The organism is Laspinema sp. D2d, from assembly GCF_025370755.1.
Lineage (GTDB): Bacteria > Cyanobacteriota > Cyanobacteriia > Cyanobacteriales > Laspinemataceae > Laspinema.
Window position 1 is genome coordinate 3,132 of record NZ_JAMXFC010000036.1, and the last position, 57,671, is coordinate 60,802.

Below are 57,671 nucleotides of genomic sequence, written 5' to 3' on the forward strand. Positions count from 1 at the left end.
ATTTAGAACCGGATGTGACTCCGGAAATTGAAGACAATAATTTAGAACCGGATGTTACTCCGGAAATTGAAGATAATAATTTAGAACCGGATGTGACTCCGGAAATTGAAGACAATAATTTAGAACCGGATGTTACTCCGGAAATTGAAGATAATCAGAAGGATGAACCCATCGGTGATGAAACTCCCCCCGTCGAAGACGATGAACCCATCGGTGATGAAACTCCCCCTGTCGAAGATCAAGGAGGAGAGGATACCGCTGGTGAAATAGAGGACAACCCTATCGATGAAAATGGCGGGGATAACAGTAGTGGGGATGATAGTGAAATCAGCGTAACCGTTAGTTATACCGACGCCACCAGCGGAATTATTGCGGACCTTTCTAAAGGAACAGTCACCCGTTTGTTTACTACGTCTGATGAAGTTCCGTTTAAGATTTTACCCTTGGGAGATTCAAATACAAGAGGCTTTCCAAATCAGGCCAGTATTGGAGGATATCGAACTCGGTTGTGGCAAAGATTAGTAGGAGGTAATGGGTTTAATATCGATTTTGTAGGTCAGGCTAAAAGTGGACCTGAAAATATTGATAGAGATCATGAAGGGCGGGGCGGATTTACAATCGACGAACTCATTGAGAATAGCAAAAATTTTTCTGGGTTTAATCAGCCAACCGCCCCCCTTTATACGACCATTGAACATACGTTGAATTATGCTCAACCCGATGCAGTTTTATTGATGGCGGGTACTAATGATATTCTTCAAAACAAACCTGTAAATACCGCCCTTACTGATTTAGGGATTCTAGTAGATAAAATTGTCACTGCTATGCCAGATACACAGGTGCTGGTTAGTTCCATTATTCCCCATACCTCGACGAATGTAAATCGGCAACAACGAACGACAGAGTTTAGTCAACAAGTTGAGGAAATTGTTGTTGCTCCCCGAGCAAATACGAACCCCAATATTCGATTTGTCGATATGTTTAATCTGCCGTTTGTCAGCGGAGATTATGATAACGATGGCATTCACCTAACCGCTAGTGGCTATGATAAATTAGCGGATAAATGGTACTCCGAGATCCGGATGTTACCCAGCAGCGAAGAGACCCTGAGTGATGTTCAAAATATCATTGGTTCCGCCTATGATGATACGCTCATGGGAGATGACCAATCCAACGTCATCCGAGGCGATGGGGGCAATGATTGGCTGATTGGGGGTGGGGGAGAAGATACTTTTATTTTAGCGCCCGGGGAAGGAACGAATACGATCGCAGATTTTGAAAGTGGCATCGATCGCATTGGACTAACAGACGGATTAGAGTTTGAGCAGCTTCTGATTTCTTCCGGTAGTGATGCCAGTCAGACTCAGATTGCGATCGCCGATACCGGGGAATCCCTGGCAATCTTTCTTGGCATCGATCCCAGCATGATTAACGCTGATGATTTTATCCTGGTTTAATCAATACCCTGGGGTCTTATCACTTCAGTGATAAAACCTAGCAAATCTAAATGAATTGTCCAATAATTTATCATGCAGAAGCGGGAGCATCTTGCTCCCCCTCCTCAATCTTGGGTCAGACTGCTACAAGCGGTACACTGACTTCTTGCTTGCTAGGATGCGGGGCGAGTAAGATGCGGACAGGACAAGACTCTCAGCCTGGGATCCCTTATCAGAATGATTAAGATTACCTATAGATAAATTTGGAGTCACCAAATTTATAGTGTACTCCAAATTTGCGACTTAAACAACCCCTCAGAGCAGATGACGATTTAAAAAGTTTCAGGCACACTAAACCTGTTGAAATAATACATCGGAAACTACTTTGTTATTCAACTCTTACGAATTTATTTTTATCTTTTTACCCCTTGCCCTGATTGTTTTCTTTGGGTTAAGTGCTTATCGTCAGGTCAAAGCTGCAATACTATGGCTCCTGTTAGCCTCCCTCGTGTTTTATGGATACTGGCGAATCAGTTACGTTCCCCTGTTGCTCATTTCTATCCTAGGTAACTATTACTTTGGGCGGTGGATAGATGGGGTACAACCCGGAACCCCAAAGGCCAAAACCTTATTATGGTCGGGAGTTTTCTTTAATTTAGGGATTCTGGGGTATTACAAATATGCAGGGTTTTTGATTGCCTCTCTCAATGGAGTTTTTCAAACCGAGTTCCCCGTTCCGGCTATTGAATTGCCGTTAGGAATTTCCTTCTACAGCTTCACGCAAATTGCTTATTTAGTGGATGCTTATCGCGGACAAACCAAAGATTATCAATATGACTTGGTGTCCTATAGCCTATTTGTCACCTTCTTTCCCCAACTGATTGCAGGGCCAATTTTACGCCATGACGAACTCATCCCGCAATTTACAAAACTCCGCAAGTTTGTATTTTCTCATAAGAATGTCGCCATTGGCTTAAGCTTTTTTATCCTAGGGTTGGGTAAAAAAGTGCTAATTGCCGATACCATATCCCCTTGGGTGGGGACCCTATTTGATCAGGCGGATTCTATCACTTTTATCGAAGCTTGGGTAGGGGCGATCGCCTATACGTTACAACTTTATTTTGATTTCTCAGGCTATTCCGATATGGCGATCGGATTAGGATGGATGTTCAACTTCCGCCTCCCCATTAACTTTGATTCTCCCTATAAATCCACCTCCATTGTAGACTTCTGGCGACGGTGGCACATTACCTTATCTTTCTTTCTGAGAGATTACCTCTACATTGCGCTTGGGGGCAGTCGTCGGGGAGAAGTGCGCCGATACTGCAATCTACTAATCACTATGTTACTGGGTGGATTGTGGCATGGGGCGGGATGGACCTATATTCTTTGGGGCGCGTTGCATGGCACTTTTTTAGTCATCAATCACGGGTGGCGACGCTTAGGATTGAAAATGCCCGGGGCGATCGCCTGGGGGATTACCTTTATCGCCGTAGTGTTGAGTTGGGTCGTATTTCGCGCCGAAAATATCACCCAAGCGGGACAGATTATCCAAGCTGCCGTTGGCTTAAAAGGGATTATTTTAACCCCAGATTTTCAACCCTTATTAGGATGGTTACCCGAATCCGTTGTGCAGTTTCGAGAAGTCGCTCAACTCCCTGCTCTCCCCCCGAATTATCGCCAAAGCATTGTAATTTTAGTAGGGGTATTAATGGGAGCGGTTTTATTACCGAATACCCAACAAATAGTCGAGCGATTTAAACCCAATACTGCATGGGCTGTGGGACTGAGTGCCGTGGCGATCGCCTGTCTGCTTTCCCTAAATCGAATTTCTGAGTTTCTGTACTTCCAGTTTTAATCCAGGGGGTTTCTCATGAAGACTTATCGTCAATTTAACCGCGCCTTTTTTGGCCTCACCATACCCGGATTATTAGCCGTTGGCTTATTCAATATTGGCGTCGATCCCTACGGGGTGATGAATAGCCCCCAATGGCGGCTGAATCGCTTAAAAACGGAACAATTTAATCATGTTCGCCTGTTTAAAGCCAGTTCAGTCACTCGCATTGCCCCCAAAACGGTTTTATTAGGCTCATCCCGCACCGATTTAGGATTGGACCCGAAACATCCCGCCTTGGCTAACGGTAACCCCGCCTACAATTTAGGGCTAGTAGGCCCCAATATGTATGAAGTCAAACGCTATTTTGACCATGCGATCGCCAACCAACCGGATTTACAAACTGTCGTTCTGGGGGTGGATTTCTTTATGTTCAATGAATATAAAACCCATCCTGCCGACTTTGAAGAAGCCCGCTTAGAACGAGAGAACCTCACCCCTAAAGAATTACTAAATGTTACTCTGTCTTTAGGGGTAACACAGTCAAGCTTAGGCACGATTAAAAATAGCTGGCGATCGCAAGCCAATTTTCTCTACCATGACAATGGCTTTCGCTACATTTATAATAACGAACCGGACCATCCCTTGCCCCAGGAATTTAAAAACATGATTTGGGGATTTTTCCGGGAAGAAGGGTATTATCCCCGCTACCAATTATCCCAAAAGTTTTTAAATGACTTCCGAGAATTAGTGGAAATTTGTCGCAGTCGAAATATCGACTTACAAATCTTTATTTCCCCCTCCCATGCTACCCAATGGGAAGCCTTACGCATAGCGGGACATTGGGATGATTTTGAACAGTGGAAACGGGAACTGGTTGTCATTGCCCCAGTTTGGGACTTTTCCGGCTATCATTCCATTTCTACCGAACCCATCAGCGAGAAGATGGCCTATTATTGGGACAGTTCCCATTATCGACAAGAAGTCGGCAATCTCATCCTCAATCGCCTATTTAACTATCAACCCGCCTCAGTTCCCTCCGATTTCGGCGTCCTGATGACTCCTGAAACCATAGAACCGCACCTCGTCCAGATCCGGCGCGATCGCGCATCCTGGGCCAATGGCAATCCCCAGGCGATCTCTTTCGTGGAAGAGTTAAAACCTTGAGAATGGCTGGATTTAGGGGAACCGGGACAGCAGACTGTGCCTCTTGGAAAGGGCGATCGGCTGGCAATGCTGCATCCAGGTCCCCGATCTTCCGCCTATCCCCAAGTCGCCAAAGTATATAGGGTCTGTATCAGATTTTTATAGATTTGTATAAATTTGCATTTTAAAGGGTAGTGCTATACAAACGGAAGCCGTCTGCGCAGGCGATAAAGACCAAGGACCCATGAAATCTGCATAAATCTTGAGACTGTGCGGATTTCTTGGGCTAACTGTGGAAGACTTCTAGGGAACGACTCCGTAAAAACCAGAGTCGATCCGGTCCATCCCCGAGAGTCCCCCGGACGATCGCCCTTATTCTGGAGTTAAATTCTGGAAGGAATCTCAACTCTAGGTTAAGATATCCGGATGCGTCTGGAAACCGATGCCCCTAACCACCCAAGCTAGTTGCTCATGCCACCGACGAGTTCCATCTTCCACCCCATCGATTCGCAAACCCGCCAAACGCTGCCTTTAGAAGGCGATCGCCAGGGACAATCCACCCCCGGGATGGTCCCCTTGAGCGCACTAGCGGCCCAAATTAATCGTGAACACGAACGCTGTCAACAGTCGGTGGCGATCGGACTTTTGCACGCTTGCACTGCCGGACAACTCCTACTCCAGGCTAAACTTCGGGTCCCCGCGCAAAAATGGCACGTCTGGTTAGCCGGTTATTGTAACGTTCCAGAGGCCACCGCACAAACCTATATGGAAATGGCCCAGGGATGGCCCTCAGTCAAACAAGACCCGGAGATCGGTCCAAGACAGGAAACTCTGGAAACCGAAGATTCGCCCACCTGGACCGAATTGAGGCAAGAGGAGTTAGAACCGCCTTTAGTTGTGAATGCTCAACTCCTGTCCGAGTCAGCCCAGCGACTCACCTTTGTCTCGTTGCTACAACGCCCCAAACCCGAAGGGCGATCGCGAAATTTGCGAACCGAACCGCGAAAAGCTAAACCCCAAGAGACACCGCAACCCACGGAACCCGATGCTCAACGGACCGTGAGAACCCTAACCTTATGGATTCCCGGCGCAGTCACCCCCAAAGCGCGTCCCCGGGTAACCGCCAATGGTACATTTTTACCCAAACGATATCGGGAATGGAGACTGCGTGCAGAAGGTGAGATTCTCATGCAAGTGCATCAGATGAATCCCTTACCCCAGTTACCCATTGAAAGAGCAGCCGTGCGGATTATCTTACGGGGTAAACATCGAGGAGATGGCGACAATGCGATCGGCAGCGTGTGCGATGCCTTAGTCGGTGCCGGAATTTTCTCATCCGACAGCCTCAAACAGATTCCCTTCGGCAGTTGGAGGCACATCCCCGACGGAGAAACCGGCGTCAAAATTCAAATTGAGCCTATGGAACACCTAATGTCCGCATGAAATTCAGCAGGTCATCAGTTGAGGATTAATGATATTTTAAATTAGATACACCGTTCTGAGTTGAAACAGTCAAGCTTCATGCCAATTAAATTTTATACAAATTAAAAGACAGTAACTGCTTCATCCACCATTCAAACTCTCCTCACAAACTTTTAAAGTTACAACCATCAGGATTGAGATACTTAGCAAGAACCAGTAAAATCTCACAGCATTTAACCGATATACATCGCTGCCCGCAGGGATACCAAATCAGTAGCCAAATTCGCTCATAAACTGGCAGCAAGATTTTTTGTCATGAATCGATTGACCGTCGGCTACAACTTCCGATTAACATAGAAGAGGTGAGTGAGGTCAAGGAGAATGTATGAGTTTGCAAGCGGGTCAGACGCTGCACGGGGGAGATTATCAGGTGCTGCGATCGCTCAATCAAGGGCGGGTGGGGATTAGTTATCTGGCCCTACGCAAGGGGGGCGATCGCGTCGTGATCAAGACCCTGCGCGATGACCTTTTGGCGCAACTGACCTCAGACAAACGGGATAAGTTAAATAATAAGCTGATCAATGAGGCAGTGCGGTTGGCGCGTTGCCATCATCCCAATATTGTCCGGTGTCTCGGTTCGTTTCTGGAAGGGGGTCAGCCGTATATTGTCATGGAGTTTGTAGCAGGGGATGATTTAGCGAGTTTGCCCACGAAAACCCTGCCAGAGGAAGAGGCGTTGACCTATATCCGCCAGGTGGGAGAGGCGTTAACCGTGGTGCATCGGGAGGGGTGGGTGCATCGGGATATTAAGCCTGCCAATATCATGCTGCGGGCGGGAAAATCCGAGGCAGTGCTGATTGATTTTGGGGTGACAAAGGGATTTGATGAGACGCTCACCTCGATTGCTTCCAGCAATACCGATGGGTTTACCCCCCCAGAGCTTTATGATCCCAATGAGCGGGCGCAACCTTATTCCGATGTCTATGCTTTGGCGGCGACTCTCTACAATCTGTTATCGGGGGATATCCCCCCTAATGCCCAAAAGCGGGTGAATTTGCAGCTAAAGGATCAGAGGTTGCCGGACATCCCCGGAGTGAGTGCTGAAACAAATTGGGCAATTCGTCAGGGGATGACGTTGGTTTATGGCGATCGCCCCCAAACCATCGAGGAGTTTTTAGCCTTGTTGCCGGTTCCCCAAGGGGTCAAACCCTTGCCACCGCAGCCCCCTCGTGATCCAAATTTTCGGCTAAATCTCTATATGCTCTATGCAGCGATTCTGGCGATTATTGTGACGATTATTGTGGGGATTTTTGGCCAAGATATCCGCAAAGGCTTTGACAATTGGTTCTTTTCGCCAGGAGTGGAGGAAAACTCCGAACCCTCATCCCCCAACAATTGATCAATATCTTGTAATCGCTTCTGTGCGGCATGAATTACCGGATGAAGATTGCCTCAACCTCTGCGATCGCTGTTGGAGAAATCTCAATCCGGTAGGTCATGCTTCCCTCGCAACTGAGTAAACGCCTCATCGAGTGGCATCCCTTGCCCCGGCTCAAACTCCGCTACACTCTTACGAATCCCTGCCATAGACTCCAAAAGTGCCACGCGATCAAGCAAATTTTGATAGCTTTCCGCATCCTGCACCACAACCGCACGCCCACTCACCCACCGCTACAATAAAAACAAAACCTCACCCCCCTCCCACCGATCATGACCCCCCGTGAACAACTCATTCAAGAAATTCTCCTGGCCCCTGATTCATTGGTGAACCTTTTACTCCAACTGATTCCTCCCCTCCGTACCGATCCAACTCATCTCCCACCGCAACTCCAAGAACTCCTAACCCCCACGGACCATCCCGCCCCAAACCCGTCTTCCTCTGCCTTCGACCTAGCTAGTGATCTAGCTGGCTGCCTCAATGGGCCCCCAGATCTCTCAACTAACCCCCAATACTTTGAGGACTTTGGCAAATGACCCAAACCATCATTGATACGGGTCCCTTGGTCGCATTCCTCAATGTTCGTGATTCGTGGCATGGATGGGTATTAGATCAATGGCAAACCGTTCACCCTCCACTGCTTACCTGTGAACCCGTGATCACAGAAGCCTGTTTTTTGCTGCGAAACATCTACGGGGGGCGCAATGCCATTATGCAGTTATTGGCTAGAAATATTTTGCGGCTAGATTTCTCTCTCAGCCTGGAATATCAAGCTATTCAGCAACTCTTAGAACGATATGAGTCTGTACCCATGTCCTTGGCTGATGCTTGCTTGGTGAGAATGGCGGAATTGTATCCAAACGCTCAAATCCTCACGTTAGATAGTGACTTCCACATCTATCGCAAACAACGGAATCAACAAATTTCCCTCCAAATTCCAGATTCCCTGAGTTGATGAAATCCGAACTCAATCGCGTAATAAAGGAAGAAAACCAGCTTGCTCAAAATGTTTATCGTAGGCGATCGCCTCTGTAATGGAGTGTTCTTCCATGATTTTAAAAGAAACGCAATCCGTCAGACTCCATTCTTTGTCTGGTCTTTGCTTGTACAATAATAATCCTTCTTTAAACTGCTGGCTACTTTGCTGAATCACAGTCACATTCGGATGGTTATAGAGACTTTCAATTAACGCGATCGCCACTTCTCGAAAAAATTTACCCCGTTTAGAAAAATCATTCAACACCTCAGCCAACACCATTTCACTGGTAAAAATATAGAACCCACCCATTGTTTGGGACAAATCTCGCGCTTTTTGATGCAATTGGTCTCTGGGTTTGAGTAAAGCAACCCAATACCCTAGTATCGGCCAAAATTCGTCTCATTCCCCTAACCTTGATATAAATCAAAGTTTTTTGACAAATCCCTCGGGACTTTTTCCCATTCAGAATCCGGAATTTTAGCCCCAATTTATACGGCAATTTCCCAAATCGGCTTTGCCCTCTCATCATAGTTGAGGGTTTGTTGAGGATTGCTTTCTTCCTGATTTTCAGCAGTCCCTCGCACTTGCTCAAAAATTTTATCCAGCAACCATAACTTATCTTCTAATGATAAGTTGTGAATAGACTGTTCAAGTTCCAATAATTGATGAGAAATCATCGTTTATCCTCCCGACTTTATCTGACAGCTTTTACCGATAACAATAGACCTCTTGCAAAATTCTTTAAAGCCCCCCTTAAAAAGGTAGGGCTGTTTCATTCTAGCAAAACATAGAGGGAGTAACGACCGTAAAATCAATAGCTAGAACGAGAAGGAGGCCCAGAAGGATAGAAAATTTCACAAAGCAACCCTAGCTAAAAACGAGGTCTTCGCTATAGCTTTAGAGGAAAGAGGCGGTAGAATCGATAATAGGTCCGTAAGTATTACACAAGAACTAACAATCGCTCATGGCGATGAGCCAGCCAGCGTTGACCCTCAGTAATTGAGTCAAAACCTAAAAATCGGAAAAGATTCATCCCTATAGTTCTGAGGACCGAGAAGTTGGTAGCGGCTTGATTCTGATGAATCGGTGATAAATCTTCCTGTAAAACTACATCTTTTGGCCAATGTAACTGGTTCTCAATGCACCAATGACCTTGAATTTTTTCGGTAAAAACTTGGGCATTTTCTGGCCGACTACACAAGTAATAAGCCAGATTGTAATAAGGTTCATCATGAGATCGGGTCCCCTTTCGTTCTACCTGAACAAATACTAGAGGGTCTGGCCAGTTCGATTTGATGAATTTATTCACCGGAAATACAGACAGAGTTCGGGTAATATCACGACCATGACTTTGTTCTCTAGTCTGATTTGTACTTAGCGGCTTTGACCGACCTGCTATATTCTCAAGTTCCTGATATAGTTTAGGCTGATTTTTCTTGACTGAGACCAGGTAGTCATGCCCTTTATCTCGAATTATTTTCAGGGTTTCTTTTTGGCAATGGAGAGCGTCCAGGGTTAAAACTTGTCCATCAAAGGGCAGGTTTTTGACGATTTCTCTAGCGCAATGAATTTCAGATTCTTTTTTGCTTTCCAGTTTATTTAGGGAAAATACCAATTTTTGCTCTTGACAAAAAGCGGAGACAATAGACACAAAATTTTGCTGATTATTTTGCTATTCTTGAACAGTAGAGCGGAGACTTTTCCCATCAATTGCCACCCAATTTTCCAGAATATTTTCTGGGGGAAGTTGAGCAGCCCATTGATTAAAAATGGCTATTAAATAAGCATTGTTAATTCCTTCCATTACTCTTCTGATTGTGGAGTAAGATGGCACTCTTTTTTGGGCTAAAGAGTAATATTTTGTCAGACTTGACCGATTAAATTTAGCAAAATCCCCCAAAGCGCGATAGCCCCTATGGCCGTTCATAAGTCCCAAGATAATGATGAGTAGGATGAACCAGAGTGGATGTCTTGTGCCTTGGGGCCGTCGAAAGTCCTTGACTTGTTTTAGTAAATCGATTAAAATAGACATGATTTAAAAAAATAGGGCGTTCTCTTTCATTTTACATCATAGAGAACGCCTTTCCTTTTCTCGATTGCCCTTTAAAATGAAACAGCCCTACCCTTAATAAGGGGGGTTGGGGGGATCAATCCTTTTTTTTGCAAGAGGTCTAATATTCCTGGCAATCTTGGAGAGTGAGCCAGATAACACTTCAGGAAACCCTTACTAAGCTACCTGGCTGGGGTTGATTTTTGGAGACGGTTACCCGGATCGCAGGAACAGGACTGGACTCTTCAAAATACCCTTGAGCAATTCCCATTGCTCAACTCTGACTCAGAAGAGTGCTGCGCCAACGAGACAGACCCGAAACCCCAAGTTGTTGTTGAGGTTGTCGCGCGTGTTGTCGTTGCGGTTGGCGGAACGGCAGTTAATCGGGTTGTTGTCCCAAGAACCGCCCCGCAGTCGGGTTGCCTGTCCCTTCTTCAATGCCTTGACTACGCAAGGGAACTGAATAGCTGTTGTTGTAGCTGCCAAGTATCACCATGATTTAGATGAGCTTGCCAGCTTTGCAAGGATTGAGTCACTTGCTCCTGAGTTATTTTACCCTGAGCTAAATCATTTTGCAATTGTTTGAGTCTACGTCTGCCTCGCCGCAGATTGGCGGTCCGAACGCGAATGTGAGTCTGAAACACGCGAAATCCCACAAAATTTCCGCCGTGGCGGGTGCTGAATAGTTGGCTTTTAATGGGATGAATTTTTAAACGGAGTTCGGCTAAATGATTCTCAATGGCGAGTCTGGCTGCGGTGAGAATTTCTGGATGATCTGCGAAAAGGGCAAAGTCATCTACATACCGTAAATATTTTTTAATTTTAAGATTTTCTTTGATAAAATGGTCGAGGCTATTCAGATAAATATTGGCGAAAAATTGACTGGTTAAGTTGCCAATGGGGAGACCGCGTTTACGTTCCAGGGGTGTTAACAGGTCATCTTCCGGGAAGTGATGAATCGCGGGGAATTGAGGGTTGCTGTTGTCGATAATGGTGTTGATCAGCCAGAGAGTATCTGGACATTTGATTTTACGGCAGATGATGGATTTTAAAATTTCGTGGTCAATGCTGGGAAAATATTTTTCAATATCACACTGGAGAACGTAGGGAGAGGAGCGTAAAAAATGGGTGAATCTTTTGAGGGCGCGATGGGTTCCGTATCCCACCCGATTGGCGTAAGAATCGGTGATGAAGGTTCGCTCAAAGATGGGGTTAATAATCGCACAGAGGGCATGATGAACCACCCGATCGCGGTAGGGAGCAGCCGAAATCATCCGGGTTTTGGGTTCTTTGATGTAGAAGGTCCGGTATTCACCAGGTTGATAGGTTTGGTCGATTAAAGATTGTTGAATTTGGAGTAATTCTGATTCGAGGTTATAGTTAAACTCCAGCACATTATCGCGAAATCGCTTGCCTTTTTGGGCTTTGCGGGCAGCCAGCAGAAGATTTTCAAAGCTAATGATTTGGGGATAAAGATGCCCGTGGCGTTTCATTTTTTTGTTGTTTAATCCAGCCCCCCAGGTTATTGCCGATATCTTGAAGGAGTTGGCTGATATATTGGTAACGGTCTACGGAAATGAGCTGAAAATCCAGCAGTAGGCGGGTTTGGTAGCGTAAAATATCGAGTTGAGTGTTAATTTCCTCTAAAATGTTCAACTTTTCGTGAGCATATCTTGCCCGAATAAGCATTTCTAGGATATCATAGAGATTAGAGATAACCCTATCGCCTAGAGTAAATTTATGTGTTTTGGGCAATCGGTTCAAAATGGGGACATACCACTGAATCAAGTCGTAGGTTTTCTGGATAATCGGTAGTTCTTTCATCAAAAAAAATAAAAAAAAGCTCCCTGCGGTCGCTTTTAAGAGGGTAAAGGGGAAACAAGAGCAGAGTGCAAGAGTGCTAAAGTATAAAGGGCTACAAGAGTCCTGCGCCAACGAGACAGACCCGAAACCCCAAGACGTTGAAGAGGTCGTCGCGCGTGCCGTCGTCGCGGTCGGCGGAACGGCAGTTAATCGGGTCGTCGTCCCAAGAACCGCCCCGCAGCACGTAGGTTTTATCACTTTCCTTTAACAAAACCTTCAAATTTGCCGAAGGATTTTGATAACGATTCTCATTCTCTTTTATGGTCTCATCCCATACGCTACCATCCCTAGGCGCACCCTGATAATTGTCATGGAAGGGGTCAAAACACCATTCCCAAACATTACCATGTAAATCATACAACCCAAAGCCATTGGGCGGAAAGCTCGCCACTGGGATAGTTTCTTCTCGATACTCCCCCTTGGCTTCCTCCGCAACGGTGTAGTTGCCATCATAATTTGCCAGGTCGGTCGTGATTGCTTCCCCAAAGGCAAAGGGAGTCATCGTCCCGCCACGGCAAGCATATTCCCATTCTGCTTCGCTAGGGAGGCGATATTCCTGGCCTGTCAGCTTGCTCAGTCGGGCGCACCACTCTACTGCATCATACCAAGATACCCATTCAACAGGACGATTCCCACCTTTGAAACCAGAGGGGTCCGGGTCAAGGTCTCGGCCAATAGTTCCCACTTGTGTCACTACAGTGCGCCATTGGTCTTGGGTAACGGGGGTTTTGCCCAGGAAAAAAGGGGAAACCTGCACGGAATGCTGAGGACTTTCCCGCCTAAACCATTCCCCATCATACTTTTTACACAGGCGCTCAATTTCCGCCTCCTCTGTCCCCATCAAAAATGTTCCGCCAGGGATTTGCACCATGTCCAACCGCACCCCCTGACCCAAATCCTGGGGATAAAACCGCGCCTGACCCGGTATTTTCTCAATAATTTTCCCCTGACGGTTGACCCGCACGGTTTCAAAACTAAAGGAGGATAAACTCCCACGAGCATTAGGCAACAGTGCCAACCAATCCGCCACGGTTTGGGGGCGGTCTTGGGGCTTCACCGCCATCCCCTGCTTAATCGCATTTTGTAGGTCTGGGGACCAATGGCTGGGAATCTCCAGGTCATCGCGCAACACCCGCATCCAGGAAATCGGGGGTAAAATACCCGTCAGCAAATAGTAGAGGGTCGCCGCCAAGGCATACACATCGGTAAATTCCCCCCGGTGTTCCCGTTTGTCGTACTGCTCAATCGGCGCATAACCGTGCGTAAGGGCAAAAGTGTGGGTTTGGGTCAAATCGGGGATAAACTCCCGCGCAATGCCAAAGTCAATCAGCACCGCCTCATCTGCGGGCAACCGGACCATCATGTTATCAGGCTTAATATCTCGATGGAGCAAACCCTTATCGTGTATGATGTTCAACGCTTCTCCCACCTGCCGGATATAGCGCAACGCCACCGCCTCAGACAAGGCCCCCCGGTGCACCACTAGGTCTTTTAAATCCTGCCCCTGAATATATTCCATCACCATACAGGGCTGCTTTTCATGGTAGAAGTGATTGACCACCTTGACAATATGGCGATGGCTACAAATGGCGATTTTAGCCGTTTCCCGGTCAAAGTCCCGCAGAAACTTATCCCGATAGGGGATGTACTCCGCCTCGGTCATCACCTTATCGTTAAGGGTTTTCAGCACCCACTCTTTACCCTGAGGGTCTTTGACCAAGTAGGTGATGCCAAAACCGCCCTTTTTGATTTCCTTTTCGATGGTGTAGCGGTTTCCAAAAATTTTCGTACCCGTTTGCCAAACCATTATGAGAGGAGGAGAGACTACCTCCCTAGTTTACAGCAACTCCCCTCGGGGAAACCCCTTTTCCAAGGCTGTTTGATGCTAAGGGGGGAGCTAGAACAGGAAAGACGGTCAAAATGTGGGATGTAGGCGAATATTGTCCTAGAAAATTTGCTCCAAACGACGAAAATCTCGTTCGACTTCCATCCAGAGCGATCGATTGTGGGGGTCGATGCGGAGGGCTTTTTTTAAGTAAATTCTGGCTTTATCTAGGTCTCCGGCGGCGATCGCATGGCGTCCCCAGCGTTGATAGGCGATCGCGTGCCATTGTCTCACTTCCGGGTCCTGGGGTAGTCGTTGTGCGAGTGCATCGACTAAGGCTACGGCGCGGGGGAAGCGTTGTGCTTTTAAAAACTCCTGTAATTGTAAATACCCCCGCTGTTTGAGGAGTTGTTCCAGGTCCGTTAACCGGGGATTGTTCCGAAACTCGGGTTCTTTCCGAGTGACTCGGGTCTTAACGGTGGTTTCTGGTGCGGTAACGGGGGTAGGTGTGGCTGTGCTGGGTTGTCTAACTTGGGCAGCAGGTTGGGCCACTTCTAGCAGGCGGTGATAGGCTTGATTAAGCTGGATAAATCTATCATGCGATCGCCCGTCCCCGGGATTAACGTCGGGATGATATTGCCGCGCCAATAGGCGGTACGACGCCTTAACCTCTTCTAGGGTCGCACCTACTTTCAAACCTAATACGCTATAGCATTCTTCGATAGTCATTCTGATTAAAAATGGCAGAGTTGGATAGAAATTCTGCCATTTTTCCACAAGTTAGGATAGTTAGGATTTTACCCAATTTTGAGCAAGGATGAGGGGACAAAGATAAAATTTTACCCTCGTCCCCCCTGGAAATTGCTACTCTGGCAGTTAAGGACGTTCTTCAATCACGCGATCGATGAGGCCATATTCTTTGGCTTCCTGTGCGGACATGAAGAAGTCGCGGTCCATGTCTTTTTCAATTTTTTCCAGGTTTTGATGGGTGCGATTGGCGTAGATTTGGTTAAGCTGACGCCGAATTCGCACAATTTCCCTGGCTTCGATTTCAATATCCGAAGCTTGACCCCGAACACCCCCAGAAGGTTGGTGGATCATGATTCGGGAGTGGGGAAGTGCTAACCGTTTACCCGGTGCGCCAGCGGCTAAGAGGAAGGAACCCATCGACGCCGCTAGACCCACGCAAATGGTAACCACATCAGATTTAATGTGCTGCATGGTATCATAAATCGCCATACCAGCAGTGACGGAACCTCCGGGCGAGTTGATATACAGAATGATATCTTTGCCTGCTTCCTCAGAATCCAGATAAAGCATGATGGCAATGATTTTATTTGCCAGTTGATCATCAACTTCGCTACCCAGAAAGATAATGCGTTCTTGATACAACCGGGTTTCTAAATCAATCCACTGAGTATAAGTATCTCCCGGCAGACGATAAGGAACTTTTGGGTAACCGATAGGCATGATGTGAGACTCCGATGTTAGATCCGATGTTAGAAATGAGAGTTAAGTAGTGAGAGTTTAGAGTTCTCAAAATCTAAACTCTCAATGGATTAGACAATGGCAGGTATAGGATGCGCTAAGTCTTTGGCTTCCAATACGCGATCAATGAGTCCATATTCAACCGCTTCGTGCGGGTTGAGATAGAACACCCGATCCATATCTTTGATAATCTTCTCGTGAGTCTGACCCGTATTTTCGGCGAGGATATCGATCATGGTCTGGCGATTGGCTAAGACTTCCTTCGCTCGAATTTGAATATCTGAGGCTTGACCCCGAGTATAACTCTTGGGTTGATGCAGCACAATTGTGGCATTGGGTAAACTGGTGCGGCATCCTTTGGTCCCCGCCGAGAGGAGCATCGCTGACATTCCCACTGCCATTCCGATACAGATCGTGTTGACTGGCGGCTTGATGTATTTGATGGTGTCGCAGATGGCAAAGGCTTCGGTTTCAAAGGCTACGGGTTGGCCGCTTTCATTTGAGGTGCCGGTGGAGTTGATATAGATGTTAATTGGTTTTTCTGGGTCATCATACTGCAAATACAGCAGTTCAGAGATGATGAGTTCCGTAACCTGCGGCACTAGGGGCATTCCCAGATAGACAATCCGCTCCTTGAGCAACAAGGACGGTAAATCTGGGGGGGGTGTCCGTTGATATCCATCTCCATAGTAAGGAGATTGAACTGCCTGTATGGGTGAGTTCATGTCAAGTTCCAGCTCGAATTCATGGCGGTTTCTCTATCAATAGTAGCGTGTTGCTGGACGGGGCGCGGGGGTAGATTCTCGATTATTGATTCGTAATTTTACGAGTGGGGAGGTTCGGAGTAGGGGCCTAGGTTTTGGGCGGGGGTTGGTTGGATGTAGCCCTTTGGATTGGGGTGGGGATTACGATCGCCTCCGCAAGTGGGGAGGTTAAATAGGCGAAAATGATGGTAGAGACGCCCCCTTTTGCGTCTCTACCATTGGGTTAACGGCTGAAGTCGTTACTATAAACTGAGATTATGGATGAGGTCGCGTTCTTCTTTCAGGCGATCAATGGTGGTCCAGATGTCTTGAAGGAGGGGGTCGAGTCCTAGGCGGGAGACGGCGGAGATTTGAAAGATGGGGGTAGTGGACTGGGAGAGTTCACTTAAGCGATTGGCGATCGCCTCGATTTCTTCTTCCGTGCGATCGCAAGCGTCCATCTTGTTTAGCGCCACAATTTGCGGGCGATTCAGCAAATCCCGTCCATAGGCGGCCAACTCTTGCTGAATCATCTCATAGTCTTCAATCGGATCCGGTGCTGTAATATCGACTAAATGCAACAACACCCGGGTGCGTTCGATATGGCGTAAGAATTCATGGCCCAAACCGGCCCCCAGATGGGCCCCTTCAATTAATCCGGGAATATCCGCGAATACAGTACCATCTCCACTGGGTTTTCTGACGACTCCTAAGTTAGGTACTAAGGTCGTAAAGGGATAATCGGCAATTTTGGGACGGGAAGCAGAGAGGGCGGAGATGAGGGTAGATTTGCCTGCATTGGGTTTCCCGACAATGCCGACTTCAGCCAGGAGTTTCAGTTCTAGGCGGAGGAACCTCTCTTCTCCTTCCAATCCGGGTAAGGCATATTCGGGGGCACGGTTGCTGTTGCTGAGGAAATGTTTATTGCCGAGTCCGCCTTTTCCGCCTGCTGCAACGACTAAAGTTTGCTCAGGTTCGATCAGGTCCCCGATGACTTCTTCCGTGTTCGCGTCATAAACCATTGTACCGACGGGGACTTGAACGATGCGATCGCCTCCAGAAGCCCCAGTCCGATTATTGGGTCCGCCTCGTTGTCCGTTTTCTCCTTCAATTCGGCGGTTGTATCTAAAATCTAAAAGGGTTTGCAGATGTTCCACTGCCTTAAGAATGACTGACCCCCCTTTGCCGCCATTGCCGCCAGCAGGGCCACCCGCCGGGACATATTTTTCCCGGCGGAAAGCGACGATGCCATCACCACCCTTGCCTCCGGCGACTTCTATTTCTACGCGATCGATGAATTGCATGATTGTCCTTGGTCCTTTGTTAAAAGTCAGTTCGTTCTATACCCTGAACCCCTCAACAAAGGACTCTGGAGTCATTGGCGAGTGGTCGGGATTATTGGCAATAGGGGGTAACATCTTCCCCGCATTCATCGGCTAAGTACGATAAAGCGCGGAAGCGTAAACCCACCATTTGCTCATAAAGCGGATTGATGTGGCACAGGGGGGGAATATGGACCACCTTATTGCCGAACAGATGAATATCTCGTTCAAATGGGCATTGCGGTGGTATCATTTTGCAGAGAAATCGCGCCAGTCGGGGGTCATGGATTTCCAAATCATCGAGCCAATGACGCACTGGGGAGAGGACATCCCCCTGCTGTTTGGGACCTGGGTGGAGACCGATTGCGCCTTCCCCCCCGCTGGAGGCAGTCGCCTCGGAATAGTTGAATTCAGAATTTCTTCCATCCCAGAGGGTATGGCGCAGGGCTTCTAAAACTTTAGAGTTTTGTCCGAGTGCTTGGCAAAACTCATATAATTTTTCCTCTTCACTGGCGGAATAAACTCCATCCGCGATCGCAACCATAACCGCCGTTCTTAAGAAGTTTTCGGCAATGATCGGTTCGTTGCCTAAAACCGCCGCTAAATCTTGGGGTTTGATGGGTTCGAGTTCACCCAAGCTAATGGAGGGCGCTAATTCTTCCTGAGTCAGTTCCGCAATTAAGTCTTGTTCTTCTTGGTCGAAGTGACCATCTGCCCAGGCAATCGTTAATAGTCCCCTCAGCCAGACATAAACTTGCTCGGCATTTAGAGGAGATTGAACAACACCAGTCATAAACTGTCAACCTGTTGAGTGTAAGTGCTCAATTCTATGGTAGCTGCTGTTTTTGGGATAGGGTTGATTCTTTGGCCCATCTCGGGTGATTTTGATCACTAGGGTTGATCAAAAACAATCAGCGGATATCTTTTTGGAGATATCCGCTGCCAGAAGGTTTGATAACTCAGGGCTTCAGCTGCTACCTGTAAAGGCCACTTCCGGAAATTTGGACTGAGCTTCCATCATTGGCTGCCTTCTGCCTTCTTCTTGCCAGTAATTAATGACTTCAGTGGCTTTGTTGAGCAACTCTACGCGGTCAGTTTCGGAGATCCAGTGCTTCGCTTCTAACTCATTTTTTAGTTCTTCCCAGGCATCATTCCGAGGCCAGAAGAAGTAACGGGTTAAAGGGCTGGTTCCCTTACCCACAACTTGATCAACTGCGATCGCGACGTTGTCCTCTAACCAGAGAACTTTTAAAATGAACTTTGACAATCACACCTCCTTGAGGTTTGTGTAATCTTCTGGTAATGGTACAACGCTTTATTATAGCGCATCTTTGGGCTACTTGGACGATGTATTGGAAAAATAAAGGCTCAAATAAAATCTCAATTTTTCCGGGTCCCATTCTTTGGGAATAGGCCAGTTTCTAATTATACCTGATGTTCGACGAAAGGCGATCGCAATCTTTTTTCTTTTGGGACTACCGATGCTCTAGGGCCTATATTCTGAATAACAGCACTTTAACGCTGTGATTGAGGGGAGTTATTTACGATGGATACGACAATGACAACAGTGGCGATCGCTGTTTTTGATATTGATGGAGTGATTCGGGATGTCAGTGGATCTTACCGCAGGGCGATCTCCGATACGGTGGAACACTTTACCCAAATGGCTTATCGTCCCTCTTCGGCAGACATTGATAAGCTCAAGTCTGAAGGGGTCTGGAATAATGACTGGGATGCCTCATTTGAGTTAGTTTGTAGGTACTTTGAGAGTCAGGGTCAAAGTCGCGATCGCCTGTCCTTGGATTACGATACCCTAGTTAAGTTTTTTCAATTTCGCTATCGCGGTCCCGATTCTAATAACATGACAGGCTACATTTGTCAAGAACCACTATTGGTTAATCCGGCCTATTTAGAGAGTTTGACCCAAGCAGGAATTCCCTGGGGGTTTTTTAGTGGAGCCATGAGAGCAGAAGCCGCCTATGTCTTAGAAGGGGCACTGGGATTAACGGATCCGGTTGTGATTGCGATGGAAGATGCGCCGGGGAAGCCGGACCCGACGGGACTTTTTGCCACTTTGAAGCAATTAGAAACTCGATATTCCAGTGCTGAAAATGCCCCGGTGGTGTATGTGGGAGATACAGTGGCGGATTTGTACACCGTTACCCAAGCTAAAGAACAGCAGCCCCACCGTACCTGGATTGGGGTGGGGGTTTTACCGCCTCATGTGCAAGAGAGTGAAGAACGAAAGAACGCCTATATTGCCAGTCTGAAAAAAGCAGGTGCGGCGATCGTTTTAGGAAATGTTAAAGAGTTGACACCGGCCTTGATTGGGGAGTTAGTGAGGGATAATGGATGAAGTATCTAGGGTGATTGTAAAGACTGGGAGGGGATAACAACTGAAGTCGGGACGTTAAACATCCCCCCCATCCCCCCCATCCCCCCCATCCTCCCCATCTCCCCCATCTCCCCCATCTCCCCCATCCTCCCCATCTCCCCCATCCTCCCCATCTCCCCCATCCCCTCACTCAATCTTAAGAAACTTCTCCAGGGCACTAACCATTGCCGGGGGCCAGCGGCGGGTGTGGGCAACCCAGTCTAAATCTTTGTAGCGGGTGTCTAAACCGACGGCGGCAACCCAATTGCTTTCGGCTTCGCCGCGATGTCCTTGGGTCCAGAGGGCGGCGGTGAGGGCGGCGCGCATATCGGCAAATTTGGGATATTTGCGGAGGATATTCTTCATCGACTTGATCGCGGCTGCTTCTTCCCCGGTTTGATAGAGGGCGAGGGTGTAATTGGCGCGGGCGAAGGCGTAGTCTGGGACGAGTTCACTGGCTTTTTGATAGTTGGTAATAGCTTCATCCCAGTTTCCTCGTCCCGCTTCGGCATTGCCGCGATTATTGTAGGCGGCAGGGTCTTCGGGGTCGAGTTCGAGGACATGATTGTAATCCGAGATCGCATCGTCCCAGCGTTTTAACCCTTCATAGGCAGTACCGCGATTGAGGTAGGGGTCGGGAGCCTCCGGTGCAAGTGCGATCGCCTGATTATAGTCTGCGATCGCTTCTTCCAGTTTGTTCAAACTCACCTTGATATTGCCGCGATTACTCCAGGCAGCGGCATTATCGGGCACCTGTTCTAAAAACTGAGTCCAGTATTTTTCCGCCCCCTCTAAATCCCCGGCATTCATCGCCGCAAAGGCTTGAGTTCCGAGTTCTTCCAGTTGTAAAATCGCTTCGGTCCCCAGTCCTCGGGTTTCGACTTCCTCTGATTGGGCATAAGCTGGGGTGAGGGTTCCCATCCAAGTAAATAAACAGACTAAACAGAGCAATACAATTCTGATTACCTGCCGTTTCCAAGGGTTGGCTGTTGTTCTCAATCGTTTCTCCATTGGGTATTTTTTAAAAAAATTAGATTGATAGGGGATGTTAAATCCTGCTTGGGAATCGGACCAATAAAACCCTAAATCTTCAAGGACAATTGTTCTGGGGGTGGGTTGTAACCAAAATGCCGCCAAGCGGCTGGGGTGGCAGTTCTGCCGCGATGGGTGCGATTCAAATAGCCGATTTGTAATAGATAAGGCTCATAAACCTCCTCAATGGTTTGAGAATCCTCTCCGGCTGCGGCTGCGAGGGTTTCTAATCCCACTGGGCCGCCATTGAAGTTTTCAATCAACATTTTTAATAAGCGTTGGTCGGTCCAGTCCAGGCCGATCGGGTCTACGTTAAATAATTCTAAGGCTTGATTGGCGACGTAGGCGTTAATCTCTCCGCATTCCTTGACTTGGGCATAGTCGCGGACTCGTTTAAGCAGGCGGTTAGCGATGCGGGGAGTACCCCTAGAACGACGGGCAATTTCTTCGCATCCATCAGGGGTGATGGGGGTTTGCAGGAGTTCGGCAGTCCGTTGGACGATCGCCGTGAGTTCATCTACCTCGTAGAAGCGCAATCGTTGAATCAATCCAAAGCGATCGCGCAGGGGGGACGAGAGATTGCCTATGCGGGTGGTGGCTCCCACCAGGGTAAACCGTTGTAGGGGAATACTGCGAGTTCTGGCCCCTTGTCCTTTGCCGATGGTAATATCAACACGAAAATCTTCCAATGCCGGATAGAGAATTTCTTCACTCATCCGACTGAGGCGGTGAATTTCATCGATGAACAGCACATCCCCCGGTTGCAGATTCACCAGTAACCCGACGATATCTCGGGGGCGTTCTAAAGCAGGGGCTGAAGTGATTTTACAGCCTACTTTCATTTCACTGGATAAAATCAAAGCCATTGTGGTTTTACCCAAACCTGGGGGACCATAGAGCAATAAATGATCCAGGGCTTCCGATCGCGATTGGGCCGCTTTGATGGCAATATCCAAGACTTCTTTGAGGTCTTTTTGTCCGATATAATCAGCCAATCGGTGGGGGCGAATGCTTTCTTCCTGCTGAATATTGGTTTGTTCTTCTGGGGTGGCTTGGGGTTCGAGGAGTCCAGGGTTGGAGCTAGTGTAGGTTGCACCTTGTTCAGCAGTTTTGCGCTCTTTCTTCGGTGGATCGGTGGGGTTATGGGAAGAGATGATTGCCATGAGTGCCTTTGTTCGTAGACAATAGTGCGAATGCGAATGGTGCGAAGCGCCATTTTTAGGAAGGATGCTCCAACGGATTTAAACCGGCTATTTTATGACTTATGACTAATTTATCTTCTTTAACCGTACCGGATTCGGTCAGCTTCGCGGATGCGATCGCCTTGACTCAATCGTTCCTAGAGCAAATGGCGACAGGGGCGCTTTCAGAAGCTGAGATTGCTAGGGTCACTGAACATTTGGTGCGAACTGAAAATGGGGCGCGGGGGTTTTTCGTGACCTATTTGAGTGATGAGGGGACTTTGGCCGATCGCCCCTCTCCAGGAATTTACCAGGGATTAGGGTCCTCTGAGGAGATTGTCTCAGAATTGATGGTGAAAAATCTTGCTATGTCTTCGGCAATGGTGATTGCTCACCGCCGTTCGGGGGATGAGACAACGGCTCAAGGATCTGAGCGAGTGCGCGATCGCAGTACGGTGATCATTCAAACTCTAGCCTTGCCGACGATGCAAGCTAAGATTGCATCGCTGTTAGAAACTATCCGCACTGGAACGGGAAGTTATCAGTCATTTTTAGAACGCTGGAAATACGACGCCGAACAAAAAGCGGCGATCGCCACCGCCTTGCAAGCTGTTATCTAGGAAAAAGCACTACTGTTGATGAAATTAACCGACATTTACCCCACTCGGGGCTATCTGGACCGCGCTGTGATCGTGAAAGATGAGTTGATCCTGCAAGGATGGGTGGCCCCGACTCAAGGCGATCGCCTCGTAGACCAATTTCAAGTGACCTTGGGTCCTTGGCAATTGACGGATTTAAACTGCACCCTGGGGATGCCTTCAGAGGATGTCAAAAAGGTTTATCCGGACTTAAAAGGGGCTGCCCAAGCTCGGTTTGAGATTCGCGCTACCCTGACTCCAGAACAGCAACAGCAACAGCAGGATGTTTTGATTACGGCAACTCCCTTGGTCAATGGGGAAGCCGGGACCATGCTGCTGACGCTGATAGAGCCCACCCTACCTCTGCCGCCCGAGGAGTATATTCAATATATTGGGGGCGGTTTTACGAATATTGGCTTAGAGTTTTTAGGCTATTTCATCCAACGGGGTGGGCTACAACCGAGCGATCGCGTCTTGGATGTGGGCTGTGGAATTGGTCGGATGGCCTACACTTTGGCCTATTATCTGAATGCTCAAGGCAGTTATGAAGGGTTTGATATTCATAAACCCCTGATTGAGGTGGCGGCGGAAACTTTTGGCGATCGCTGTCGGAACTTTCGCTTTGAACACGCGGATATCTACAACCCGATGTACAACCCGGAAGGTCCTGTACAAGCGGCAGAGTATCGCTTTCCCTATCCCAATGACCGCTTTAATTTTGTGTTTTTGACCTCGGTGTTCACCCACATGAGAGCCCCCGAGGTTCGTCAGTATCTCCAAGAGATTCACCGGGTGATGAAACCGGGGAGTTACTGTGTGATTACCTGCTTTTTGCTCAATCCGGAGTCAGAATCTTATATTCGCCGTGGCAAAAGCTCCCAGAATATCGTTCATAAATTGGAAGAGTGTTTTACCAGTACCCCAGAGGTCCCGGAAGAGGCGATCGGGTTTAAGGAACCCCTGCTATTAGAGTGGATCTCTAAAACAGGATTTAGTCTCGTCGGCAAATATTATGGCGGATGGTGTGGCCGCCCGTATCTGACGAGCTATCAGGATATACTGGTTTTGCAAAAAGACTAAGAAAATATGCTTATAACTTTCCCCGTTAGACTATTCTGACTGGGGATTGGTTATCCTAACCTCTAAGCGCGATCGCCATTCCAAGGGGAAACCCTCCAAAGGGCGATCGGCCCTAGGTCCAGTCAATTCCCGGCTCATGGTATTCAGATGATCCTCCCTAGGAGCGATCGCCTGAGCGTGGCACGAGTCATCGCACCCATGTAGCCCCCTATCTGTAGTTGTGGGTGAGGACGTGAAAATTGGTCAGAACAATCAAAGGAGCCTTTCGCAAGGCAAACTCCATTTCCCAAAGGTCACTGCTCGATGAACAACTGTTAATCAAGCTCAACCTGCTCAAAACCCTCGTTCAACGAGACTTAGCCGCTCGTTATAAAGGGTCCGTTTTGGGCAATTTATGGCCGTTACTCAATCAGCTTTCCCAACTGCTGATTTACACCTATGTCTTCTCTGTTATCTTAAAGGTCAAGCTTCCGGCCAATAACTTACCGGAAAATAGCTTTACCTTTGGGTTATGGTTGTTTGCCGGATTGGTTCCCTGGATTGCTTTTACCAGTGGCTTTATGCAAGCGGCCAATGTAGTCGTGGGACAACCCAATCTAGTCAAAAAAGTGGTTTTCCCCCTGAGTTTACTGCCCTTAGTCCCGGTCCTATCAGCCTTTATTGAAAGCACCTTCGGACTGATGGCCTTAATTTTCATGTTAGCAATTTCTTCCGATACCTTACATCCCACCCTGTTCCTCCTCCCCTTGGTGTGGATGACCCAACTCTTATTTACCGCTGGATTGGGATATTTAACCTCGGGATTCACCGTGTTTTTGAGAGACATACCCCAAACCTTAATTGTACTCGTAAATTTGTGGTTTTATTTGACTCCAATTTGCTATCCAGCGACGGTGATTCCTGAACAATGGCGGGAGTTAGTATTTTGGCTCAATCCAATGGCGGCGATCGCTGAAACCTATCGAGATATCGTCCTCGTGGGTGAAATCAACCATCCCGGAGAATGGGCCGTTGCCTCCCTCATTTCTCTCATCATTTTTGGCCTCGGTTTATGGTCCTACCGGCGCTTACGCCCCGCCTTTGCTGATGTCATCTAAATTAAGAATTAAGAATAAAGGATGAAGCATGAAGGATGAAGGATGAAGGATGAAGCATGGGGGAGATAACGACTGAAGTCGTTACTACAAACTGTTTTTACTAATTTCTCTCCCCCATCCTCCCCATCCCCCCCATCCTCCCCATCCTCCCCATCTCCCCCATCCTCCCCATCTCCCCCATCCTCCCTATCTCCTCCACAAATTAACAGGCCGTTTCATACACCAGTAAACTCATGGGTGAAATTGCAATTTCGCTAAAAAATGTTTCCAAATGCTTCAAGCGCTATCGCCATCCCGCCGATCGCCTGAAAGAAATTCTCCTCCCTGGCAAAGTGCGATCGGATGAATTTTGGGCTTTACGCGATATCTCCCTGGAACTTCCTAAAGGTAAAACTCTCGGCGTTGTGGGTCGCAATGGGTCCGGAAAAAGTACCCTCCTCCAAACCATTGTTGGTACTCTTTCTCCTACTAGCGGTGAAGTCGAAGTCAAAGGCAGAATTTCCGCTCTCCTAGAACTCGGCAGTGGGTTTAATCCGGAATTTACCGGACGGCAAAATGTCTTTTTTAACGCTCAGTTACTTGGTCTATCTCAACAAGAAGTCGAGAATAGATTCGATGAAATTGTTGCCTTTGCTGATATCGGCGATTTCCTAGATCAGCCGGTCAAAACCTACTCCAGTGGGATGTTTGTCCGTTTGGCCTTTGCCGTTGCCACCAGCGTTGACCCGGATATTCTCATCGTGGATGAAGCGCTCTCTGTCGGAGATGAAGCCTTCCAACGCAAATGCTTTGCGCGGATTGAAACCATCCAAGAACGAGGCGGGACGATTTTATTTGTCTCCCACGCTGCTACGATGATTATTGAGTTATGTGATTCCGCAATTTTTATGCATGATGGGGAATTGCTGCTCTATCATACGCCGAAAATTGTGGTGGATAAATATCAAAAGTTGATTTATTCTCCGCCCCATAAAGTCGAGGCATTATGCGAAGAGATTCGCAAATTAAATCAAGAAAAAGACCTGCCGGACGAGACGGAAAAACTCCCCTTGTTTACCCCAAATTCCAGTGAATTTGCTATTCCCTCCTCGGGTCCAGTAGAACAGGCAGCGCGGGCTTATTATGATGAAGAACTGCAACCGAGCAATACCCTACATTATGAATCTCGGGGGGCGAAAATTATCGACCCTCAGATTCTGACTCCTACGGGAAAAAAAGTCAACAATCTTGTGGGTCGTCACGAATATATCTACACTTATACGGTGGAATTTTTGGAGGCTGCCTCTCAAATCCGTTGTGGGATGTTGGTAAAAACAATAAGTGGTTTGGAACTGGGTGGGGCGTCTCATTCATTTTCCGAACATTCTCTGCAAAATGTTGAACCGGGAACAAAAGTTGTTGTAAAATTCCGGTTTAAATGTTTGCTCAATCCGGGAGTCTATTTTTTAAATGCGGGAGTTTCAGGGATTGTCAAGGGGGATTTTACCTATTTAGCCCGTTGTATTGATGTGGCAATGTTTCGAGTTCAACAGGAACAAAGCTTATCCGCAACTGGCATTGTAGACTTGCTGGTTAAACCGAGCGTTATGGTTGATGCAGAAGTCCCAGAAATGGTCAAAGAAATTGAATTGATTTGATTAGACTTCTGGCTAAATTCCCCAAAAATCCCCCCTAAACCCCCTAATTAACTTCGATTCAGGGGGGAGAATGGGACGGAGGAAATGTCCTTTAATTGATACGGATACAAGGAACCATGTCGTTGCCCCTGATCGTAACCGGAATGCACCGTTCGGGAACTTCTTTGATCGCTTCGTTGATGAAAGTCATCGGGGTGGAACTTGGCGATCGCCTTTATCAAGCAGACTGTTTTAATGTCAAGGGGTATTTCGAGGACCTGGATTTTTTGGAGTTCCAGCGATCGCTTCTCCAAGACAGTTGTCCCCCTGGGGTCCCCGGTTGGCCGGATTGGGGTTGGACGGAACAGGAATCCCTCAATGTTGACCACTTTAAAACGGGTTTGGCAACGGCACAAGGGTTAATTGACTCGCGAAATACTCAGGGAGGACTCTGGGGGTGGAAGGACCCCCGAACTTCCTTAATGCTGGATTTTTGGCAGGAGTTACTCCCTGACGCCCGTTATTTATTTGTGTATCGTCTCCCCTGGGATGTGGTGGATTCTATTCTGCGTTTAAATAGTGGAATTTTTTCCCAGCGTCCCGATTATGCGATCCGGAGTTGGGCCTATTATAACCGTCATATTTTAGATTTTTATCGCCGCTATCCCGATCGCTGTCTGTTGGTGAATATTAATGCCCTTTTAGCACAGCCCACCCAACTGGTCAAGCTTTTAGAAACGAAGTTAAATCTTCCTGTCAAATCGGGGTTAAATGACTCAGGATTTAAAACTATTTATGACCCGAATTTGTTTCAGGAATTGCCCAGTGACCGCCCCTTGGTTCAGTTTCTGCAACATCCAGAACTCCCCTACCTTTCTATTTTAGAACAACTAGATTGGACAGCGGATCTGCCTAGTCATTTTATCCCACAGCCGAACTCAAATTCGTTACCCCTAGAAATTTATCCCCTGTGGTTACATCATGAAGGGGTCCAGGCAAAAACTCAGCTTGCAACCCTAACAAATTCGGCTTCTGGGGTGGGTGAGATTCAGGCTGAATGCGATCGCCTTCGAGACCAAATTGCTTGGATGGAAACCTCGAAGTTCTGGAAACTCAAGGTAAAATGGTCTGAATTGAAAGGGGCAGTTGCCCGCACTATCCATCTGAAATCAAGCCAATTATAGGACCAGGGTAATATGTCGGACTCGGCAGCAGACTACGCAATTTCCAAGATAGCGGTATCGGTGATTATTCCTTGTTACAACCAAGGAGAGTTTGTTTTAGAGGCGATCGCCAGTGTCGAAAGCTGTCAAGACGCGGTTTATGAAATTTTAATTGTTAATGATGGTTCGACTTCCCGAGTTACCCAAAAGGTGCTGACTTATTTACAAGAAAAGGGATATCAGGTGATTGACCAATCTAATCAAGGACTGGCTGCTGCCCGAAATACCGGCATCCAAAAGGCTCAAGGTCGCTACATTTTACCTTTGGATGCTGATAATAGAATTAAGCCTGCCTATATCACCGATGCGGTGGCTATTTTAGATGAACATCCGGAAGTGGGGGTAGTCTATGGCAATGCGGAATTATTCGGAGAAAAAACAGGCGTTGTCGAGGTTCCCGATTTTGATATCAATCGCCTCGTAGCCGGAAATTATATTGATGCCTGTGCGGTGTTTCGGAGAACGGTTTGGCAAGATTGTGGGGGATATGATTCTAAGATTCCCCAAAAATTAGGGTATGAAGATTGGGATTTTTGGCTGGGTGTGGCTGAGAAAGGTTGGCAATTTCACCATATTTCTGACGTGATGTATGAGTATCGCTTTCGGACGAATTCAATGGTGAGTGCTTGTAATATTCCTCAGAATCGCCGGGAATTATTTCGCTATATTTGTACCAAACATATTGGATTATATACGACTAATTTTGCTAATATTTTCGCTCAAAAAGAGTGCGAACGGTTAGAAGAACAGGAGAAAACCGAAGAACTCGCCACAACGCTGAACAAAACTGCGGTGAAATTAGAGGTCCTGCGATCGCAATTGGAAACAGTAGAAACCGAGTTGCAAGTTTTTAGAGCAAGAGTACAAGAAACGGAAGCATTGGACCCCAAGGCAAAAATAGCGGCGTTGGAGGAGGAAATCCAAGATTTGCAAGAACAATTGGGGCGATCGCAAGGAGAAAAGCAGTCGTTAGGGTCGCAAATCCAGGATTTACAGCAGCAGTTGGCGCAATCTCGCGCTGACTTTGAGGTGCAACGGGAGGAAGCGGTGCGATCGCAGCAATGCCACCACCAGGAACTCGAACAAACCCGGACCCAGATGCAAGCACAACTAGACGAGCTCACTCACCAGTCCCAACAGCAAATCGCCCAACTCCAGGCAGAGTGGGAGGGCCAACTTCTTGAGCGCGATCGCCTCTACCATCAACTCCAATCCCAGATTTTACAGACTCAGGCCACCCTCGAACAAGCTCAACTGGAAATAGCAGCGATGCACACCAGTAAATTCTGGAAATTACGGGCTCAATGGTTTAAGCTAAAACAAGCTTTCCGGATGACAAATCCGGTGAAGGGATGATGAATGTTAGTTCAAACCGCAGAGATGGAACATGAATTCATAAAAGTGTTGGTCAATTTTTGCGGGAAATTTTAATCTTTTTCTCGCTCCCACCCCGATTTTTGAAAACCCCTGCACCCTGATCAAATCAAGCACGAATGCGAAACCATCCTCTGTCCCGAACCCTCGACAACTTATCCCGCGCCCAGCGGTTATCTAAGCGGTTTTACGAAAAAGTTAAAACCCAAGGCGTCCGCTATGCCTTGGCGCGATTATTTCGGAAACTTTATTTTAAATTGGATGATAATCCCCTTCCGGGTCCTGGCGCACCGGAAGTCACTCATCCTTATGCGGATTATCATTTCTGGTTAGGACAAAATTCATCTCGGGCAGCAGATTTACGGCACAAAGCACAAACGTTACAGGTTTTTCAATATCAGCCATTAATTAGCCTCGTCATGCCGGTTTATAATACACCGGAACTCTATTTGAGAATGGCACTGGATTCAGTGACCTCTCAGATTTATCCCCATTGGGAACTTTGCATCGCTGATGATGCTTCAACGGCAGATCATATTCGGCGAATTTTAAAAGAGTATGCGGAACGAGATGAGCGTATTAAGTTAGTTTTTCGCGAAAAAAATGGGCATATTTCGGCGGCTTCTAATTCGGCGATCGCCTTGGCAACTGGGGATTATATTGCCCTATTAGACCATGATGATATGCTCAATGCCGATGCTTTATATGAAATGGCTTTATGGCTAAATCTCTATCCTGATGCGGATATGATTTATAGCGATGAAGATAAAGTTGATGACAGCAATATGCTACGGGACCCGTTTTTTAAACCGGATTGGTGTCCTGATTCGTTTCTCTCGCGGATGTACACTTGCCATTTGGGACTATATCGCCGTGCGATCGTGGAAGAAATTGGCGGATTTAGAATTGGTTATGAAGGGTCCCAAGACTATGATTTTGTCTTAAGATTTACGGAAAAAACGGATAAAATTTATCATATTCCCAAAATTCTCTACCACTGGCGCATTCATCCTCAATCCACTGCCAGCGATTTAGAAACCAAAAACTACGCCATTGATGCCGCTGAAAAAGCCCTCACTGAAGCCTTAATCCGCCGGGGAGAACCGGGACGAGTCCTCCCCACTCCTGGAGGTCATTGGATTGTTCGCTATCATATCCAAGATTATCAACGGGTTACGGTGATTATTCCGACGCGAAATTTGGGGTCAATTCTCAACACCTGCCTGACTTCAATTTTTGAGAAAACCACCTATCCTAATTATGAAGTGTTGGTTATTGATAATGGCAGTGATGAACCGGAAACCCTAGAGGTATTCAGTAAATGGCAAGCGAAAGAACCGGATCGATTTCGCTGCATTCAATACGACATTCCCTTTAATTTTTCTCAAATTAATAACTATGCCGTAACCCAAGCTGAAGGCCAGTATTTGCTATTTTTAAATAACGATACGGAAGTGCTGGATGGGGAATGGATGACGGCGATGGTAGAACAGGTTCAACGCCCGAGTATTGGTGCAGTTGGGGCGTTGCTGTTGTACCCGGATGATACCATTCAACACGCTGGGGTGGTGATTGGGTTAGGGGGAGTTGCGGGTCACAGTCATAAGCATTTTCCGTCCCAGGTTCCGGGATATTATTATCAACTCAAAACGGTGAATAATTATTCTGCCGTTACTGCTGCTTGTTTGATGTGTCGTCGCGATGTATTTGAATCGGTGGGAGGATTCAATGAGGAAAATTTGAGCATCGCGTTTAATGATGTGGACTTATGTTTGAAAATGGGGGAACAAGGGTATCGAAATCTCTATTTGCCTCATGTGGTTTTGTATCACTATGAATCAAAAAGTCGGGGATTCGAGGATACGCCGGAAAAAATTGCTCGGTTTTCTAAAGAAATTGACTATATGCGGAATCGCTGGAAATCTATCATTCACCACGATCCGTGCTATAGTCCAAATTTAACTCGCGATCGCGAAGATTATAGCATCTGGATTTAATCCAGTTGATTTTGAGTTAGGAAACCTATGAGCATCAGGATGTAACTTCACCGATGAAAACGTTTAATTCCTCAAAGTTTAAGTCTTTTGCAAAAGCCTTTGTGGGTAAAAATTTTTTGCCCACGCCTCAGATAAAAACGCCCTCTAAGCCTTTTTTATACTGCATTGATTCTCCTCATGCTCAAGAATCCGTGTCGGCAGCTTTTGTGATTGTCCGGGGGTGGATTGTTGGAAATGAATCGAGTCAGATCGAGGAGGTGGTTCTCTGTAATGAAACCAATCAGGTTCACCCCCTAATGGTGGTTGATCGCCCGGATGTGGAATCCGCCTATCCCAATCGTACTGCGATCGGGTTTCAGCGGTTTCTTTTAACCAGTCAGCTTACCCTAGGAACCTGTTGGTTTATTCAGTTTAAGATGGATGAACAACGCTATCGGTTTCCGATCGAGTTGTTTATATCTGGAGAGTTATGTGGGGAGTTTTTGCAGCAAAAACAAGCCAAACTGGAAAAAATTCGACCGATTTTACAATGTCCAGTTTGTAGCAGCGATCGCCTAAAAGAACAAAACTTGGTTCTCTCTTGTGCGGACTGTAGTTCAGAATTTCAACTCAGTTCTACCCACTATAACTTTTTAAATCGCCAACTCACTGAATATGGCAAGGTTACATCAACGGCTTCTATTTCTGCCAATGATTATGACCCCATTAGCCTTCAGTTAATCGAAGATCTTACCCAGGGATTGATTTTAGATAATGGCTGTGGGTTGAGAAATCGCTATTACCCTAATGTCGTCAATTTAGATATTGTAGATTATCCCACTACCGATGTCATTAGTATTGGGGAAAAACTTCCGTTTAAATCCAATTCATTTGATGCCGTCTTTTCCCTGGCGGTGTTAGAACACGTTAAAACCCCCTTTGAATGCGCCAAAGAAATTACTCGCGTTCTTAAACCCGGGGGAACCCTTTATGCAGCGGTTCCTTTTCTCCAGCCTTTTCATGGCTATCCAGATCATTACTATAATATGACCAGCAGTGGTCTCAAAAATCTATTTAGCGAATTAGACGCCTTAGATTGCACCGTCCAACTGCCCGGATTACCCATTACAGCTTTAACTTGGTTTCTTAACTCTTATCTCCAGGGGTTACCTCAACCCATTGCCGAATCGTTTAAAGAGATGAAAATTGGGGACTTGTTAGCGCACCCGGACAGCTATTTAGATCAAGACTTTGTAACTTGTCTTCATCCGAAAACCAATGAAGAATTAGCCTCTTGTAATTATTTGATTGCTAAGAAACCTTTGTAATTCATCTTGCTAATTCTCACACTATTCCCCAGCCCTCCACTGTATAGGAGTGGGAGAGTATTTCCTCTACTCTACTGACGCCCTAAACTATTGGGACAGTTTTCGATATCACTGACCAAAACCCGGCGTTTTAGCCCAGATTTAGTAGGAAATAGCAACAATTGAGTAAACCACTGATTTTCTAACGCTACTGTACCGCTATTGTAGTCCTTAAACAAGGTAGGCGATCGCACCTCAACTCAATTATGCCAGATTTTTTGATTATCGGAACCCAAAAAGGAGGGACAACTTCTCTCTATCGTTACTTAACTCAACATCCTCAAATTCTTCCGGCGACTCAAAAAGAAGTTCATTTTTTTGACTTCAATTTTCATCACGGAATTGACTGGTATCGTGAACAATTTCCGACCCGAGAATTGCAACCTGGGATACTGACGGGAGAAGCAAGTCCTTATTATTTATTTCATCCCTTGGTTCCCCATCGAGTTAAGGCGTTATTTCCCCAAGTTAAGCTGATTGTGTTGCTGAGACATCCTGTAGAAAGGGCCTGGTCTCATTATAATCATGCAGTACGCTTGGGTTTTGAGAGGCTTTCTTTTGCTGAGGCGATCGCCCAAGAACCCGCCAGACTCGCCGGGGAAGTGGAAAAAATGTGGGCTGACCCTAACTATTATAGTTACAATCATCAACATTACACCTATTTATCTCGGGGAATTTATGTCAATCAACTCCAAAGTTGGATGGAACTTTTCCCCAGAGAGCAATTCTTAATCCTTTCAAGCGAAGTATTTTATGCCAATCCGGCGGCTACCCTCGCTGAAACCTTAGCATTTTTAGGGGTTCCCCCAATGGAAATTGCTGACTATCCCAAGCACAATGCGGGAGAGTATGCTACCCTGCCGGATGGACTCCAATCCATCTTGAATGAATATTTTCAGCCGCACAACCAGCATCTTTTGGATGAATTTTCCCTCAACTTTTCTTGGGATTAAATGCCCATAATGTGGTAAGAAAATGCGGGAGGAGAGTCATCCCAGTAGAGAAAGGGGGTGGAGGATCGGTCATCAAAGTTCGTTTTAATGTTGTCTAATTCGGAGGTGTAAAACACCGCAATGGAAAAGACCAATCATGGCATTGACTATGAAGGGACCTGGGATGCTTACGCCGAGGTTTGGCAAGAGTTGCATCCTGAACTCGATCGCATTGGTGATGAATGGATTGGAAAAGGGGCAGGGGCTGCTACTAGCCTCGCCGAATATGAAACCCTCATTGAACAGCGCTTCATTCAGCCTTATATCGGGCAGGAACATCGGGTTTTAGAAATCGGCGTGGGGGGTGGCAAAACAGGGGCATTGTTGCTCAAACACTGCAAAACGCTAATTTGTGCGGACATTTCTAGTAAGATGCTGGAAGCTACGCGATCGCACCTCGGGGACGATCGCGTGAGTTATCTCAAACTCGATGGACTGACTCTCAGTGCGATCGAAGCCCATTCTGTTGATATCTGTTTCTGTTACGATACGATGGTACATTTGGAACCTCGCGATATTTTCAATTATTTGACTCAAATTCCGGCCTTCCTGCGAGGCGATCGCCTCTGTATTTTCCACCATACAAACATTCTCAGCGAATTGGGTTGGCAAAAGTTTTTGAGTGAATGGCATCTCAATTTACGAGGGCAACGGCATGGTTCAGCATTTTCTGTGATGAGTGATCATATAATGGAAAAATTTCTCACCCATCTCAACTATGAAATTCTAGTCAAAGACACTCAGTCGGTTCCCCGAGATTGTGTTTGGGTCTGCAAAGCCCCCCTCGTTTAACTTGTTCCCCCTTAAGATTAGGAACAAAAGGTTATTAACTTTTTGTTCCTAATCTTAATTTTTGCCCCTTATTGTTTACCCTAACTGTTGCAATTATAGCTCATGCAAATTCTCTTTCTGCATCCTAACTTTCCCGCCCAGTTTCGTCATTTAGCGACGGTATTAGCCAGCAATCCTAACAATCAAGTTGTGTTTGGGACCAAAAATGAACGGCCTGAATGGGTCATTCCTGGGGTCAAAAAAGCCTTATTTTCCCCCAGTCGCGACCCCCATCCAGGGACTCACCATTATGTTCGTCCCCTAGAAAGTGCGGTGATTTATGGACAAGCGGTTTATCGCATGGCAGAACAACTCAAAAGCCAAGGATTTGTCCCCGATGTGATTTACGGTCATTCCGGTTGGGGTCCGACGATATTTGCCAAGGATATTTATCCAGAAACTCCCTTAATGTGCTATTTTGAATGGTATTATCATGCCTACGGGTCTGATGCCAACTTTGACCCCAACGATCCTTTAAATGCCGATGATGTGGCTCGAATTCGAGTTAAAAATGCTCCTATTTTAATTGACTTAGCCTCTTGCGATTGGGGAGTTTCTCCCACCTATTGGCAGCGATCGCAATTTCCCCCGGAATTTCATAGTAAAATTTCCGTTGTTCATGATGGCGTCGATACCGAATATTTCAAACCCGAACCCGGGGCAAAATTAGTCCTCCCTAACCTTGATTTATCCCATGTAGATGAACTCGTCACCTATGTGGCGCGAGGCATGGAACCCTATCGCGGATTTCCTGAATTTATCGAAGCAGTAGGTTATATTCAGGAACGCCGTCCTAATTGTCATGTCGTCGTCGTCGGTTCCGATCGCGTTTGTTACGGCAAATCCCTCCCCAATGGGGAAACCTACAAAGATTATATGCTCAAAAAAGTCCCCCTCGACTTAACCCGAGTTCACTTTGTCGGTTCCTTGCCTTATGGATTATATTTAAAAGTGATTCAAGCGTCAGACGTTCATGTTTATCTCACCCGACCTTTTGTTTTATCTTGGTCGATGATTGAATCCCTCTCTACAGGTTGCTTAGTTTTGGGGTCCGATACTCAACCTGTGCGAGAAGTCATCACCGATGGGGAAAATGGATTACTCGTAGACTTTTTCTCCCCCAAACAAATCGCCGATCGCGTCGATGAAGTGTTCAATCATCCCACTCGTATGGCAGAGATTCGGAAAAAAGCCCGAGAAACGGCGATCGAACGGTATGCCATGCCGCATTTACTCAAACGCCATATTCAACTGATTGAAGATGTCGCTAACGGGGTTTTAAGCAACAAAAGTTTCACTGTTTAAGGGCAGATTAAAGGAAAAGTATCATTCACTCAACGTTATGTAGGGTGCGTCAGACTATTAAGCATTGCTAACTCAATCAGCACCTAAATATCTGACCCATCCTACTATTTTTCTCGGTGGATAGTCCGAAATAATAATAACATCACCGCAAGCCGATCCAGAAATAGGTGAGAACCAGAATAATTAAGGTTAAGGGTAATCCAAATCGCAGGTGTTCGCCAAAAGAAAGGCGATATCCCAAACCCGCCGCTGCTTCTACCATAATCAAATTAGCAACAGATCCGAATAGAGTGAGGTTACCGGCTAAGGTTGCCCCTGCGGCTAATAGTAACCAACTTTCCGTAGCATTGGGGTTAATCAACGATTGCAGCAGCAACACTGCGGGTACATTGGAAATCAAATTAGAAAGCACTGTAGTTACGGTTAACAACCCCACGGGATGAGTAATCCAGCCGGAAAATCCCTCCAATAATTGCAAAGATTGAACGCAACGGGTGAGGATAAACAACCCGGAAAACATCACTAATAAAGACCAGTCTACCTGCATTAAGACTCGTTTCGGTTTGATGCGGCGGGTAATTAATAATGCGGCGGCGGCAAGAAATGCAGAATCAGCTAAGGGGAGTCCGACGGCAAATGCTATCAGCAGGAAGCTGGTGACAATCAGGGTTTTGATTAATAGGGCGCGATGGAGACGTAACCGGGGGAGAGGATTGGGGGGACAAGGGGTGAGAGTTCTCACTTCAGGATACAACCACCATAATAGCCCGATTTGTACCCCCATCCCGGCGATCGCAATGGGGGTTAAAGCAGTGGCAAAATCGAGGTAGCTGATACCGGAAAAGGAACCGACGAGAATATTCTGGGGATTGCCACTGAGGGTTGCTAAGGACCCAATATTGGTAGCCCCAGCGATCGCCAACAGGTAGGGAATCGGATTCAGTCCTAAACTTCGCGCTAATTGCAAGGTTAAAGGAGTGCTCACTAGGGCCAACGTATCATTTAGGAAAAAGGCGGATAATACCCCAGTTCCCACAGTTAACAATACTAATAACCCAAAAGGACTGCGAGTCCAGCGCAACAGGTAGAGTAATGCAAGGTTAAAAAACCCAGAATAAGACAGGTATGCATTAATCACCATCATGCTTAATAAAAAGACAATGGTTCCTGGATCAATAGCTTCCCATGCCTGTTCTAAACTCAATGTCCCCAATGCAATCAATACCGCCGAACTAATCAGGGAAATTGTTGCCCGATTCATCCGGAAACCGGGGACATAACCTAATCCCAATCCCAGGTAACTTAACCCAATTACTAATCCTTGAATTCCGGTTACTACCTCATCAATCATGTTAGGAATCTGGACGTTGAATGATGGTTTCCATCACTCGGCGCTTATTTCCATCCACTCCAAATAGGCGCACATATTCCCCGGCAAAGTTGGCTAAACAGGAATTTAAAGCGGCGATCGCCTCGGATTCATTCCCCGTTTGAATGCATCCGCAACTTTGCCAGGACCCGGTTCTAAACCGGCGGCGATCGACGTGTTCGATGCCAATGGGATACCCTTGTGACATTAACTGTCGGATTTGTTGCACTGCATCGGGGTCTAAGGTTGCAGTAGGAGATTGAGGTTTGTTTTGGGGACGAGACACCTCCGCAGAGGGAGAACCCTTGGAAACTGGGGGTTGAGCATTAAAACCCTGATTTTCCTGACGGATTCCATTTCCAGAAACAGGAGGTTGTCCCGGCATAAACCCATAGCGTTGTGCTGTGTTACTTTCCGCCAAAGAACGGTTATAAGCCGCTACCAATCGCAACTCTTGAATATGTTGCTGTTCTTTCACCATTTGCTCACCTTTTTCTATTAGGTGTTCCAAGCGGAAATCGGGTTTTATGAAACTATGCTTTTCCGTACTATTGGCAACTTTTAGCCCAATTTTATCAAACCCTGTTTTTTCAATAAATGCCAGAATTTGCTCATCATAAATACTGGCCCGCAAGGCACTAAAAAAATCAATGGACTGACCCTCAAATTTAGACACCAGTTGTTCAATTTGCTGCCGGTTTAGTCCATCGGGAGTAAAAATTCCATTAACAATTTCTAGTCGGTCCTCTCGATTAGGTTCCCAATAGAATTTGTCCATGCGTCCATCGCGAACCAATGGCGCATATAAGGTCCCAAAATCATTCCCCGTCACAATAATGGGCACCCGAGGCAACGGTTCACTATCGTAGCTACCGGGAAGCTGAACATTTGTGGGATTGTCCGCAATGTTCATCAAGGTGGCATTGACTAATTGCGTATTAACCGTGTACTGGGTTCCGCTATCCACGCGTCCTGCACCAGCATCAATATCATTAATCATTAACACAGCTAATTTGCCATGTTTTGTAATAATATCTGCTGCTTCTCGATACCGAAAGCGCACCAACCTAGAAGGATCACCCGCATCCGGGCTTTCTAATTCACCAGCGGATAGATGAATCGCTTGGACTTTCATCCGTTTGAAAACTAATTCACATTGGAAAGATTTTCCTTCTCCCTTGTGACCATGAATCCCTAAAATTAGCGGGGCATTAATGCCCGGTAAATCGAGAAAATTCTTGGTAATATGAACGGCTAATTTATTGAGGAATCTGGGAGCAATATAGTAAGTCATGAGCTTAGAGTGAATCGGACAAGGTAAAAGGTTAGAAAACGGGTATGTCAGCCTGAGCATTCTTTAATTAAAGCAATTCCCAGAACATTTGACACCCCGTCCCAAGTTGGAATTCTCCTGGAAAGGATTAGGAGGGAGGAAGGGCGATCGGGCTGACCTTGAGTTCGGGATGATCCGCCAAGTTTTGATCCAAATTCCACTGATTATTAAACAATAAAACGGGACGACCCCATCGGTCTTTGGCAATAAAGGTATTAAACAGACGACCGACTTTTTCCAGGGTTTCCCACCCCCCAACCACCCAGCGGGCGACGGAATAAGGTAAGATTTCTAGGCGAGTTTCTACGCCATACTCATTACTTAACCGGAATTGGACGACTTCAAATTGAAGTTGTCCAACCGCCGCTAAAATTGGATCCCGTTTACTTTCATCAGTGGAATTAAGAATTTGAACTGCCCCTTCTTCTTGCAATTCTGAGACCCCTTTATTAAAGTTTTTGTACTTCGTCGGGTCAGCATTTTTAAGGAAGGCAAACAGTTCCGGGGAGAAGGAGGGAATTTCAGGATAGCGAATCGGTTTCCCCATACAAACCGTATCCCCGATCGCAAAGCTACCCGGGTTATTTAATCCTACTACATCTCCGGCATAAGCAACTTCGACGGTTTCCCGGTCCTGGGCAAATAATTTCTGCGGACGGGAGAGGCGAATCGTCTTACCCGTGCGAGTATGGGTTACCACCATGTCTTTTTCAAACTGACCGGAACAGACGCGCAAAAAAGCAACGCGATCGCGATGTTTTGGATCCATGTTCGCCTGTAATTTAAACACAAATCCCGAAAATTCTGGATAGGTTGGCGCAATTTCTCCCTGGTCACTCTCATGGGGGGCCGGGGCGATCGCATAGTCTAAAAAGGCTTCTAAAAACAACTCTACCCCAAAGTTATTCATCGCACTCCCAAAGAACACCGGGGTCAATTGACCGTGATGAATCGCTTCTAAATCCAGTTCCGGACTGACTCCATCCAGCAGTTCTAAATCATCCTGAAGCTGTTGATATAAATCTGCTTCTAACAATGACTTTAGGCGAGGGTCATCTACCGACATTATGGTATCTGTTACTTTTTTGCTTCCGTGGGAGGCAGTCTTTTCAAACAGGTGAATTTTCTGTTGACGGCGATCGACCACTCCCCGGAAGCGATCGCCCGTTCCGATCGGCCAGTTTACCACATAGGTGCTTAATCCTAATTCCTGTTCAATTTCATCAATCAACTCCAGGGGCGATAAACTCGGGCGATCGAGTTTATTAATGAAGGTAAAAATCGGGAGTTGTCGCATCCGGCAGACTTCAAACAATTTCCGGGTTTGAGTCTCTAACCCTTTCGCCGCATCAATCAGCATCACTGCATTATCTGCCGCTGCCAAAGTTCGATAAGTATCTTCACTAAAGTCTTGGTGCCCCGGGGTATCCAAGAGGTTCAGTAAATGTTGTTGATACTCGAATTGGAGAACCGTGGAGGTAATCGAAATACCCCGCTGTTGTTCCATTGCCATCCAGTCCGACGTCGCGCTACGTTGCGCCCGTTTTGCTTTAACAGCCCCCGCTTCTTGGATTGCCCCTCCATACAGCAAAAGTTTCTCGGTAAGGGTGGTTTTACCGGCATCAGGGTGAGAAATAATAGCAAAATTTCGCCGACGATTCACTTCCCAATTGAGGCGATCGTCTGGTGAATTACTCTGTGTTTGTTCAGGTTGTATCTCTAGTTGCATGACAGTCGTTCCTCAAATGCCGTTCAGGTTAGCAGTCAGTTAGGAGTCAGAAATGGGTGAAAAGGGTTGCTGAAGTTCATTATAGCTAATGCTTTGTTTCTCCCGAACCATTGACAATCCTTCCTTGAGGGCCGTCAGGCGATCGCCCATCCAATGGTTCCCGGAAATCAACCCCACAATCCCCGATTTTTCTAAGCATTAATGTTCCGTCAAGCTCAAACTATTTTGGTAAAAATGCTTCAGTTACAATCGATCAGGGAAACCTATTAAATTAACTCCTTTAACCTTTATTTTATTACAAAATAAACCGGATAATAAATTATTTTTTGTAGTCATCCAGGTTTTTATTTAAATCATATTAAATAAGACAATATCACAACTTCAGTTATGATTAATAACCATCCAGAAATGCCCGTGGTCGTGAAGTTTAATATTCCCCTAAAAAATCCAGCTTTCAACATCCTTTATTTTGAAGTAGCCCGCCTGCAAAGGCTGGGTCAATAAAGCCCAGCCCTTACAGGTAAAGGACTTTTTAAAAATCGAAGTAGATATAAGGTAAGCCGCCTTCTGGGGCGAAAATCCAAACCGCATATAAACACAGGGGAACCAAGGCAATTTTAATCGGCCAGTTTAGCTGCAATTTTAAGCCCCGATTCATGGCGTAACTTAGGGTCATGATGAGCCAAATTAAGACTAATAATAAGGTGACTTCGATGCGCTGTAAGCCTAGGGTTTCCAGATAAACTTTCTGGGTGAATTGGATGTCCCCGGTATGTCCCCAGAAGTGCTGCATCACCCATCCTGCTTCTTTGAGGTTGGGCAGGCGGAAGGGAATCCAGGCTAAAAAGACGAGGGTTTGAGTGAGAAACCAACCGAGTAAAATCCCAGGGATGCTTTTCCACCAGAGTTTTAACCCCTCAACTCGTTTGGAGAGGATATCTGTGAGGCGATGTATGGCTAACGCAATGCCGTGGATTGCACCCCAGAGGATGAATCCCCAGGCGGCACCATGCCAAATTCCGGCGATTAACATGACGATGATTAAGTTCAGGCAGGTACGGGCTAATCCGACGCGGGACCCGCCTAGGGGGAAATACAGGTAGTTTCTTAACCAATCTCCCAAGGTGATGTGCCAGCGTCGCCAAAAGTCGGCAATGCTGGTGCTGAAGTAGGGAAAGTTGAAGTTTTTGGGGAGGTTGAATCCGAGAAGGATAGCGCTACCTCGGGCGATATCGACATAACCGCTAAAGTCGAGAAACAGTTGCAAACCATAGGCTATGGTAGCAAGCCAAAGGTCACCGCTACCGGCGCGTTGAACGTTGTCAAAGCTGAGGGTGACGAAGATTCCGAGGCGATCGGCAACGATGCCTTTTTTGAATGCGCCACAGCCAATCAACCAAAGTCCTTCTACCCAGTCATGGGAGGAGGGAAAAATCAGGGTTTTGAGTTGTCGTTGGAAGTGATGATACCGGGTGATGGGTCCCGAGATGAGTTTGGGAAAGAAGAGTTTATAGGAGGCAAAGCGCAGAAATTGGGCGGAGGCGGGGGAACCGCGATACACGTCGATGAGGTAAGCAATACATTCAAAGACGAAAAAACTGAGTCCCAATGGGGGGAGAATGTTCTGTTGAAACCAACTGGCGGTTTCTTGGGCGGCGGGTAAGCCCACCCAGGTCCCTAGGGTGTTGAAAATAAAGGGAATGTATTTGAACCCGGCGAGTACCAGGATGTTGAAGAGGATACCGCCCCATAATCCGATGAGGCGGCGGCGTTCCCAGGCGGCAAATTGGGTTTGCCAGTCGTCGGTAACCAGTTGCCAGGTTTGGGGGTTGGGTTGACGTTCGGAGGTTTTAGAAATTGCCCGTCCAATGCGGTAGTTAATCCAAGTCCCTGCCAGCAAGAGAGGAATGTACTCCACCTGGAGGGAGGCGTAAAAGACTAAGCTGGCGATTAAGATAATCCACAGGCGCGATCGCTGTTTGTTAACGGTCCAGTAGATACCCAGGATGCTTAGGAGAAACAGGGCGTAGACAATCGAGATAAATGTCATGTGCCAGTCTATTAGAAAAAAGGGTCAGGAGGAGTTGGAGTAAAGGAGAATTCACAAAAAGCACTGGCATTCCAGATGCTTTTAGAGAATTGTACTGCATTGGCTCTCCTGCGGAAGGGGAGAACGACTGAACTCGTTACTACATACTACAAACAGGAAGAAGCAACTTCTCCCCATCCTCCCCATCCTCCCCATCCTCCCCATCTCCCCCATCCTCCCCATCTCCTCAATCTCAATCTCAACCCGACTGGAACTGCGCCTCTAGGGTTTTATCAATGCGATCGCGGGTTTCCTCTAGGTGGGCTTTACTGGCAGTATCCAGATGTCGTCCTCGCCGTTTTAGGGTATTGTCTACTTCCTCTTGGAGTTGCCGTAAGTTATATCGGGCGAGGGTTCGGGCTTCATCAGGAACATTGGAGTTCCGCAAAACCATTGCGATTAACATCCCCAGATGTTCCCGTTGGAGACTCCGACGGACACTGGAAATCACTTTTAGGTCATCGGGGCGCTTCACAACTTCGGTCCAAATTCCCCCTTCTAGGGTGTCAAATAATTCCTGCATGGTCAAGGCTTGACCCGGTTCCGTTTTTAGTTCTAAATCCTGTAAGCGGATCAGCCTTGGATAGGAAAACAACTCGCGTAAAACGACCCGTTGCAATAAATTAATCCGTTGATGAATCGGATAATCCAGGGGATAAACCACAGGAACTGCACCCCAATGATACCAGCGATCGGGGGCTAATTTATTCAGCAGTTGCGGCGGAAATTGTAATGCGGTTTCATCGAAAATGTACTTTTGCAGCAATGCCAAACTCTGACGCTGTTTCTCCACAGAGACAGGTTCAAAGGGTAAGCGTCCATTGCCATCCGAATGATTCCGATTAAACCATTGACCCCCAATATAAAGAGTCGCATTCATTGCCTGTCGGAAATAATAGGAAAACACCGTATCAAACATCCGCCGGACTTCGGTGAAACTTTCGCCACTGACGGGATAGCGTGTATCCAGGCGTTCCCACATTTCCCGGGCATTTTCCAACTGCCACTCGGAGTATTGCAACATATCTCCACTGAGATCAAACATATTCGCCGCTGGGTTGAGAATATCCATCGAATCCTCATCAGGGGCATACGCTAAATCAGGGTTATTGCTACTTTCAGCGGCAATTCGTTCCAGTTCCCGCTGTTCTTGTTGAGGTAGCATCTCAGGCATGGGTTTATACCCGTACTCGATCGCCCATTCATCATAAGGACCGACTAACATGGGGAAAAAGTCACCCTGTTTGTGATCACTCGGTGCCAAGTTCACAGGTACATAGTCCATCACCGAGGCAACCATACCTTCTGTACGAGTCAGTGCTGTATTATGCAACTCCTCCGGTGATAACATGGTACTACCGTGGAAGTTGTGCCGTAGTCCCAAGGTATGACCGACTTCGTGGGCTGTGAGGAAGGTTAGATACTGATTGATATATTGTGTCATTTCCTCCCCACTGGGAAAGGCATTATGCAGCATGGACAAACCCATTGCCCCGATCGCCAACTGTTGGGGTGCTTCCATGCCATAGCAGAGGTCATATCTTTCCATCATCTTGCGTACGAAGCTATGCACCTGGGGCGGTTGCTGTACCGGGGCACCAGAATTTCCCATCATCGCTTCTGTATTAGCCATGCTGGAGTTGCCACTCATCCCCGGAAAGCAGGGAGTCCCCTGTAACATTTTGCCCAAAAAGGTCATCTCTGAAGCATTGGGTTCTTGTTGAACCAGGGTACGATATTCATTTTTGATACTGCGCACAATATTCCCATCAATAAGAATATCCGCGTCTAAAATTTCTCCAGTGAGAGGATTGACCCGAGAGGGACCGACTCCGGCAAACCAGGATTCAAAAGAACTGGACCAACGAATCGTATTGTAGCGCACATCTGACGGAGCCCAAACTGCATTATCGGGCATCTGTCGGGCTTCGATCGCATTAATAAATCCTGCTTTCTCAAATGCCTGATTCCAGACTTCAATACCTTCGCGCAGGGCATCCCGATATTCTACCGGAACGTTATTTTCAATCCAAAAAATGATCGGCTGTTTTGGGGGAGAAAGAGGCGCATCGGGGTTTTCTTTTTCCAAATTCCAGCGGTTAATATAACGCTGGAAGGGTTCTTTACTGCGCCTGTCGGATAAATCTTGATAGGCGGTGATAAAATAACCCACTCGGTTATCTGCTAATCGAGGGCGAAAGCCATTATTAACCGGCAGTGCAGAAAAGCTATAATTCACGTTGAGAGAAAACCCCCGACTATCGGGCAAACTCTCGACATTGGCAAATAAATCATCCCCACCCGTGAACCCATAAACGGACTCAATTTCTACATTAGCGGGGAAGTTTTGAATTCGCCCAAAATAAGATTTATCGGTATCTCGAACATAGGCACTTCCTAATAACCAGGGTAAAATTGAGGTTAAACCACTAATATCCTGGCGCTCAATCAGGAGTTTATTGAGGTCAATCAGCAGGCTTTCCCGGTCGGGATGAATGCTTTCAATGGGTAAAGAAGCCAAAACAGAATCACTAAAGGATCGGTTGAGCGATCGCTCAATGGGATCTCCCGCACTTGCACGGAAATAAACATTCCTCACCCCAAAATGGATGTTTTTATTCACCCGTTTAAAGAAAAAGAGAAAATCCTCCAGAGGCATTCCCCGGAACAATCCGCCTTCTCCAATGCCGGATGCTAATGTCATCACGCATAAGAAGTTGGTATCTAGTTGTTCGGGCTGAATCTCTAGGTAAGCTTTGCCCGTTTTCTTATTGTGGTAAAGGGTGAAAAGTCCGGGGAGTTTTTCAGCATCTTTGATCACTTCATCAAACGGTTGCAGGGCATCCCCGTTTTCGTCTACCTCACTCTCCTCGCTGTTATCACTGTCTGCATTATTACCGTCTTCATCTCCCCACTCATCGGGTACGGGAATGGGTATATTTTGGCTGTAATATCTCGGTTCCGGCATTTGGCTACTAGCCTGACCCGAAAATAGTCCAAAGGTTACGGGCAAGATGAAAAATGCCAAAAACAAAATCAATAACCGCTTGGCTTTGGACATTTTTTGCTTCCCGTTTGACAGGAAGAACAGCGAAACCAATGTCTTGAAACTTTGGCTAATTTTCAGGAATAACCGCTTTAGGAAATTCCTTTCGGATGCGAATTTTCTCATCAGACGATGCATTACTATTTAGGGTGTATGTTGAGTGGCGACTACATTCACAGCGGGAAAGATTTACTATCGGAATGGTACTCAGGACGATTGTGCATAAACTGTTATTTTGGCTAACATGAACTCCCCTATGTCAGAGTGAAAAAAGCACCCACAGCGCCGCGCAAGACTGATCGAGGTCGATGGGCAAGAAGGGTCTAAAGCGGTGCTTTATTATTCTAGGGTAGCGGTTGTGCCTGAAAATGGCGAGAGATTTAGGCCGAGTGTACTCTTCTGGAACCCGATGGCGATCGCCCTCTCAGGTGCAGTCTGCCTTCCCTGCGATTCCAGTACACAAGACTCTCCTCCCTACCCTGGCTTAATAACCGGGCTGAACCAGCTTCCCGGCTTCCCTCGACGCTGTTCTTCTCTCGCAGCAAAAGTTTCATTCACGCCCACAATAGAGGTGCAATCTTCCGTAGAAAAGCCCCAGCGCGTCATTATCCAACTGCTGCAACATGAACGACATTTCCCTAAGCTGAACTAGATTTCTCTCCCTGTATCACCACCGGAAGCACCCCTATTTTTTATATCGCAAAATCCGCAGGCTTTCTAACTCATTTCACCGGCTGGATAATGATTTTGAGGTGAAATTTTAACGGTTAATTTGCCGTCTGTAGTCTTATAATTATACCCAAATTTAGGGATTTTACTTTCAAATTTATTGTTAAGAATTTTTAAAGCTGACGAAAGTACAGCTACCTCTTCAGGGTCAAAAGAGCGACCCATTGAGCAGGAGTATCGGAGTTGAGGTCAAACTGGAAGAGGTTAATGAGAAAATAACAACTCAGAATGCTTACAGGTTCAGGCTTTTGACAAAAAACCGAACGACTTGCGGTCCTCTTCCCCAGATACCGGGGAAAAGGACCGCAAGGGGCTCTAGCCTCATGGATGAATTACTCGATTCGTTCGTTTAGGGGGGGATTCTGAGAATCTCTCCCGACTCCCTCAATGGGATCGAGGGGCATCGTCGGTGCAGAAGGGGTCGCGAACTCAGGAGAATTGGGTGCAGATCCCGAAGGAGAGACGGGAGGAGTTACGGAGTCTGTAGCCCTGTCTTGGGGGAAAGAAGACGTGCTGGGACTGGAGTTGCTGACTCCGGGACTCACTTCTTGAACTTGCACCGGAGGCGGGTTCAGAATGGTTTCCCATGCTTCTACTTCTCGCCGTGCCTGGTTATACAGATTGGAATAAGATGGAATCATGCGAGCCAGTTCGATCGCTTGAGGAAGATTCTCCAGAGAGCGTTGTTGGGCTATACCCAAAATCCGTTGACTCCAGTCTTGAATCGCGGCATCGGCACTAAAGCGTAAATTAGACTTAGAAGAGACTTGATTCGCCAAATCCATTGCCTGCATCAATCGTTCCGGACTTTGAGAAGCATCTCCAAGCTGATAGGCGCGGTCTAGGAGTTGGCGATCGCGACCTTCCTGCTGCCAGGTTTGAATCGCTGACTGGGCCTCGGTATAAAGCAACCGACCCGGACGAATGGCTTGCGCGGTGGCGATCGCCCCATTCACATTTCCCCATTGCGCTAAATTCCAGGCGCGGTCTAAGATGGGTTGGTCTTCGAGTCGTTGAATTTCCTGACTCCACTTCTCAATTTTGTCCTGGGCCTCTGCATACAATGCTCGCCCTGAACCGACATTTCTTGCGGTATCAATTGCCGCTTGCAAGGAAGGGCGATCGCGATAACTGGCAAGTTGTTCAGCTTGTCGCAGATAGGGCCGGTCTTCGCTCTCCTCAATCTGACTTTGCCATTCGTTAATTTCCTCCTGGGCTCGATCCCAGACCAGATTGGTGCGACTCACCAATTGAGCTTGGGCGATCGCCGAGCGCAAATTGTTAACATTCCCAGACATTGCGATATTTCGCGCTTGTTCTAGGTAGGCCACATCTTTGATGCTATCCTGCCATTGAGAGATTAACCGTTTGGCTTCTAAGTGCAAGGGGCGATCGGGGCCAATCACTTGGGCTTTGGCGATCGCATCTTCCAAAGAGCGGACCGTTACCCGAGATGCAATGGATTTGGCCCGAGTGAGTTCGATGAAATCCTCCGCCTCTTTTTTAACCGAACTGTTATTGGGAACTTGGCGAGCAATGTAGATGGCATCTTCCCATTTCTTGTCCTCCCCATTTTTGCGGGCTAATGCGAGTATTTGCTTGGCAAAGTCAGTGGCTAAAGACCGAGATTTTTTATATAACTTACTCTGAGGTTCAATTTTTTCCACCAAGGCGATCGCTTCGGTGATATTTTTCAGATCTCCTTGTTCCGCTAAACTGCGGGCTTTGTTCAAGGTTTGACCTTCTTGCTGAGTCGCCCGAATCAATTGACTAAGGCCATCGTAGCGAACCGTTTCCCAATAAGTATTCTCCACGGAAAGCAGTTGTCGCATATAGCCCAGAGCTTGGTTCCAATTTTCTTTTTCTAACTCTGACTCAGCATTTTTATAGAGCTTTTCCGCCTCATTCCAGATGGACTGCCAGCGAGTAATTCGTTCTTGGACTAAACCAGCAGCTGTTGTATTGGGGGGAATCTGACGGGCGGAAGAAATTGCTTCCGTGAGCTTGCCTTCATTAAAGATTTTTTCAGCCAAATCTAGGAGTTGTCCTGCCCATTTTTCAATCTGACGATTGATTTCCGGACGTAAGGGGTGGTCTTCAGGAAGTTGATGCACCTCAGCGATCGCTCGCAACAACCCATCTACCGTTTGCTCACTCGCAGCTTGTTGTGCACAGTACAAATGTTCCGAACCCGAAGTCCAGGCATTCTCTCCACAATTGGGCATCGCTGGAAGGCGCAATAAGGTCAGTAATGCGGTTCCCCCCAATCCTCCGGTCAACAGAAACGTGATCAAGGCCCAGAGTTGCCAGTTCGTGAGCCATTTGCGCCACCCCTGTAGACTAAAATCAAAGGACCCACCGTCGCGATAGCGTTGACTGGAATCTTGTTCAGCCCTCCTATTTTGTCCCAAGCGTTTCTGCCTGCGAGACCCTATGCGATCGGTCCCTTCCCCTCCGGAAGATAGATCCGAAGTTGAAGGCGGCAGGTGCAGATAGGAACCCTGCCGTGAACCCGCCCCCGCAGCACTTCGGCGGAACCCAGACAGGGACGATGCAGGCATTCTTGCCGACGAGTCGGGTTGTCCGGACTCCGGCGGCTGGGCTTTAGGCCACTGCTCTGGAAATTTGCGATCTTTAGTCATAGCCCACCCGAAAACACTCTTGCGTCAGTCTTGCTTGGCTGTTTTAGAAAGACAGGTTTTACGATTCGGCCACAGTTCCAAAACCTAAGTATTAGGTTCCATAAAAGCCGTTTATATTTTCCTCAATCTAGCACCAAGAATTGTTTAGGTTAAGAGTGCTAGAGCTTTTTTGGCAACGCCGTTCGCTTATCTACCGTTTCTTTCTAGGCGGATCTACATCTGCACCCCCCGCCTTTCCGGTTTCCTCTATCCTTCTTGTCCTTGACCCTCTGTAGCTTCCCCGCACCCAGATACCTTAATGCAGTAGATCGAATCCTGGAAAACAGCTTATTCCAGGTTGGGAGAGTTAGGGCATCGGACAAGGAAGGACCCTCTATTTTCCCGTGGAGTGGTCAACCCGATTGATTGATTGCTTCTTATCTTCTCATGTTATTTTCAGTTGCGATCCCCACTTTACAAAAAACTTCCCCCCAGGACTTCACTCCCTAGAGGTTAAACATCCCGTGCTTGTACAGCATTTATCCTTATTAGCAGCCAATTGGGACAAAAACCAGGGTTCAAACCGTTACTAGACCCCGATACTCCGCATAAGTTTTATAGATGGGGGTCCAGTAACAGTTAGGAGATCGCCTGCATCAAGACTCGGCTTGCAAAGTCCCAATCAGTTCCGTGAGTTGATCGCGACTGGCGGTGTAAACTTCCCCACAGAAGTGACAAACCGCCTCAGCACCATCGTCTTTCTCGATCATGTCCAGCAGTTCATCTTCCCCAAGCAACTTCAACGCCCCTAACATCCGTTGATGAGAGCATCCGCAGTGGAAGCGCACCAGTTGTCTCTCCGGTAAAATATTCAATCCCATATCTCCCAGCAGTTGCTCGAAAATATCCGGCAGGGATTTACCCGCTTGTAATAACGGTGTAAATCCCGACAAACTGGCAACCCGCGATTCCAAGAGGGCCACGAGTTCCTCATCCGTTGCTGCTTTCGGCATCACCTGCAACAAAATTCCCCCGGAGGCTTGGACCCCTGCCGCCTCTACAAAGACCCCCACCACTAGGGCCGAAGGCGTCTGCTCGGAAGTTACCAGATAATGGGCAATATCATCCCCAATTTCCCCAGAAATCAGTTCCACGGTACTTGAATAGGGGTAACCATATCCGACATCTCGGACGATGTAGAGATATCCATCATTCCCGACGGCCCCCCCCACATCCAATTTCCCGATCGCATTCGGCGGCAATTCTATCTCGGGATTATCCACATACCCGCGCACGGTTCCATCTAATCCCGCATCTACTAGAATGCCGCCTAATGGTCCATTGCCTTTAAACCGAATATTCACTCGCGATCCCGGTCGCTTCATACTGGACGCCAGGAGTAATCCCGATGACAGAGTACGTCCTAGGGCCGCCGTTGCCACATAGGAGAGACCATGCCGCTGACGGGCCTCTTCCGTCAACCGCGTCGTAATTACTCCAACTGCTCTAATCCCTCCATCCGCTGCCGTTGCTCTAATGAGTTGATCTACCATGCCAAAACCTTACAATTCTTAACAAGTCATCTCAACTTTATTGTAAAAGGGAGATGGGGGAGATGGGGAGATGGGGAGGATGGGGGAGATGGGGAGGATGGGGGAGATGGGGAGGATGGGGGAGATGGGGAGGATGGGGAGGATGGGGAGGATAGGGGAGAGACGGGAGATGGGGTAGATAGGGGAGATGGGGAGGATGGGGAGAAAAAACGACTGAAGTCGGGACGTTGAAAATCTCCCATATCTCCCGTCTCTCCCCTATCTCCCCCATCTACCCGATCTCCCGTCTCTCCCCTATCTCCCCTATCTCCCCTATCTCCCCTATCTCCCCTATCTGCTATGATTAAGGCGACCTTAAGAGTCAAGTGTCAAACCATATACCCATTAACTGCATCAGACAGATTATGCCGCTCTATACTTATTTCTGTCCTAGTACCAATCAAAAACTGGACGTGACTCACTCCATTAAAGATAAAGCGCAAACTTGGGGAGAATTGTGCCACTTGGCAAACCTCGAACCGGGTGAGACGCCTCTATCTGCACCTGTGCGACGGTTGATCTGTGCCCCAGCGGTGATGTTTCCCACCGGCAACAGCGAACTCAAAAGTCAAGGGTTCAGCAAGTTGGTTAAACGGGATGATGGGGTTTATGAAAATGTCACCGCTACCGATGGAGAAAGTCGGATTGTTCGACCTGGCGATCGCAGCACCTATCCTGATTTGAAACAAAAAATAGGCGACTAAATCCCTACCCTCATAAACGTTTTAACTATTTCTATCCAGGAGTTGAGTGATTAATACTCAGCTCTTTTTTAATTCAGCACTCTACCCAGCCTCTAGCATCATCTGGAAAAGACCATTTACCCCGGATTTTTAACCTCAACCCCTATTTTAAGATAACCTTTTTTGAAAACCGGGCCATTTTTTAAAATTTCGCCTATATTAAAGGACAAGAACCAATTCATCGAGTCTTTGCATTCCGGGTCCTTATTGTATATCGGAAACAACTCATGCGTGTCTTACTTTTATATCCACTTTTTCCGAAAAGTTTCTGGTCCTTTGAAAAAGCTTTAGCTTTAGTCGATCGCAAAGCCCTACTACCGCCCCTGTGTTTAGTCACTGTTGCGGCTTTATTACCCCAGGAATGGGACTATAAACTCGCCGATCGCAACATTCGTGACATCACTGAGGAAGAATGGGAATGGGCAGATTTAGTGATTTTATCGGCCATGATAGTTCAACAAGAAGATTTCCTGGCCCTGATTCGCGAAGCGAAACGGCGTTCTAAGCTTGTAGCTGTCGGTGGCCCTTATGTAACATCCCTCCCCAGGGAAGCAGCAGCAGCGGGTGCCGATTACCTGATTTTAGATGAAGGGGAAATCACGCTTCCTCTGTTTGTTGAAGCCCTAAAACGAGGGGAAAAAACCGGCACTTTCAGCGCCAATGGTGAAAAAGCCGACGTAACGCAAACCCCTATCCCCCGCTTTGATTTATTGGATCGTCATGCCTATGATACGATGGCGATTCAATTTTCTCGGGGTTGTCCTTTTCAATGTGAATTCTGCGATATTATTGTCCTCTACGGACGCAAATCCCGCACTAAACATCCCTCCCAAATTTTAGCCGAACTCGATCGCCTCTTAGAATTGGGGTTTACTCAAGCGGTTTTTCTGGTCGATGACAACTTTATTGGCAATAAGCGCAACGTTAAGCTTTTGCTCAAAGATTTGAAAAATTGGCAAGAAAAAAATGGTTATCCCTTCCGGTTAATTACGGAAGCCTCGGTTGATTTGGGTCAAGATTCAGAGTTGCTGAAAATGATGGTGGATTGCAATTTCTATGTCGTATTTTTAGGAATTGAAACCCCGGACGAAGACAGCCTGACCCTGACTAAAAAGTTTCAAAATACCCGAGATTCTCTGAGTGATTCAGTTCAAGCGATTACTGAAGCCGGAATGCGGGTGATGGCGGGATTTATTATTGGTTTTGATGGGGAAAAACCGGGGGCAGGCGATCGCATCGTCCAGTTCGTCGAAAATACCTCCATTCCAATGGCAATGTTCAGTATGTTGCAAGCCCTTCCCCATACCGCCCTCTGGCATCGATTACAGAAAGAGGGGCGCTTAAATACCGAACTTGCTAACGGAAACCAAACCACCTTAATGAATTTCATTCCCACCCGACCTCTGGAAGAGATTGCCCGGGAATACATTGATGGATTTTGGCAACTCTACGATCCTCAACGCTATTTAGACCGCACCTACCGCCATTTTATGATGATGGGTAAACCCCGGAATCCCGTAGCGAGGCGTCGCTTCAACTGGCCTACCATTCGGGCATTTTTAACGATTTGCTGGCGACAAGGAATCGTTCGTCCTACCCGTTGGAAATTCTGGCTGTATTTGGCTACAATTCTCCGCCATAATCCCCGGGTATTCGATCATTATTTAGCCGTGTGCGGACTTTTTGAACATTTTAGCGAATATCGCACCATTGTTCGAGACCAAATTGAAAGTCAACTGGCGGAATATTTAGCAAAACAAAAACACATTGAAGCCTATGAATTTGAACAAAAAGAGTCCGCAGTAGCTTAATTAAAAGAAGTAAACTAGGTGCGTGCTTTCGGGTTACGCACCTGACTCATTTCTATGTTTTCCTTAGCGGTCCTCTGGATTGATCTGAACCATTGCCCAAGTGGTATAAGTACCAATTGGACTCCAAATCATATAAGGAATTAATAAAACCCCCGCCCAAGTTGAAATGGGCCAAACACTTAATGCTAATAAATAGCTTAATAAACCTCCCGTTGCCCCAATAATTGTCCCCACGGTGAGGCTTTGCAATTTACACATGACAGGGGTATAAGAAATTGTGACAATTTCTAGCACTAAATAAAAGACCATTAAGACCCAACTTAGTTGAGTTCTGGGGGCGGCTTCCCAAACTAGATAAGCGGACCAACCCCCACAAATAAAAATGAGAGTCCAAATGATGGGAATTGCCCGTTCAAAGGTCAACCATCGGGGACGCTGCAAGCGATTAAACCAGCGAATATCGGCCCCCGTCAATGCACTACCACCTCCCGCCACTAAAACACCGATCGCCGCAATCACCATCCAAGACTTAATCATAATTCCCCACCTCTATACTATCCCAGATTTTCCCCTCTAGTATATCCTGAATTTTCATTTTCTAATAATAACCTCTCTCTTTCTTGAATACACATCTTGTAAACTCCCAATTTGATCCCCCCAACCCCCCTTAATAAGGTGGGTTTTTTAGAATTTTACCCGCCCTCTGGTGGTTTTAATAACACCTTTAGTCTTCCCGAAAAAAAAAGAAAAACTTATCCAAGAGAATACATCCAGCCATCGCGGGCGCAAATTCTAACAACTCCATCCCAAACAATTGGGGTAGATTCAAAGGAGATACCGGGTAAAAAATGTCCTGATTGTTCTACTTTTAACCGATAAAATTCTCCTCGTTGATTAGAAACTGCATTTGACCTATTGCCCTGGGTTTCTTCCCAGTGTAAATCAAACAAATAAACTCCATTATATCCGGCAGCAATGAGTTTATTCCCTTCGGTAAAAATTGGCGTAGAAATCGAACCTCCAATATTGGTTTTAAATAAAATCAAGGGAGTGTCATACTCTTCTTTGAACCAAGGTCCTTTAACTTTTTCACCTGTGGTTTGAGTTTGAGACCCGATATAGAGGTAACCATCAATGGCCGTGATGGCAAATAAGGCCGGGAATTCTCCCGTGGGATTATATTCATCATTGAGGGCAACGGACCCAATAATTCCCCCTTCCCATCCACTAAAATTGCGATTTCCTGTGGGAAAAAACCAATTTACAGCCTTTTCTTCCGGTTGGCTGGGGTCGAGTTTAAAGACTCCCCCTTGGCCGGGAATGTATTGTCTTTCTATGGCACAAAATAGTTTATTATCTTGGGAAATAACTACACTGCCATCAATATCAGACCCGGTGAAAAAATCCCAGATAATTTCTTTGTTTTCTAGGTTAATGCCATAAATATGGCCGGAACCCGACGCTATAAAGAGTTGATTTCCGAGTCGAGCGGGGGACGATTCAGTGACAATATTTCCTCCCTGTCGGAGACTATCACCGGCTTCATAGAGTTGAACTTCACCTAAAATTTGCGGTTGACCAATGCCGGATTTTAGAGTAGCCGTATTGGTATCACTATTCAGAAAATACCCAATGCCATTTTCTCCGGCGTTGAATAAGATACCATTGCCTAAATCTAAGGCACTGCTATCATTATCCCGACTATAACTTGCCGTTTTTCTAATATCTAGTTTCCAAAGTTCTTCGCCAGTTCTAAAGGAAAGGGCACGAAAGCTGGGAATAGGACCGGCGGAATCGAGGGAATTTTGAATGCCTAACCGACTGCCTTGTAAGATGACGATGCGATTTTCTTCGGAGGCTTTTTCATCGATATAAAGACTAGCAGTTCCTTTAATGACATCATCAAATTGATAACGCCAGATGACTTCGTTGGTTTCAATATCAATTTTTCTGAAGCTGTGATCATAAGCGCCCAGGGTGAGATAAACTTTGCCTTGGTCTCGGGTGAGGGTGGGTTGTCCGGTCCATCCAGCACCACTCCAGGTCCGCCAAGAGGTGCCGACTCGGGTTCTGCCGGTTCCTAGGGCAAATTTATCGAGGAGATTTAATCCTTGGGGTATCCCTCTGCCATAAAATCTCCGCTGATCGTTGCCGAGAAAGGTGGGGATTAATAATTCGGTGTCTGGGGAGAGTCCGGCGATCGCCCCTTGGACGGTTTCATTAACGGTGGGTAACAAATTCCTTGGCGGTGTAGTCCGGGTTGGAGTACGACATCCTTGGAGAATGGGCTGCAGTGCAGAACCCATTAAAAAGAGTAGGGCATTTTTATTAAAGGTTCGCCGGTTCAAAGTCATGGCTAAACAGGCTAAAATTTAAGAGGGTTGGACCGATCGCCAGGGAACAGAACTGTGAGCCGGTGACCTCAACTCCTCCAAGGACGATCGCCGGGTCTAGGTCCGTCTGTTGCGATGAAAATTAAAAAAGGTAATCTTATAGTAGCTGAAAGGCTGAGGCGATCGCCCCAGGAAATGGAACTGCTAGGCTCTAGCAACGTCTACAAATTCTATATTTTGAGTCAATATTTTGAGTTTATACTGTGAGAGTTAAAGGCATGAAACCACAGAGGTTATTATTGAGTGTTCTCACCGCTGGGGCGATCGCCACGTCGAGTCTGGTGAGTCCTCCTTTCTCCACTGTTGCCACCGCCTTTAGTGCGGATGAACAAACCAGCATCAATGTCTATCAGCAGGCGAGTCCTTCGGTAGTGACCATCCGCGTGGGCCGAGGTGCAGGGTCTGGTAGTATTATCAGTGCTGATGGCCTCGTTTTAACGAACGATCATGTGGTGAGTTCAGCGCGGAATGGCCGAGTGGAGGTACTCACGAGTACGGGACAGACTTACATCGGGGATGTGATTGCCACTGATCGCCGCAATGATTTAGCCTTAGTTCGACTCAGAACCAGCGATCCCTTGCCTGCGTTACGGGTGGCGAGTCGAGATGGGATCCAGGTCGGTCAACGGGTGTATGCGATCGGCAGTCCCTTTGGACTCTCGGGAACCTTTACCACCGGAATTCTCAGCCGAATTGCTGATAACGGGGATTTACAAACCGATGCCGCCATCAATCCCGGTAATTCCGGCGGTCCTTTGCTTAATTCCAATGGTGAACTCATTGGGGTCAACAAGGCAATTTTAAGCCCGAATCGGGGTGGTAATATTGGGATTGGGTTTGCCACAAGTGCCACGGTTGCCCAGGACTTTATCGCTGCTAATCGGTCCCGGACGGTGGCCCAAGGGACTTCTAGGACGCCCTCCCCATCGCCCTCTGGGTCAACTTCTCCGCCGCCTCGGTTAGGGATAGAGGTGAATGCCGGTTTAGTGATTCAGTCTGTGGAACGAGGTTCTCCTGCCGCGCAAATTGGGTTGCGGTCCGGCGATCGCTTGTTAGGGGTGAATGGCACTCGTTTACAGCGGATCGAGCAACTTTTGGCGTTTTTAAATACCCGTCCCGATTCCGCCGTGTTCACCATCAGTCGAGGACGACGAGTGGCAAATGTGCGCGTAAATTTTTAAGGGGCCACCCCTGGGATAATTTGGGGTCAATTAATAAAACCCCAGCATTTTGCTGAGGTTTTAGGGTTTATTTTTTCAAGTGAGGAGAGAGGCAGAGGCGTTTTCCCCTGCCGCGAACAAGTTTTTAGAAATAACGGATCATCAAGGGAACTAACGCTTCCATCGTTTCTCCGGTGACGGTATCTTTGACGCGGGCTTGGCGGAAGGCGGTGCGTCCAGTATAAGAGAAAATACTCTGGGAACTCATATCGCCAATTAACTCGACTAATTCATAACGGCCATCGGAACTGCTGTCGGTGGTGATAATATTCCCCCGAGAGGCGGCACCCCCAGTGCGATCGAGAATCACGGGCAAAGAGCGAATCACGGGATAGACGATACCTTTGTAAGTGATAACTCGTTCGGTCAGGGCTGCAAGGGGTCTTTGAGCGGATGCCGCTTGGGGGAAGGTGAAACCAGAGGTTAGGACCAGTCCGATACCCAATAAAATGGCCTGAATTTTGGCGGAATTTTTCATGGATTTTTAAGAGAAAAGGATCGATGAATGCTTACAAAATAATCCCTATTCGGCATTTAGCCAAACTGGGGTCTGTCTTTGCTCGTGGATTGACCCCCAGGGGGTCCGAAATGTTCCAAGGGGCAACACCTCGCGGGTGTTGCCACTAACCGTTATGGCATTGCGAGGGTTAGTGGCAAGTTTTCGGGATAGGCGGCGATCGCCTTTTGGGAAATTCGGGGAGATTATCAACAAATGTTGACTTTAGGCCAAACCTATTTAGGGGTTAGATTGCCAATTCTCGTTATCAATCACACTGGGGCGATCGGCCCGATTCGGAAACAATCGCCCAAACCCGCGTTCCCGTTGCACCGGCGTTTCATCGGACCAACTCCACATACTTTCATAGAAAAAGAAAGAAACCCCTGCAAATCCTTTTTCCCGAACCACTTCGACCTGTTCTTGAATTTGACGCATGGGAATAGGACGACCGCGTAACCCACTGAGAATTCCAATTCCAACGGGAATATTGCGGCGGGCCGCTTGCACTTCGGGCCGTTCTAACTCCTCAATAAACACATTAATATCATTCCGATACAGTTGCAAGACAATTTCTTCCACTAATCCTTTTTGTTGCCAAGTTGCCCAATCTGCTAAATAGTATTCATAAGAAAACTCTTGGGGATTGGGAGATAAACTCACAATTGCCTTGGGATTGCGCGCTTTAATTTCTCGGAACATTCGTTCTTTAAAAGCCGTAATTTTATCGGCCCGCCAGCGTAACCAAGCTGGGTCTTTTGGGTCTGTCGGCGGAGAATTTCCGTTATGTTCTTGTTTGTAGAGGCGGACGGTATAATCATCATAGCCATATTCCGAAGGTAACCCTAAATGGTCATCTAGTTGGATG

At 47.0% G+C, this 57,671-nt stretch carries 48 protein-coding genes and 1 pseudogene (1 of these 49 only partly in view); 21 read left to right on the plus strand and 28 right to left on the minus strand.

Going from position 1 to position 57,671, the window contains the following annotated elements; genetic code table 11:
• From NG796_RS20515 to NG796_RS20535, 5 genes are all read left to right on the plus strand, one after another.
• On the plus strand, positions 1–1,457 hold a 1,457-nt coding region (locus NG796_RS20515; RefSeq protein WP_261208895.1), incomplete at its 5' end, for an SGNH/GDSL hydrolase family protein.
• A 364-nt stretch (positions 1,458–1,821) separates the two neighbouring features.
• Positions 1,822–3,294 carry an MBOAT family O-acyltransferase gene (locus tag NG796_RS20520; protein ID WP_261208898.1) on the plus strand — a complete coding sequence of 491 codons (1,473 nt, stop codon included), beginning with the start codon at positions 1,822–1,824 and terminating at the stop codon, positions 3,292–3,294.
• A gap of 15 nt (positions 3,295–3,309) precedes the next feature.
• Positions 3,310–4,437 (plus strand): hypothetical protein, encoded by a 1,128-nt coding sequence (locus NG796_RS20525; protein ID WP_261208900.1) that lies wholly within the window; start codon positions 3,310–3,312, stop codon positions 4,435–4,437.
• A 450-nt stretch (positions 4,438–4,887) separates the two neighbouring features.
• On the plus strand, positions 4,888–5,859 hold the full coding sequence (locus NG796_RS20530) for a RusA family crossover junction endodeoxyribonuclease (RefSeq protein ID WP_261208902.1): 972 nt from the start codon (positions 4,888–4,890) through the stop codon (positions 5,857–5,859).
• A 364-nt stretch (positions 5,860–6,223) separates the two neighbouring features.
• The gene (locus NG796_RS20535; RefSeq protein WP_261208905.1) at positions 6,224–7,237 is read left to right on the plus strand and encodes a serine/threonine protein kinase; all 1,014 of its coding nucleotides are present in this window, start codon (positions 6,224–6,226) and stop codon (positions 7,235–7,237) included.
• 83 nt (positions 7,238–7,320) lie between these two features.
• On the opposite strand, the gene NG796_RS20540 is transcribed toward NG796_RS20535, so the two are convergent.
• Positions 7,321–7,503: a hypothetical protein gene (locus tag NG796_RS20540; RefSeq protein WP_261208906.1), complete on the minus strand. Its 183-nt coding sequence runs from the start codon at positions 7,501–7,503 to the stop codon at positions 7,321–7,323.
• Positions 7,504–7,808: 305 nt separating this feature from the next.
• Here NG796_RS20540 and NG796_RS20545 point away from each other — a divergent pair, with 305 nt between their 5' ends.
• The gene (locus NG796_RS20545; protein WP_261208907.1) at positions 7,809–8,231 is read left to right on the plus strand and encodes a type II toxin-antitoxin system VapC family toxin; all 423 of its coding nucleotides are present in this window, start codon (positions 7,809–7,811) and stop codon (positions 8,229–8,231) included.
• A 12-nt stretch (positions 8,232–8,243) separates the two neighbouring features.
• On the opposite strand, the gene NG796_RS20550 is transcribed toward NG796_RS20545, so the two are convergent.
• The 12 genes and pseudogenes from NG796_RS20550 to NG796_RS20605 all read right to left on the minus strand — a co-directional run bounded on the left by NG796_RS20550 (position 8,244) and on the right by NG796_RS20605 (position 18,813).
• Complete coding sequence (locus NG796_RS20550; protein ID WP_261208910.1) at positions 8,244–8,597, minus strand: type II toxin-antitoxin system VapC family toxin; 354 nt, start codon at positions 8,595–8,597, stop codon at positions 8,244–8,246.
• A gap of 146 nt (positions 8,598–8,743) precedes the next feature.
• Positions 8,744–8,932 carry a hypothetical protein gene (locus NG796_RS20555; RefSeq protein ID WP_261208911.1) on the minus strand — a complete coding sequence of 63 codons (189 nt, stop codon included), beginning with the start codon at positions 8,930–8,932 and terminating at the stop codon, positions 8,744–8,746.
• Positions 8,933–9,195: 263 nt separating this feature from the next.
• A pseudogene (locus NG796_RS20560) lies at positions 9,196–10,287 on the minus strand (ISAs1 family transposase).
• A gap of 464 nt (positions 10,288–10,751) precedes the next feature.
• Positions 10,752–11,798 carry an RNA-directed DNA polymerase gene (locus NG796_RS20565; RefSeq protein WP_261208913.1) on the minus strand — a complete coding sequence of 349 codons (1,047 nt, stop codon included), beginning with the start codon at positions 11,796–11,798 and terminating at the stop codon, positions 10,752–10,754.
• Positions 11,761–12,129: a diversity-generating retroelement protein Avd gene (gene avd / locus NG796_RS20570; RefSeq protein ID WP_261208914.1), complete on the minus strand. Its 369-nt coding sequence runs from the start codon at positions 12,127–12,129 to the stop codon at positions 11,761–11,763. Before avd ends, NG796_RS20565 begins: the two co-directional genes overlap by 38 nt.
• Positions 12,130–12,220: 91 nt before the next feature.
• A complete protein-coding gene (locus NG796_RS20575) occupies positions 12,221–13,975 on the minus strand; it encodes a bifunctional serine/threonine-protein kinase/formylglycine-generating enzyme family protein (protein ID WP_261208915.1) in 1,755 nt (584 codons plus the stop codon).
• Between the two features lie 138 nt (positions 13,976–14,113).
• On the minus strand, positions 14,114–14,722 hold the full coding sequence (locus NG796_RS20580) for a J domain-containing protein (protein ID WP_261208917.1): 609 nt from the start codon (positions 14,720–14,722) through the stop codon (positions 14,114–14,116).
• 147 nt (positions 14,723–14,869) lie between these two features.
• Positions 14,870–15,463 (minus strand): ATP-dependent Clp protease proteolytic subunit, encoded by a 594-nt coding sequence (locus NG796_RS20585; RefSeq protein ID WP_261208920.1) that lies wholly within the window; start codon positions 15,461–15,463, stop codon positions 14,870–14,872.
• 89 nt (positions 15,464–15,552) lie between these two features.
• Entirely contained in the window at positions 15,553–16,206 is a 654-nt protein-coding gene (locus NG796_RS20590; protein ID WP_261208922.1) for an ATP-dependent Clp protease proteolytic subunit, read from the minus strand.
• Between the two features lie 281 nt (positions 16,207–16,487).
• Positions 16,488–17,528: a GTPase ObgE gene (obgE, locus tag NG796_RS20595; RefSeq protein WP_261208924.1), complete on the minus strand. Its 1,041-nt coding sequence runs from the start codon at positions 17,526–17,528 to the stop codon at positions 16,488–16,490.
• A gap of 91 nt (positions 17,529–17,619) precedes the next feature.
• Positions 17,620–18,339 carry a Mo-dependent nitrogenase C-terminal domain-containing protein gene (locus tag NG796_RS20600; protein WP_261208925.1) on the minus strand — a complete coding sequence of 240 codons (720 nt, stop codon included), beginning with the start codon at positions 18,337–18,339 and terminating at the stop codon, positions 17,620–17,622.
• 174 nt (positions 18,340–18,513) lie between these two features.
• On the minus strand, positions 18,514–18,813 hold the full coding sequence (locus NG796_RS20605; protein WP_254567253.1) for a 30S ribosomal protein PSRP-3: 300 nt from the start codon (positions 18,811–18,813) through the stop codon (positions 18,514–18,516).
• Positions 18,814–19,092: 279 nt separating this feature from the next.
• Between NG796_RS20605 and NG796_RS20610 the strand changes: the two genes are divergently transcribed.
• A complete protein-coding gene (locus NG796_RS20610; protein WP_261208926.1) occupies positions 19,093–19,902 on the plus strand; it encodes a TIGR01548 family HAD-type hydrolase in 810 nt (269 codons plus the stop codon).
• A gap of 165 nt (positions 19,903–20,067) precedes the next feature.
• Here NG796_RS20610 and NG796_RS20615 read toward each other — a convergent pair whose 3' ends face one another.
• Both NG796_RS20615 and ruvB read right to left on the minus strand, forming a co-directional pair.
• Positions 20,068–20,931 carry a tetratricopeptide repeat protein gene (locus NG796_RS20615; protein WP_261208927.1) on the minus strand — a complete coding sequence of 288 codons (864 nt, stop codon included), beginning with the start codon at positions 20,929–20,931 and terminating at the stop codon, positions 20,068–20,070.
• 71 nt (positions 20,932–21,002) lie between these two features.
• Positions 21,003–22,115: a Holliday junction branch migration DNA helicase RuvB gene (gene ruvB, locus NG796_RS20620; RefSeq protein ID WP_261208928.1), complete on the minus strand. Its 1,113-nt coding sequence runs from the start codon at positions 22,113–22,115 to the stop codon at positions 21,003–21,005.
• 101 nt (positions 22,116–22,216) lie between these two features.
• Between ruvB and NG796_RS20625 the strand changes: the two genes are divergently transcribed.
• From NG796_RS20625 to NG796_RS20660, 8 genes are all read left to right on the plus strand, one after another.
• Entirely contained in the window at positions 22,217–22,753 is a 537-nt protein-coding gene (locus NG796_RS20625; protein WP_261208929.1) for a hypothetical protein, read from the plus strand.
• 18 nt (positions 22,754–22,771) lie between these two features.
• Positions 22,772–23,851, plus strand: coding sequence for a class I SAM-dependent methyltransferase (locus NG796_RS20630; RefSeq protein WP_261208930.1), 1,080 nt, complete (start codon positions 22,772–22,774; stop codon positions 23,849–23,851).
• Positions 23,852–24,132: 281 nt separating this feature from the next.
• The gene (locus tag NG796_RS20635; protein WP_261208991.1) at positions 24,133–24,948 is read left to right on the plus strand and encodes an ABC transporter permease; all 816 of its coding nucleotides are present in this window, start codon (positions 24,133–24,135) and stop codon (positions 24,946–24,948) included.
• Positions 24,949–25,181: 233 nt separating this feature from the next.
• Positions 25,182–26,585: an ABC transporter ATP-binding protein gene (locus NG796_RS20640; protein WP_261208931.1), complete on the plus strand. Its 1,404-nt coding sequence runs from the start codon at positions 25,182–25,184 to the stop codon at positions 26,583–26,585.
• Positions 26,586–26,701: 116 nt separating this feature from the next.
• Complete coding sequence (locus NG796_RS20645) at positions 26,702–27,748, plus strand: sulfotransferase family protein (RefSeq protein ID WP_261208934.1); 1,047 nt, start codon at positions 26,702–26,704, stop codon at positions 27,746–27,748.
• Between the two features lie 12 nt (positions 27,749–27,760).
• Positions 27,761–29,143: a glycosyltransferase family 2 protein gene (locus NG796_RS20650; protein WP_261208936.1), complete on the plus strand. Its 1,383-nt coding sequence runs from the start codon at positions 27,761–27,763 to the stop codon at positions 29,141–29,143.
• A 137-nt stretch (positions 29,144–29,280) separates the two neighbouring features.
• On the plus strand, positions 29,281–31,158 hold the full coding sequence (locus tag NG796_RS20655) for a glycosyltransferase family 2 protein (protein ID WP_261208938.1): 1,878 nt from the start codon (positions 29,281–29,283) through the stop codon (positions 31,156–31,158).
• A 101-nt stretch (positions 31,159–31,259) separates the two neighbouring features.
• Positions 31,260–32,465 (plus strand): class I SAM-dependent methyltransferase, encoded by a 1,206-nt coding sequence (locus NG796_RS20660; RefSeq protein WP_261208939.1) that lies wholly within the window; start codon positions 31,260–31,262, stop codon positions 32,463–32,465.
• A 71-nt stretch (positions 32,466–32,536) separates the two neighbouring features.
• Here the strand turns inward: NG796_RS20660 and NG796_RS20665 are convergent, their stop codons facing one another.
• Positions 32,537–32,698, minus strand: coding sequence for a hypothetical protein (locus tag NG796_RS20665; RefSeq protein ID WP_261208941.1), 162 nt, complete (start codon positions 32,696–32,698; stop codon positions 32,537–32,539).
• Between the two features lie 12 nt (positions 32,699–32,710).
• On the opposite strand from NG796_RS20665, the gene NG796_RS20670 reads away from it, so the two are divergent.
• The 3 genes from NG796_RS20670 to NG796_RS20680 all read left to right on the plus strand — a co-directional run bounded on the left by NG796_RS20670 (position 32,711) and on the right by NG796_RS20680 (position 35,632).
• On the plus strand, positions 32,711–33,457 hold the full coding sequence (locus NG796_RS20670; protein WP_261208943.1) for a sulfotransferase domain-containing protein: 747 nt from the start codon (positions 32,711–32,713) through the stop codon (positions 33,455–33,457).
• A gap of 120 nt (positions 33,458–33,577) precedes the next feature.
• Entirely contained in the window at positions 33,578–34,288 is a 711-nt protein-coding gene (locus tag NG796_RS20675; RefSeq protein ID WP_261208945.1) for a class I SAM-dependent methyltransferase, read from the plus strand.
• A 102-nt stretch (positions 34,289–34,390) separates the two neighbouring features.
• Entirely contained in the window at positions 34,391–35,632 is a 1,242-nt protein-coding gene (locus NG796_RS20680) for a glycosyltransferase family 4 protein (RefSeq protein WP_261208946.1), read from the plus strand.
• Positions 35,633–35,774: 142 nt separating this feature from the next.
• On the opposite strand, the gene NG796_RS20685 is transcribed toward NG796_RS20680, so the two are convergent.
• From NG796_RS20685 to hslO, 8 genes are all read right to left on the minus strand, one after another.
• The gene (locus NG796_RS20685; protein ID WP_261208948.1) at positions 35,775–36,983 is read right to left on the minus strand and encodes an anion transporter; all 1,209 of its coding nucleotides are present in this window, start codon (positions 36,981–36,983) and stop codon (positions 35,775–35,777) included.
• A gap of 1 nt (position 36,984) precedes the next feature.
• On the minus strand, positions 36,985–38,295 hold the full coding sequence (locus NG796_RS20690; RefSeq protein WP_261208950.1) for a ribulose bisphosphate carboxylase small subunit: 1,311 nt from the start codon (positions 38,293–38,295) through the stop codon (positions 36,985–36,987).
• A gap of 127 nt (positions 38,296–38,422) precedes the next feature.
• The gene (gene prfC / locus NG796_RS20695) at positions 38,423–40,063 is read right to left on the minus strand and encodes a peptide chain release factor 3 (protein ID WP_261208952.1); all 1,641 of its coding nucleotides are present in this window, start codon (positions 40,061–40,063) and stop codon (positions 38,423–38,425) included.
• Between the two features lie 39 nt (positions 40,064–40,102).
• Complete coding sequence (locus NG796_RS20700) at positions 40,103–40,240, minus strand: hypothetical protein (protein ID WP_261208954.1); 138 nt, start codon at positions 40,238–40,240, stop codon at positions 40,103–40,105.
• 355 nt (positions 40,241–40,595) lie between these two features.
• Complete coding sequence (locus NG796_RS20705; protein ID WP_261208955.1) at positions 40,596–42,113, minus strand: MBOAT family O-acyltransferase; 1,518 nt, start codon at positions 42,111–42,113, stop codon at positions 40,596–40,598.
• A 238-nt stretch (positions 42,114–42,351) separates the two neighbouring features.
• Positions 42,352–45,213: a zinc-dependent metalloprotease gene (locus NG796_RS20710; protein WP_261208957.1), complete on the minus strand. Its 2,862-nt coding sequence runs from the start codon at positions 45,211–45,213 to the stop codon at positions 42,352–42,354.
• 1,046 nt (positions 45,214–46,259) lie between these two features.
• Entirely contained in the window at positions 46,260–48,569 is a 2,310-nt protein-coding gene (locus tag NG796_RS20715) for a hypothetical protein (RefSeq protein ID WP_261208958.1), read from the minus strand.
• Between the two features lie 635 nt (positions 48,570–49,204).
• Positions 49,205–50,101 (minus strand): Hsp33 family molecular chaperone HslO, encoded by an 897-nt coding sequence (gene hslO / locus NG796_RS20720; protein ID WP_261208963.1) that lies wholly within the window; start codon positions 50,099–50,101, stop codon positions 49,205–49,207.
• A gap of 404 nt (positions 50,102–50,505) precedes the next feature.
• On the opposite strand from hslO, the gene NG796_RS20725 reads away from it, so the two are divergent.
• Both NG796_RS20725 and NG796_RS20730 read left to right on the plus strand, forming a co-directional pair.
• A complete protein-coding gene (locus NG796_RS20725) occupies positions 50,506–50,844 on the plus strand; it encodes a zinc ribbon domain-containing protein (protein ID WP_261208964.1) in 339 nt (112 codons plus the stop codon).
• Positions 50,845–51,110: 266 nt separating this feature from the next.
• A complete protein-coding gene (locus NG796_RS20730) occupies positions 51,111–52,694 on the plus strand; it encodes a B12-binding domain-containing radical SAM protein (RefSeq protein ID WP_261208965.1) in 1,584 nt (527 codons plus the stop codon).
• 63 nt (positions 52,695–52,757) lie between these two features.
• Here the strand turns inward: NG796_RS20730 and NG796_RS20735 are convergent, their stop codons facing one another.
• Together NG796_RS20735 and NG796_RS20740 are read right to left on the minus strand one after the other, a co-directional pair.
• Positions 52,758–53,231: a TspO/MBR family protein gene (locus tag NG796_RS20735; RefSeq protein ID WP_261208967.1), complete on the minus strand. Its 474-nt coding sequence runs from the start codon at positions 53,229–53,231 to the stop codon at positions 52,758–52,760.
• A 215-nt stretch (positions 53,232–53,446) separates the two neighbouring features.
• Entirely contained in the window at positions 53,447–55,000 is a 1,554-nt protein-coding gene (locus NG796_RS20740; protein ID WP_261208969.1) for a PQQ-like beta-propeller repeat protein, read from the minus strand.
• A gap of 305 nt (positions 55,001–55,305) precedes the next feature.
• Here NG796_RS20740 and NG796_RS20745 point away from each other — a divergent pair, with 305 nt between their 5' ends.
• Positions 55,306–56,268: a S1C family serine protease gene (locus tag NG796_RS20745; RefSeq protein ID WP_261208970.1), complete on the plus strand. Its 963-nt coding sequence runs from the start codon at positions 55,306–55,308 to the stop codon at positions 56,266–56,268.
• A gap of 124 nt (positions 56,269–56,392) precedes the next feature.
• Here NG796_RS20745 and NG796_RS20750 read toward each other — a convergent pair whose 3' ends face one another.
• Positions 56,393–56,785, minus strand: coding sequence for a hypothetical protein (locus tag NG796_RS20750; RefSeq protein WP_261208971.1), 393 nt, complete (start codon positions 56,783–56,785; stop codon positions 56,393–56,395).
• A gap of 258 nt (positions 56,786–57,043) precedes the next feature.
• Positions 57,044–57,671 carry the 3' portion of a glycoside hydrolase family 10 protein gene (locus NG796_RS20755; RefSeq protein ID WP_261208976.1) on the minus strand. It continues 1,190 nt past the right edge of the window, so only the last 628 of its 1,818 coding nucleotides appear in the window; the start codon falls outside the window, past its right edge — the gene reads right to left on this strand; its stop codon occupies positions 57,044–57,046.

Bases quoted from the DNA above. Each gene is read 5' to 3' on its own strand.
- NG796_RS20555 (WP_261208911.1), bottom strand. From the start codon at position 8,932: ATGATTTCTCATCAATTATTGGAACTTGAACAGTCTATTCACAACTTA.
- NG796_RS20650 (WP_261208936.1), top strand. From the start codon at position 27,761: ATGTCGGACTCGGCAGCAGACTACGCAATTTCCAAGATAGCGGTATCG.
- NG796_RS20750 (WP_261208971.1), bottom strand. From the start codon at position 56,785: ATGAAAAATTCCGCCAAAATTCAGGCCATTTTATTGGGTATCGGACTG.
- NG796_RS20610 (WP_261208926.1), top strand. From the start codon at position 19,093: ATGGATACGACAATGACAACAGTGGCGATCGCTGTTTTTGATATTGAT.
- NG796_RS20670 (WP_261208943.1), top strand. From the start codon at position 32,711: ATGCCAGATTTTTTGATTATCGGAACCCAAAAAGGAGGGACAACTTCT.
- NG796_RS20685 (WP_261208948.1), bottom strand. From the start codon at position 36,983: ATGATTGATGAGGTAGTAACCGGAATTCAAGGATTAGTAATTGGGTTA.
- NG796_RS20565 (WP_261208913.1), bottom strand. From the start codon at position 11,798: ATGAAACGCCACGGGCATCTTTATCCCCAAATCATTAGCTTTGAAAAT.
- NG796_RS20690 (WP_261208950.1), bottom strand. From the start codon at position 38,295: ATGACTTACTATATTGCTCCCAGATTCCTCAATAAATTAGCCGTTCAT.
- NG796_RS20675 (WP_261208945.1), top strand. From the start codon at position 33,578: ATGGAAAAGACCAATCATGGCATTGACTATGAAGGGACCTGGGATGCT.
- NG796_RS20600 (WP_261208925.1), bottom strand. From the start codon at position 18,339: ATGACTGGTGTTGTTCAATCTCCTCTAAATGCCGAGCAAGTTTATGTC.
- ruvB (WP_261208928.1), bottom strand. From the start codon at position 22,115: ATGGCAATCATCTCTTCCCATAACCCCACCGATCCACCGAAGAAAGAG.
- NG796_RS20580 (WP_261208917.1), bottom strand. From the start codon at position 14,722: ATGACTATCGAAGAATGCTATAGCGTATTAGGTTTGAAAGTAGGTGCG.
- hslO (WP_261208963.1), bottom strand. From the start codon at position 50,101: ATGGTAGATCAACTCATTAGAGCAACGGCAGCGGATGGAGGGATTAGA.
- obgE (WP_261208924.1), bottom strand. From the start codon at position 17,528: ATGCAATTCATCGATCGCGTAGAAATAGAAGTCGCCGGAGGCAAGGGT.
- prfC (WP_261208952.1), bottom strand. From the start codon at position 40,063: ATGCAACTAGAGATACAACCTGAACAAACACAGAGTAATTCACCAGAC.
- NG796_RS20585 (WP_261208920.1), bottom strand. From the start codon at position 15,463: ATGCCTATCGGTTACCCAAAAGTTCCTTATCGTCTGCCGGGAGATACT.
- NG796_RS20735 (WP_261208967.1), bottom strand. From the start codon at position 53,231: ATGATTAAGTCTTGGATGGTGATTGCGGCGATCGGTGTTTTAGTGGCG.
- NG796_RS20715 (WP_261208958.1), bottom strand. From the start codon at position 48,569: ATGACTAAAGATCGCAAATTTCCAGAGCAGTGGCCTAAAGCCCAGCCG.
- NG796_RS20655 (WP_261208938.1), top strand. From the start codon at position 29,281: ATGCGAAACCATCCTCTGTCCCGAACCCTCGACAACTTATCCCGCGCC.
- avd (WP_261208914.1), bottom strand. From the start codon at position 12,129: ATGAAAGAACTACCGATTATCCAGAAAACCTACGACTTGATTCAGTGG.
- NG796_RS20630 (WP_261208930.1), top strand. From the start codon at position 22,772: ATGAAATTAACCGACATTTACCCCACTCGGGGCTATCTGGACCGCGCT.
- NG796_RS20680 (WP_261208946.1), top strand. From the start codon at position 34,391: ATGCAAATTCTCTTTCTGCATCCTAACTTTCCCGCCCAGTTTCGTCAT.
- NG796_RS20615 (WP_261208927.1), bottom strand. From the start codon at position 20,931: ATGGAGAAACGATTGAGAACAACAGCCAACCCTTGGAAACGGCAGGTA.
- NG796_RS20705 (WP_261208955.1), bottom strand. From the start codon at position 42,113: ATGACATTTATCTCGATTGTCTACGCCCTGTTTCTCCTAAGCATCCTG.
- NG796_RS20740 (WP_261208969.1), bottom strand. From the start codon at position 55,000: ATGGGTTCTGCACTGCAGCCCATTCTCCAAGGATGTCGTACTCCAACC.
- NG796_RS20710 (WP_261208957.1), bottom strand. From the start codon at position 45,213: ATGTCCAAAGCCAAGCGGTTATTGATTTTGTTTTTGGCATTTTTCATC.
- NG796_RS20535 (WP_261208905.1), top strand. From the start codon at position 6,224: ATGAGTTTGCAAGCGGGTCAGACGCTGCACGGGGGAGATTATCAGGTG.
- NG796_RS20640 (WP_261208931.1), top strand. From the start codon at position 25,182: ATGGGTGAAATTGCAATTTCGCTAAAAAATGTTTCCAAATGCTTCAAG.
- NG796_RS20590 (WP_261208922.1), bottom strand. From the start codon at position 16,206: ATGAACTCACCCATACAGGCAGTTCAATCTCCTTACTATGGAGATGGA.
- NG796_RS20530 (WP_261208902.1), top strand. From the start codon at position 4,888: ATGCCACCGACGAGTTCCATCTTCCACCCCATCGATTCGCAAACCCGC.
- NG796_RS20725 (WP_261208964.1), top strand. From the start codon at position 50,506: ATGCCGCTCTATACTTATTTCTGTCCTAGTACCAATCAAAAACTGGAC.
- NG796_RS20745 (WP_261208970.1), top strand. From the start codon at position 55,306: ATGAAACCACAGAGGTTATTATTGAGTGTTCTCACCGCTGGGGCGATC.
- NG796_RS20545 (WP_261208907.1), top strand. From the start codon at position 7,809: ATGACCCAAACCATCATTGATACGGGTCCCTTGGTCGCATTCCTCAAT.
- NG796_RS20575 (WP_261208915.1), bottom strand. From the start codon at position 13,975: ATGGTTTGGCAAACGGGTACGAAAATTTTTGGAAACCGCTACACCATC.
- NG796_RS20645 (WP_261208934.1), top strand. From the start codon at position 26,702: ATGTCGTTGCCCCTGATCGTAACCGGAATGCACCGTTCGGGAACTTCT.
- NG796_RS20730 (WP_261208965.1), top strand. From the start codon at position 51,111: ATGCGTGTCTTACTTTTATATCCACTTTTTCCGAAAAGTTTCTGGTCC.
- NG796_RS20525 (WP_261208900.1), top strand. From the start codon at position 3,310: ATGAAGACTTATCGTCAATTTAACCGCGCCTTTTTTGGCCTCACCATA.
- NG796_RS20625 (WP_261208929.1), top strand. From the start codon at position 22,217: ATGACTAATTTATCTTCTTTAACCGTACCGGATTCGGTCAGCTTCGCG.